This is a genomic window from Ruegeria sp. BHSA162, from assembly GCF_059613385.1.
Window position 1 is genome coordinate 1 of the sequence record NZ_JBXWSK010000017.1, and the last position, 50,800, is coordinate 50,800.

The 50,800-nt window shown below is 61.6% G+C and carries 47 protein-coding genes and 4 tRNA genes; 23 read left to right on the top strand and 28 right to left on the bottom strand.

What is annotated here, in order from left to right; genetic code table 11:
- The 3 genes from AC2FM5_RS07385 to AC2FM5_RS07395 all read right to left on the bottom strand — a co-directional run.
- Positions 1-381 (bottom strand): DUF502 domain-containing protein (locus tag AC2FM5_RS07385; protein WP_496734785.1); only part of this gene is annotated, 381 nt, incomplete at its 3' end.
- A 70-nt stretch (positions 382-451) separates the two neighbouring features.
- On the bottom strand, positions 452-1,366 hold the full coding sequence (locus AC2FM5_RS07390; protein WP_496734787.1) for a pseudouridine-5'-phosphate glycosidase: 915 nt from the start codon (positions 1,364-1,366) through the stop codon (positions 452-454).
- A complete protein-coding gene (locus AC2FM5_RS07395) occupies positions 1,363-2,256 on the bottom strand; it encodes a PfkB family carbohydrate kinase (protein ID WP_496734789.1) in 894 nt (297 codons plus the stop codon). Before AC2FM5_RS07395 ends, AC2FM5_RS07390 begins: the two co-directional genes overlap by 4 nt.
- 227 nt (positions 2,257-2,483) lie before the next feature.
- On the opposite strand from AC2FM5_RS07395, the gene AC2FM5_RS07400 reads away from it, so the two are divergent.
- Positions 2,484-3,536, top strand: coding sequence for a HupE/UreJ family protein (locus AC2FM5_RS07400; protein ID WP_496734791.1), 1,053 nt, complete (start codon positions 2,484-2,486; stop codon positions 3,534-3,536).
- On the opposite strand, the gene AC2FM5_RS07405 is transcribed toward AC2FM5_RS07400, so the two are convergent.
- Positions 3,533-4,162 carry a thiamine phosphate synthase gene (locus tag AC2FM5_RS07405; RefSeq protein ID WP_496734793.1) on the bottom strand — a complete coding sequence of 210 codons (630 nt, stop codon included), beginning with the start codon at positions 4,160-4,162 and terminating at the stop codon, positions 3,533-3,535. The genes AC2FM5_RS07400 and AC2FM5_RS07405 overlap by 4 nt on opposite strands.
- Positions 4,163-4,324: 162 nt before the next feature.
- Here AC2FM5_RS07405 and AC2FM5_RS07410 point away from each other — a divergent pair, with 162 nt between their 5' ends.
- Genes AC2FM5_RS07410 through AC2FM5_RS07420 form a run of 3 tightly spaced genes read left to right on the top strand, consistent with a single transcriptional unit; the run spans position 4,325 to position 7,748 of the window.
- The gene (locus AC2FM5_RS07410; RefSeq protein WP_496734795.1) at positions 4,325-5,068 is read left to right on the top strand and encodes an RNA methyltransferase; all 744 of its coding nucleotides are present in this window, start codon (positions 4,325-4,327) and stop codon (positions 5,066-5,068) included.
- A gap of 60 nt (positions 5,069-5,128) precedes the next feature.
- On the top strand, positions 5,129-6,274 hold the full coding sequence (gene ctaA, locus AC2FM5_RS07415) for a heme A synthase (RefSeq protein ID WP_496734797.1): 1,146 nt from the start codon (positions 5,129-5,131) through the stop codon (positions 6,272-6,274).
- A 4-nt stretch (positions 6,275-6,278) separates the two neighbouring features.
- Entirely contained in the window at positions 6,279-7,748 is a 1,470-nt protein-coding gene (locus tag AC2FM5_RS07420) for a carboxypeptidase M32 (RefSeq protein WP_496734799.1), read from the top strand.
- A 38-nt stretch (positions 7,749-7,786) separates the two neighbouring features.
- Here the strand turns inward: AC2FM5_RS07420 and AC2FM5_RS07425 are convergent, their stop codons facing one another.
- From AC2FM5_RS07425 to gyrA, 3 genes are all read right to left on the bottom strand, one after another.
- A complete protein-coding gene (locus AC2FM5_RS07425) occupies positions 7,787-8,233 on the bottom strand; it encodes a YqfO family protein (protein WP_496734801.1) in 447 nt (148 codons plus the stop codon).
- A 56-nt stretch (positions 8,234-8,289) separates the two neighbouring features.
- The gene (locus tag AC2FM5_RS07430; RefSeq protein WP_496734803.1) at positions 8,290-9,015 is read right to left on the bottom strand and encodes an ArsR/SmtB family transcription factor; all 726 of its coding nucleotides are present in this window, start codon (positions 9,013-9,015) and stop codon (positions 8,290-8,292) included.
- A 138-nt stretch (positions 9,016-9,153) separates the two neighbouring features.
- Entirely contained in the window at positions 9,154-11,856 is a 2,703-nt protein-coding gene (gene gyrA / locus AC2FM5_RS07435; protein ID WP_170366759.1) for a DNA gyrase subunit A, read from the bottom strand.
- A 224-nt stretch (positions 11,857-12,080) separates the two neighbouring features.
- Between gyrA and AC2FM5_RS07440 the strand changes: the two genes are divergently transcribed.
- From AC2FM5_RS07440 to AC2FM5_RS07460, 5 genes are all read left to right on the top strand, one after another.
- Positions 12,081-12,350, top strand: a complete 270-nt coding sequence (locus AC2FM5_RS07440) for an usg protein (protein ID WP_093962206.1) — start codon at positions 12,081-12,083, stop codon at positions 12,348-12,350.
- A 293-nt stretch (positions 12,351-12,643) separates the two neighbouring features.
- A complete protein-coding gene (gene zwf, locus AC2FM5_RS07445; protein ID WP_170359052.1) occupies positions 12,644-14,098 on the top strand; it encodes a glucose-6-phosphate dehydrogenase in 1,455 nt (484 codons plus the stop codon).
- Positions 14,095-14,766 (top strand): 6-phosphogluconolactonase, encoded by a 672-nt coding sequence (pgl, locus tag AC2FM5_RS07450; protein WP_170363374.1) that lies wholly within the window; start codon positions 14,095-14,097, stop codon positions 14,764-14,766. Before zwf ends, pgl begins: the two co-directional genes overlap by 4 nt.
- 4 nt (positions 14,767-14,770) lie before the next feature.
- Positions 14,771-16,381 carry a glucose-6-phosphate isomerase gene (pgi, locus tag AC2FM5_RS07455; protein WP_170449873.1) on the top strand — a complete coding sequence of 537 codons (1,611 nt, stop codon included), beginning with the start codon at positions 14,771-14,773 and terminating at the stop codon, positions 16,379-16,381.
- 175 nt (positions 16,382-16,556) lie between these two features.
- Complete coding sequence (locus AC2FM5_RS07460; RefSeq protein ID WP_496734807.1) at positions 16,557-18,176, top strand: long-chain-fatty-acid--CoA ligase; 1,620 nt, start codon at positions 16,557-16,559, stop codon at positions 18,174-18,176.
- Positions 18,177-18,197: 21 nt separating this feature from the next.
- Here the strand turns inward: AC2FM5_RS07460 and AC2FM5_RS07465 are convergent.
- Positions 18,198-18,272 (bottom strand) — tRNA-Asn (locus AC2FM5_RS07465).
- A gap of 415 nt (positions 18,273-18,687) precedes the next feature.
- On the opposite strand from AC2FM5_RS07465, the gene AC2FM5_RS07470 reads away from it, so the two are divergent.
- Entirely contained in the window at positions 18,688-19,851 is a 1,164-nt protein-coding gene (locus tag AC2FM5_RS07470; protein WP_496734809.1) for a metal-dependent hydrolase family protein, read from the top strand.
- Between the two features lie 258 nt (positions 19,852-20,109).
- Here the strand turns inward: AC2FM5_RS07470 and AC2FM5_RS07475 are convergent.
- Together AC2FM5_RS07475 and AC2FM5_RS07480 are read right to left on the bottom strand one after the other, a co-directional pair.
- A tRNA-Asn gene (locus AC2FM5_RS07475) sits at positions 20,110-20,184 on the bottom strand.
- Positions 20,185-20,258: 74 nt separating this feature from the next.
- Positions 20,259-21,173: an MBL fold metallo-hydrolase gene (locus AC2FM5_RS07480; RefSeq protein WP_170439094.1), complete on the bottom strand. Its 915-nt coding sequence runs from the start codon at positions 21,171-21,173 to the stop codon at positions 20,259-20,261.
- Between the two features lie 44 nt (positions 21,174-21,217).
- On the opposite strand from AC2FM5_RS07480, the gene AC2FM5_RS07485 reads away from it, so the two are divergent.
- The gene (locus tag AC2FM5_RS07485; RefSeq protein WP_496734811.1) at positions 21,218-22,537 is read left to right on the top strand and encodes an ATP-binding protein; all 1,320 of its coding nucleotides are present in this window, start codon (positions 21,218-21,220) and stop codon (positions 22,535-22,537) included.
- 13 nt (positions 22,538-22,550) lie between these two features.
- On the opposite strand, the gene AC2FM5_RS07490 is transcribed toward AC2FM5_RS07485, so the two are convergent.
- A tRNA-Ile gene (locus AC2FM5_RS07490) sits at positions 22,551-22,627 on the bottom strand.
- 106 nt (positions 22,628-22,733) lie between these two features.
- Between AC2FM5_RS07490 and purM the strand changes: the two genes are divergently transcribed.
- The 3 genes from purM to rnd all read left to right on the top strand — a co-directional run bounded on the left by purM (position 22,734) and on the right by rnd (position 25,644).
- On the top strand, positions 22,734-23,780 hold the full coding sequence (purM, locus tag AC2FM5_RS07495) for a phosphoribosylformylglycinamidine cyclo-ligase (RefSeq protein ID WP_170402879.1): 1,047 nt from the start codon (positions 22,734-22,736) through the stop codon (positions 23,778-23,780).
- Positions 23,777-24,373, top strand: coding sequence for a phosphoribosylglycinamide formyltransferase (gene purN / locus AC2FM5_RS07500; RefSeq protein ID WP_093962193.1), 597 nt, complete (start codon positions 23,777-23,779; stop codon positions 24,371-24,373). The genes purM and purN overlap by 4 nt, the downstream gene beginning before the upstream one ends.
- Positions 24,374-24,486: 113 nt before the next feature.
- On the top strand, positions 24,487-25,644 hold the full coding sequence (rnd, locus tag AC2FM5_RS07505; RefSeq protein ID WP_170367186.1) for a ribonuclease D: 1,158 nt from the start codon (positions 24,487-24,489) through the stop codon (positions 25,642-25,644).
- An 8-nt stretch (positions 25,645-25,652) separates the two neighbouring features.
- On the opposite strand, the gene AC2FM5_RS07510 is transcribed toward rnd, so the two are convergent.
- Positions 25,653-26,177 carry a hypothetical protein gene (locus tag AC2FM5_RS07510; RefSeq protein ID WP_496734814.1) on the bottom strand — a complete coding sequence of 175 codons (525 nt, stop codon included), beginning with the start codon at positions 26,175-26,177 and terminating at the stop codon, positions 25,653-25,655.
- A 137-nt stretch (positions 26,178-26,314) separates the two neighbouring features.
- Here AC2FM5_RS07510 and AC2FM5_RS07515 point away from each other — a divergent pair, with 137 nt between their 5' ends.
- Positions 26,315-26,725 (top strand): SufE family protein, encoded by a 411-nt coding sequence (locus AC2FM5_RS07515; protein WP_170359067.1) that lies wholly within the window; start codon positions 26,315-26,317, stop codon positions 26,723-26,725.
- Between the two features lie 25 nt (positions 26,726-26,750).
- Here the strand turns inward: AC2FM5_RS07515 and AC2FM5_RS07520 are convergent, their stop codons facing one another.
- Positions 26,751-27,422 (bottom strand): DUF1638 domain-containing protein, encoded by a 672-nt coding sequence (locus AC2FM5_RS07520; RefSeq protein ID WP_496734816.1) that lies wholly within the window; start codon positions 27,420-27,422, stop codon positions 26,751-26,753.
- 175 nt (positions 27,423-27,597) lie between these two features.
- A complete protein-coding gene (locus tag AC2FM5_RS07525; RefSeq protein WP_093962188.1) occupies positions 27,598-28,296 on the bottom strand; it encodes a corrinoid protein in 699 nt (232 codons plus the stop codon).
- A 277-nt stretch (positions 28,297-28,573) separates the two neighbouring features.
- On the opposite strand from AC2FM5_RS07525, the gene AC2FM5_RS07530 reads away from it, so the two are divergent.
- Entirely contained in the window at positions 28,574-29,644 is a 1,071-nt protein-coding gene (locus tag AC2FM5_RS07530; RefSeq protein ID WP_170363383.1) for a PA0069 family radical SAM protein, read from the top strand.
- Positions 29,645-29,682: 38 nt separating this feature from the next.
- On the opposite strand, the gene gltA is transcribed toward AC2FM5_RS07530, so the two are convergent.
- Both gltA and gltX read right to left on the bottom strand, forming a co-directional pair.
- Positions 29,683-30,978 (bottom strand): citrate synthase, encoded by a 1,296-nt coding sequence (gene gltA, locus AC2FM5_RS07535; protein ID WP_170338439.1) that lies wholly within the window; start codon positions 30,976-30,978, stop codon positions 29,683-29,685.
- A 114-nt stretch (positions 30,979-31,092) separates the two neighbouring features.
- The gene (gene gltX, locus AC2FM5_RS07540) at positions 31,093-32,499 is read right to left on the bottom strand and encodes a glutamate--tRNA ligase (RefSeq protein ID WP_496734819.1); all 1,407 of its coding nucleotides are present in this window, start codon (positions 32,497-32,499) and stop codon (positions 31,093-31,095) included.
- A gap of 78 nt (positions 32,500-32,577) precedes the next feature.
- Here gltX and AC2FM5_RS07545 point away from each other — a divergent pair, with 78 nt between their 5' ends.
- On the top strand, positions 32,578-34,620 hold the full coding sequence (locus AC2FM5_RS07545; protein WP_496734821.1) for a ComEC/Rec2 family competence protein: 2,043 nt from the start codon (positions 32,578-32,580) through the stop codon (positions 34,618-34,620).
- Here the strand turns inward: AC2FM5_RS07545 and lexA are convergent.
- The 6 genes from lexA to AC2FM5_RS07575 form a co-directional block, all read right to left on the bottom strand.
- Positions 34,604-35,302: a transcriptional repressor LexA gene (lexA, locus tag AC2FM5_RS07550; protein ID WP_170363386.1), complete on the bottom strand. Its 699-nt coding sequence runs from the start codon at positions 35,300-35,302 to the stop codon at positions 34,604-34,606. The two genes, AC2FM5_RS07545 and lexA, sit on opposite strands and share 17 nt — an antisense overlap.
- A gap of 80 nt (positions 35,303-35,382) precedes the next feature.
- A complete protein-coding gene (locus AC2FM5_RS07555; protein WP_496734823.1) occupies positions 35,383-36,555 on the bottom strand; it encodes a molybdopterin molybdotransferase MoeA in 1,173 nt (390 codons plus the stop codon).
- Positions 36,552-37,025 carry a cyclic pyranopterin monophosphate synthase MoaC gene (gene moaC, locus AC2FM5_RS07560; RefSeq protein WP_170455394.1) on the bottom strand — a complete coding sequence of 158 codons (474 nt, stop codon included), beginning with the start codon at positions 37,023-37,025 and terminating at the stop codon, positions 36,552-36,554. The genes AC2FM5_RS07555 and moaC overlap by 4 nt, the downstream gene beginning before the upstream one ends.
- Entirely contained in the window at positions 37,025-37,837 is an 813-nt protein-coding gene (gene trpC, locus AC2FM5_RS07565) for an indole-3-glycerol phosphate synthase TrpC (RefSeq protein WP_496734825.1), read from the bottom strand. The genes moaC and trpC overlap by 1 nt, the downstream gene beginning before the upstream one ends.
- The gene (gene trpD / locus AC2FM5_RS07570; protein WP_170359083.1) at positions 37,834-38,853 is read right to left on the bottom strand and encodes an anthranilate phosphoribosyltransferase; all 1,020 of its coding nucleotides are present in this window, start codon (positions 38,851-38,853) and stop codon (positions 37,834-37,836) included. The genes trpC and trpD overlap by 4 nt, the downstream gene beginning before the upstream one ends.
- Positions 38,850-39,431 (bottom strand): anthranilate synthase component II, encoded by a 582-nt coding sequence (locus AC2FM5_RS07575; RefSeq protein ID WP_170338975.1) that lies wholly within the window; start codon positions 39,429-39,431, stop codon positions 38,850-38,852. Before AC2FM5_RS07575 ends, trpD begins: the two co-directional genes overlap by 4 nt.
- 196 nt (positions 39,432-39,627) lie before the next feature.
- Here AC2FM5_RS07575 and AC2FM5_RS07580 point away from each other — a divergent pair, with 196 nt between their 5' ends.
- Positions 39,628-41,091, top strand: a complete 1,464-nt coding sequence (locus AC2FM5_RS07580) for a divergent polysaccharide deacetylase family protein (protein ID WP_496734828.1) — start codon at positions 39,628-39,630, stop codon at positions 41,089-41,091.
- 46 nt (positions 41,092-41,137) lie between these two features.
- Here the strand turns inward: AC2FM5_RS07580 and trpE are convergent, their stop codons facing one another.
- The 5 genes from trpE to fabI all read right to left on the bottom strand — a co-directional run bounded on the left by trpE (position 41,138) and on the right by fabI (position 47,120).
- On the bottom strand, positions 41,138-42,649 hold the full coding sequence (gene trpE, locus AC2FM5_RS07585; protein WP_170359089.1) for an anthranilate synthase component I: 1,512 nt from the start codon (positions 42,647-42,649) through the stop codon (positions 41,138-41,140).
- 11 nt (positions 42,650-42,660) lie between these two features.
- Positions 42,661-44,502 (bottom strand): peptidyl-prolyl cis-trans isomerase, encoded by a 1,842-nt coding sequence (locus AC2FM5_RS07590; RefSeq protein WP_496734830.1) that lies wholly within the window; start codon positions 44,500-44,502, stop codon positions 42,661-42,663.
- An 81-nt stretch (positions 44,503-44,583) separates the two neighbouring features.
- Positions 44,584-45,759 (bottom strand): aminotransferase, encoded by a 1,176-nt coding sequence (locus AC2FM5_RS07595; RefSeq protein WP_496734832.1) that lies wholly within the window; start codon positions 45,757-45,759, stop codon positions 44,584-44,586.
- Positions 45,760-45,799: 40 nt separating this feature from the next.
- Positions 45,800-46,309 (bottom strand): xanthine phosphoribosyltransferase, encoded by a 510-nt coding sequence (gpt, locus tag AC2FM5_RS07600; RefSeq protein WP_149774418.1) that lies wholly within the window; start codon positions 46,307-46,309, stop codon positions 45,800-45,802.
- 4 nt (positions 46,310-46,313) lie between these two features.
- Positions 46,314-47,120 (bottom strand): enoyl-ACP reductase FabI, encoded by an 807-nt coding sequence (fabI, locus tag AC2FM5_RS07605; RefSeq protein ID WP_170370522.1) that lies wholly within the window; start codon positions 47,118-47,120, stop codon positions 46,314-46,316.
- Positions 47,121-47,255: 135 nt separating this feature from the next.
- On the opposite strand from fabI, the gene pdxH reads away from it, so the two are divergent.
- The 4 genes from pdxH to AC2FM5_RS07625 all read left to right on the top strand — a co-directional run bounded on the left by pdxH (position 47,256) and on the right by AC2FM5_RS07625 (position 49,104).
- Positions 47,256-47,861, top strand: coding sequence for a pyridoxamine 5'-phosphate oxidase (gene pdxH, locus AC2FM5_RS07610; protein WP_170338455.1), 606 nt, complete (start codon positions 47,256-47,258; stop codon positions 47,859-47,861).
- Positions 47,862-47,982: 121 nt separating this feature from the next.
- On the top strand, positions 47,983-48,510 hold the full coding sequence (locus AC2FM5_RS07615) for a cold-shock protein (RefSeq protein WP_093962172.1): 528 nt from the start codon (positions 47,983-47,985) through the stop codon (positions 48,508-48,510).
- A gap of 12 nt (positions 48,511-48,522) precedes the next feature.
- Positions 48,523-48,984, top strand: a complete 462-nt coding sequence (locus tag AC2FM5_RS07620; RefSeq protein ID WP_496734839.1) for a DUF192 domain-containing protein — start codon at positions 48,523-48,525, stop codon at positions 48,982-48,984.
- A gap of 43 nt (positions 48,985-49,027) precedes the next feature.
- Positions 49,028-49,104: transfer RNA gene (locus tag AC2FM5_RS07625), tRNA-Pro, on the top strand.
- A gap of 6 nt (positions 49,105-49,110) precedes the next feature.
- Here the strand turns inward: AC2FM5_RS07625 and AC2FM5_RS07630 are convergent.
- Complete coding sequence (locus tag AC2FM5_RS07630; protein ID WP_170359098.1) at positions 49,111-49,566, bottom strand: hypothetical protein; 456 nt, start codon at positions 49,564-49,566, stop codon at positions 49,111-49,113.
- 507 nt (positions 49,567-50,073) lie between these two features.
- Here AC2FM5_RS07630 and AC2FM5_RS07635 point away from each other — a divergent pair.
- Positions 50,074-50,800: ribonucleotide reductase barrel domain-containing protein (locus AC2FM5_RS07635; RefSeq protein ID WP_496734836.1), on the top strand; the 727-nt coding region annotated here is incomplete at its 3' end.

A 50,800-nucleotide genomic window follows, 5' to 3' on the forward strand; every position in this document is an offset into this window, starting at 1 on the left:
CTGGGCAAAGACGGTTTCCGAGATTTGCTTGATCCCGGAATAGATCGACCGGACGACGGGCATCCGGTTGACCAGGCTTTCGGCAAAATGGATCAGTGACCGGCCCAGGATACCTTTGGCGATCCAGCCGACCAGAACCGTGAAGATCAGGAAGAACAGGACGCCCACGCCGCGCAGGTTGATACCCACATATTGTTCGGGCCGGAACTGGTGCGGGATCAAGGGCAGGACCGCGCTGTCGATCCAGCCGACTACCGACAGGATCAGCCACAGCGTCAGCCAGACCGGTGCGATGACGACGATACCCGTCAGAAACGACGCGCGTAGCCGCGACAGCAGGCCGGGGCGGCGGTGGGGTTCTTCATCAAACGGTGTGTTCATCGCGGTTCCGAGCGGTTTTCCGGACTAGTTAATCAGTCCGGCGCCTTGGTACAATAGGTCCGTTTGACGCTTAGTCAGCCTGAGCCTTCAAAGACTTGGCTATACCAGCCGCAAGGCGCGCATTGTTGCGCACCAGGGCGATATTGGCGATCAGGGATCGGCCCTCGGTGCGCTCGTAGATGCGCTGCAGCAGATAGGGCGTGACGGCCTTGCCGGTAATGCGATGCGCTTCGGCGTCCTGCTGGGCCGAGGCGATGATCGGGTCAAGTTCCTCGGACGGGATCTGATCGGCCAGCGGGATCGGGTTGGCCACCAGCTGCCCGCCTGGCAGACCCAGAGCGCGGCGCGTCGCATGGGCCTTGGCGATCTGCTCGGCTGTGTCCATCCGCAGGGGCGCGGCAAAGGGCGACTTGGCCGACCAGAAGGCCGGGAATTCATCCTGCCCATGGGCGATGACCGGCACGCCCAGTGTCTCAAGCACTTCGAGCGTTTTGGCCAGATCGAGGATGGCCTTGGCCCCGGCAGCCACGACCGTGACCGGCGTCTGCGCCAGTTCGTGCAGGTCGGCCGAGATGTCAAAGCTGGTTTCCGCGCCGCGATGCACCCCGCCGATGCCGCCGGTGGCAAAGACCTCGATCCCCGCGAAATGGGCCGCGATCATCGTGGCGGCAACGGTGGTGGCCCCGGTCCCGCCCGAAGCGATGCAGGCCGCCATATCCGCGCGCGAGATCTTGGCCACGCCCTGCGCCTGTCCCAGATCCTTCAGCTGATCGGGTTCCAGCCCTACGTGCAGCCGACCGTCGATCACCGCGATCGTGGCCGGAACGGCGCCCGCGTCGCGGATGTCATGCTCGACCTGGGCCGCCACCTCGATGTTCTGCGGGTAGGGCATGCCGTGGGTGATGATGGTGCTTTCCAAGGCAACGATGGGGGTTCCGTCGTCCTTGGCCGCGCGCACTTCGGCGGAATACTGGATGTCGATCACAGGGGGGTCTCTCCGGATACATAGGTTGCAGCGGCATGCAAGGCGCGGGTCAGCGCCTCGTCAATGCTGGCGCCATTGGCTTCGGCGGCGATATGGGCCGCCATGAACGTGTCGCCCGCACCGGTCACGCGCGTGACCAGAACCGACGGGGGTTTCTGGGTGATCACCGCGTCGGCACTGGCCACGGTGGCAGAGTTGCCCCCGTCGGTCACCAGCGCACGCAGCGCGCCCCGGTCCAGCAGGGCGCGGGCAGCGGATTCGGAATCGTCGAACTCGCGCTGGCACAGCAGCCCGGCTTCTTCGAGGTTCACATACAGCGTGGCCCGACCGTGCTTGAGGAAAGGCAGCAGCCGCTCGGCCTTGCCGGGCGAAGCCGGGGCCACGCGCAGGTCGGCTCGGGCGAAGGCCGGGCTGACGGCGATTTCTTCCAGAAGGTCCAGCGTCAGGTTGCCGTCCAGCGCGATCTGCCCTTCGAACGGGGTGTTTTCATAGCCCAGCGGGCCATGGATCAGGGGGCGCAGGATCTTGGCGCCGGCGGCCTCCAGCGAATGGGCGTCGGCAATGGCGGCGATCAGTCCGTTTGCGCCTTCGACCGCCATGTAACGGTCGGTGGGCAGGTCCTGCGAGCGATAGATATGGGTCGTGTCCATGCCCAGCCGCTTGCAGGCATGGACCAGCTCGTCGCCCTCGGGGTCGCTGCCGATGGCGGTCAGAAGGGTCGGGGTCATGCCGAAGCGCACAAGGGTCATGGCGATGTTCATCGCCACGCCACCGGGCAGGCGCGTGATGCGGCCGGGCACGTCCGATCCTTGCCGCATGTGGCTGGCGGATCGTCCGATCACGTCCCACAGGACGGATCCGATACACAGGATGTCGCTGTTCTGAGTCATTTCCTCGTCATGCCGCAGGCGCAGGGCGCGCGCAAGCCGGAAGCTGCGCGGGCTGGGTCCACGTCGGCGATTTGGCTTGCCAATTGTTTGGAAGGACGAAACACTCGGACACAGTGTTTTTTGGTTCTTTTGGATATTTTCGGATGGGTCTCAATATCCGTTTGCTGACCTTCCTGCGGTTTCGCGCCTGGATAATTGCGCCATTGCTGGCATTTATTTTTTTGGCAATGCCTGCATGGGCGCAACAAAGCGGACGGACAATCGTTGACTTTCAGGTCCGGGACGGTCGGCTTCTGGTCGAAATCGCCTTGAACGCCGAGGCCGTTCTGGCCGGGGTCGATCCGCAAGAAGTCGCGCAGGGCGGCGACGGCGGGAGCGCGCGTTACTCACAGCTGCGCCGGCTTGTCTCGTCCGAGCTTGAGGAACACGTCCACGATTTTGTAACGGATTGGAAGCAATCCTTGCAGATCGACGTGAACGGGCCGGTTGCGTTGTCCTATGAAGGCGCAAGTATTCCGGTGGTCGGCAACCCGGACGTGCCGCGGATTTCCCGAGTGCTGCTGGCCGGTCCTCTGCCGCCTGATGCAAGCAGCCTGCGCCTGACCTGGCCCGAAGGGATCGGCCCCGTGGTCTTGCGCCAACAAGGGGTCGAGGCGCCCTATACCGGGTTTCTGAGCGGCGGCGAGGTCAGTCCTCGCATTCCCTTGGCAGGCGGAGCCGGGCTGGGTGCCCAGAAAGCGGCCGAGGCTTTTTTTCGGGCCGGGCTACTGCATGTCGCGGGCGCGGGGGCAAAGCTTCTGGCGCTGTCCTCGGTGCTGGTTTTCTTGTCCCTGAAATTGCGCCCTGTCCTTGTTCAGCTTGCCGCGCTGGGGCTGGGCGTAGTGGTGACGCTGCCGCTTGGGATGTTCGACGTGTTGAATGCGAGCCCGTTCCTGCCGTGGCCAGTCGTGCCGGCGGCCATCGCCTTGTTGGCGCTTTGGAACCTCGTCACCGACCGGTTGGGGGGCTGGCGTGTGCTGTTCCTTTTGGCGGCCGGTGCGGTCCTTGGCCTGACACTGTCAGAAGCATCGTCGCGCCTGGGTGTGCCGCCGCACCATGTCGCGCCGGCGGTGCTGGGTTTTGCAGCTGGCATCCTGTTGGCGCTGAGCGGAGTCGCGATCCTGATCCTCGCCACCCTGACCGTGCTCTTGCCGGATTCGCCCAGGCTGCGCGGCCGAATTTCCACAGTCGCCTCGCTGTTGTTGGCGGCCTTGGGGCTGTACTGGGCGGTTATGTCCTAACCGCCGGTTTTTATTGGCGCGATCAGCGTGTTCAGCGCGCTGAGCGGGTCCTCTGCGGTCCAGATCTCGTCTCCGATACCGAAGAAGTCGGTACATTCAGCCAGTTCGGCAACCAGTTCGGGTGTCAGGCCGCCTTCGGCGACAACCGGAACCTCGATCATCTCGGACCACCATTGGAACAGACCACGCTCGGCGCGGGTCCCTTTGCCCAACGACACGTCCCCCACGGGCCCTAAGGCCACATAGTCGGCCCCGGCTTCGCCCGCGGTCATCCCGTCATGGCGCGAGGTTCCGCAGAAACTGCCGACGATGGCATCCGCCCCCAGCTCTTTGCGCGCGGCCCGGACCGAGCGGGCCGCATCCTCCAGATGCACCCCGTCCAGCCCCAGCCGTTGCGCCAGCAGGACATGGTTCGAGATCACCAGCGCCACGTCGCGCGCATGGGCCACCTCGCGGCAGGCGTCGGCCGCGCGGGCGATGGCGTCCTCGTCGCTGCCGGCCAGCGCCAGCCGGATGCAGGCGATCTCGGTCCCGTCCAGAACGCGGGCCAGCCGGTCGGGAAAGGTGGCCAGGTCGATGGTCGGCGGGGTGATCAGATAGATCTGAGGCTGCTCGGGGGTGTCCATTGGCGGATCCTTCGCGGTTGGTCTTTGGCGCGGTTTAGCCGATTGCGGCGGCGAAGCAAACTTTATTGCCCGCAGAGCGCGTGATTTGCAATCGGGCAGGGCGGCCGGGCTTGCCCTGTGCCAGCGGCGGCAGTATGGCAGGCGCAACTTTCGGAGATCAAAATGTCCAGAGACAGACCCCAGCCCTCATTCGTGCTTGTCCGCCCGCAGATGGGCGAAAATATCGGCGCCGCGGCGCGGGCGATGTGGAATTTCGGCCTGGACCGGATGCGTATCGTCGCCCCGCGCGACGGCTGGCCCAACCCCAAGGCCGTGGCCATGTCGAGCGGTGCCGGGCGGCTGCTGGACGAGGCGCAACTGTTCGACGATCTGGCCGGCGCGTTGGGCGACCGCACATACGTTTTCGCCACCACCGCCCGTCAGCGTGGCCTGACCAAACCCGTCTACAGCCCCGAGCGTGCCATGCAGATCGCGGCCCAAAAGGTGGCGGCGGGCGAAAAGGTGGCCGTGCTGTTCGGGCCTGAGCGGGCCGGTTTGGAGAATGAAGACATCGCCAAGGCCAATGCGATCATCTCGGTGCCGGTGAACCCCGAATACGCCTCGCTGAACCTGGGGCAGTGCGTGTTGCTGACCGCCTATGAGTGGATGCGCCAGACCGGCGACGTGGTGCACGAGGCCACCGATCTGGGCAAAGGCGACTGGGCCACCGGCATCGAGGTCGAGAAACTGGTAGAACACTACGAACAGCGGCTGGAGGAGGCCGGGTTCTTCTACCCGCCGGAAAAGGCCGAAGGGATGAAGGTGAACCTGCGCAACCTGTGGTCGCGCATGCGCATGACGCGGGCCGATGTGCAGATGCTGCACGGGATCATGCGTCAGATGGTCCGCTGGAAGGACAAGGGCTGAGGCTGGACCTTCCCGGGCACTGGCCCTAGCTTGCGGGAAAATCAAGGACATGAGGACGGCATGAGCGGCAAGCGCAGCATCTTCGAAGAAGTCTCGGGTGAACAAAAGCAGGGAACGGTCCAGCCCGGCATGATCGACCGCGGCCGGGGTGGCGCACGCAAGGCCATCCGTATCTGGCTGATGATCCTGTTCGCGCTTGTCGTCATGATGATCGCGGTGGGCGGGCTGACCCGCCTGACCGACAGCGGCCTGTCGATAACCGAATGGCGCCCAGTCACCGGGGCGATCCCGCCGATGTCCGAGGCGGACTGGCAGGCCGAGTTCGACAAGTACAAACAGATCGACCAGTGGCGCATCATGAACCAGTGGATGGAGTTGGATGACTTCAAGACCATCTACTGGTGGGAATGGGGTCATCGGCAGCTGGGCCGTGTGATCGGCCTGGTCTGGGCGCTTGGGTTCTTTGGCTTTCTGGTGCTGCGCAAGATCCCCGCAGGCTGGACCGGGCGCCTTGCGATCCCCGGACTGCTGGGCGGCGTTCAGGGCGCCGTCGGTTGGTGGATGGTGGCCTCGGGGGTGACGCAGGGCGAGGGGATGACCGCGGTCGCCAGTTATCGTCTGGCCACCCATCTTGGCCTCGCGTTCGTGATCCTGGGCTTTCTGGCCTGGTACATCTTCATGCTGGGGCGCGAGGAACGCGACCTGATGCAGGCCCGTCGCGCGAAAGAGGCGCGGCTGTTCTCGCTGTCGACCGGGCTGCTGCACTTTGCCTTTCTGCAGATCCTGATCGGCGCATTGGTGGCGGGTATCGACGCCGGCCGGTCCTATACCGACTGGCCGCTGATCGGCGGGCAACTGCTGCCGCCGGACGCCACCGCGCTTGAACCGATGTGGCGCAACTTTTTCGAAAGTCCGGGGCTGGTGCAGTTCATCCACCGCTGCGTGGGCTATGTGCTGTTCGCCTTCGGCATCTTCGTCTGGCGACGCGGCAGCAGCAGCGCCCACCCGCAGACCCGGTTCGCCTTCAACGCCATGTTCGCGGCGCTTTCGCTGCAGGTGGTCGTAGGCATCCTCACCGTGGTCTATGGCGCGCCCTGGCAGATCGCCATCTTTCACCAGTTTATGGCCGTGGTCGTCTGGACCCTGATCCTGCGCGCCCGGTTCCTGACCGCTTATCCCATCGCAACCTCGCTGCGCGGAGCTTGACCCAATGACTGCATTCAATGACCTGATGGCCTTTCAGCGCGAAACCTCGGCCCTAGCACAGATCGCCGGGCGCCTGGGCTGGGACCAGGAGACTGTCATGCCGCGCGGGGCCGCCAACCAGCGCGCCGAGGAGATGGCCGCAATCGAAGCCGTGTTGCATGCGCGCCGTTCGGATCCGCGCGTGGCCGAGTGGCTGGAAAACGCCCATGCCGACACCGAGGTCGGTCAGGCGCAACTGCGCGAAATCCGCCGCACATACGAGCGCACGGTCAAGGTGCCCGCTGATCTGGCCACGGCCATCGCCCGCGTGACATCGGCCGCGCAGGGCAAGTGGGCACAGGCCCGCGCCGACGAGGATGTTGCCGCGTTTCTTCCGGTTCTGGAGGAAGTCGTGGCGCTGCGGCGCGAGGAAGGGGCGGCTCTGGCGCAGGGCGGCGATGTCTATGACGCGCTGGTCGAGGATTACGAGCCCTACACGACCGCTGCCCAGATCGCCGACATCTTCGACGCCCTGCGCCCGCGTCTGGTTGCGCTGCGCTCCGCGGTTCTTGACCGGCCGTCCCCCGCGGGCGTGACCGGAACGTTTGACGAAGCGGCCCAGATGAAGCTGACGCAAAAGCTGGCGGAGACTTTCGGGTACGACTTGAACCGGGGGCGGGTGGACAAGGCCGTACACCCGTTCTGTTCGGGCAGCGGCGACGACGTGCGCGTCACCACTCGGACCAGCGAAACCGACCCGTTCAACTGTTTCTATTCGACCATCCATGAGGTCGGGCACGCCTGCTATGAGCAGGGCATCGACCCGGCCTACGCGCTGACACCGCTGGGCCAGGGCGTGTCAATGGGCGTTCATGAAAGCCAGAGCCGCATCTATGAAAATCAGCTGGGCCGCTCGCGCGCCTTCACGGGCTGGCTGTTCCGGCAGATGATGGACACCTTCGGTGATTTCGGCATAGCAGATGAAGATGCCTTCTATGCCGCCGTAAACCGGGTGCACAACGGATACATCCGAACCGAAGCGGACGAGGTTCAGTACAATCTGCACGTAATGCTGCGGTTCGATCTGGAGCGCGCACTTATGTCGGGCGAACTGCAGGTGAAGGACCTCGAGGCCGCGTGGAACGACCGCTTCCATGCCGATTTCGGCTATGCGGTCGACAAGCCTTCGAACGGGTGTCTGCAGGACGTGCATTGGTCGGTCGGTCTGTTTGGCTACTTCCCGACCTATTCGCTGGGCAATGTGTACGCAGGCTGTCTGTATCAGGCTCTCCGAGCGGCAGTTCCAAGCTTGGACGATCAACTGGCGCAGGGCGATACCGCCACTGCAACCGGCTGGCTGCGCGAGCATGTTCAGCAGCATGGCGGTCTGTATGCCCCACGCGACGTCATCCGCCGCGCCAGCGGCATGGAGCCCGGACCCGAGCCTTTGTTGGCTTATCTCGAAGACAAATTCGGCACGCTCTACGGTCTATGACCTGGAAAGATGACCGCTATGGGTATGATAGGGGTCATCTAGCTGCGGTGTGCATCAGGCACCCAGTCTTCCAGAGGCCGGTTCCAGAACCGGTTCGGGTTGTCTTCGTCCTGCCCACGGATGTGCAGCGTTCGAAAACACGGGTGCAGAAGGATCACCGGTTCTTCATAGGGATGGGCCGCGTAGATTGTGCGCAGCACCTTCGAACGCACGCCGTCCGACACATCCAGAAAGAACGAGACTTCGACGCAGGGAACATCCACCGTGTCGCAGGTGACGGCATTGCGTCCGGTCCCGAGTGACCGAAAGCTCTGCGTTCCGGGCGTCGACCGGAAGGTGACGCGATCATAATCGCCGTAAACAAGGTTGGCTTCGGCCAGAACGGCATCAATCACCGCCTGCGCGCGGTCCTCGGGAACCTGAACGATCACGCGCCAACCTTCGTCTGTCAGATATCGTTCGGTGTCCTGTGGTTTTTGGGTCATTCCAGTCTCCTAACCAAGCAACGTCAAAATGACCGGGTTTGTATCTCAAGTGTGACTTATCGCTTCGCCATCGACCGAACCGACGACCCGAGGCAATCAAACGCGGAGTCCGACAGGCCGAAATGGCGAGCAAGAGCGATCTTGCCTTCCGGCGTGATGGTCAAGGCGCGACTGGACCTTTGGCGCGTCAGCCATTTGTCTTTCAGAGCTTTTTCCAGAATCGCGATTCCCAAGGAACCTGAGATGTGATTTCGGCGTTCCGTCCAGTCCAGACAGAATTTGGCGACCGGCCGGTGGGCGCTGACCCGCGGTGGGTCCAGGTCGAGATCGGTCAGAAACGCGTGATATCGCGGACCCGGCGCCAGTGCCCCATGTGCCAGTTGCAGAACGCCCGTATCCAGCAGGTTGTCCGTGATCCACACACCGAGACGCCCGGCAAGATGGTTATAGCAGCAACGGGCCAACAGAACGCCCAAGTCCGGTTTCGCGGCCCGCCGGACATGATCGCTGGGGGTTAGCGTGGACAGCTTTTCCAAAGCCGATGCGACCTGTGCGCTTGCGATCCGGTGATAGACATGCCTGCCGCTGCGTATCGAAGTGGTCAGGCCGGCCCGCTCCAACTGCTTGAGATGGGCCGTTGCAGTTGGTGGCGTTATGTTGGCTGCGCAGGACAACTCTTTGTTGGTGAACGCCCGCCCGTCCATCAGTTTGCACAGGATGCGTGCGCGGGTTGGGTCGGCGAGGGCGGCGCCGATGATGTCCAGTCTGGGTTCGGGTCTCATTGGATGAGCCTACCGCAAAACCCGGCTTGACCCCAGAAAGAACGCTTCGACATTCGCCGAAACGAAAAGGAGCGGCTGCTGTTGCAGAGCCGCTCCGTCGTCGTTGAAATGAGGGCCGCCGATCAGAGGCGGCCATCCTTACGTTTCGCTATCGTCTTCCTCGTCACCCTGGTCTGCGATCCAAGCGACGCTGACGACTTCCTCGCCTTTGCCGGTGTTGAACACCTTGACCCCGCCCGCACTGCGGGACCGGAACGATATACCGTCGACCGGAACCCGGATCGACTGCCCCTTGGACGTGGCCAGCATGATCTGGTCGTCGATTTCGACGGGGAACGAGGCCACCAGCGGGCCGCCCCGCATCGCCTTGTCCATCGCCATCACGCCCATTCCACCGCGGCCGCGCACCGGGTAGTCATGCGACGAGCTGAGCTTGCCCGACCCGCCGGCCGTGATAGTCAGGATAAGGTTTTCCGCCGCAGACATCTCGGCATAGCGCTCCTGAGGCAGGATGCTGTCTGCGTTGCCTTCGTCTTCGTCGGTTTCGGTCTCTTCGGTGACACCTGCCATCAGGCGGCGCATCTTCAGGTAGGCGGCGCGCTCGTCTGCCGTGGCCTCGAAGTGGCGAATGACGGACATCGAGACGACTCGATCGCCATTCGTCAGTTTGATGCCGCGCACACCGGTCGATTTGCGGCCCTTGAACACGCGCACGGCAGTGGTCGGGAAGCGGATTGCCCGGCCGGAGTTGGTGACCAGCATCACGTCGTCATCCTCGGAACAGATGCGCGCGTTGACCAGTTCCACACCCTCGGGCAGATCCATCGCGATCTTGCCGTTGCGCTTGACGTTGGTGAAATCGCTCAGCGCGTTTCGGCGCACATCGCCGGCACTGGTGGCGAAGACGATCTGCAGGTTTTCCCATTCTTCATCCGGCACATCGACCGGCATGATCGCCGCAATCGAAACACCCGTGGGAATCGGCAGGATGTTGACGATGGCCTTGCCCTTGCCGGTGCGCCCAGATTGAGGCAAGCGCCATGTCTTGAGCTTGTAGACCATCCCATCGGTGGTGAAGAACAGCAGTTGCGTATGCGTGTTCGCCACGAACAGATTGGTTACGACGTCCTCTTCCTTGGTCTGCATCCCCGACAGACCCTTGCCGCCGCGCTTCTGCGCGCGGAAGTCGGCCAGCGGCGTACGCTTGATGTAGCCGCCCGAGGTCACGGTGACGACCATGTCCTCGCGTTCGATCAGGTCCTCGTCTTCCATATCGCCGGACCAGTCGACGATTTCAGTGCGGCGCGGCACTGCGAACTGCTCTCGAACCTCGCGCAGCTCGTCGGCGATGATGCTCATGATGCGCTCGCGCGAGGACAGAATGTCCAGGTATTCCTTGATCTTGGCGGCCAGGTCTTCCAGCTCGTCCGTGACCTCTTTGACACCAATCTGGGTCAGGCGTTGCAGGCGCAGATCAAGGATCGCGCGGGCCTGAACCTCGGTCAGGTTGTAGGTGCCGTCGTCGTTCATCTTTGACAGCGGATCGTCGATCAGCCGCAGATAGCTCTCGATCTCGGCTGCGGGCCAGCGGCGGGTCATCAGCTTTTCGCGCGCCTCTGCCGCGTCGGCCGAGGACCGGATCGTGGCAACGACCTCGTCCACGTTCGAGACCGCTACGGCCAGACCGCACAGGATATGGCTGCGTTCCCGTGCCTTGCGCAGGTCGTATGCAGTGCGGCGGGCAACGACATCTTCGCGGAAGTCGATGAAGCTGGTCAGGAACCGGCGCAGGGTCAGCTGCTCGGGGCGACCGCCATTCAGCGCCAGCATGTTGCAGCCGAATGAGGTCTGCATCGGCGTGAACCGGTAAAGTTGGTTCAGCACCACCTCGGGCGTTGCGTCGCGCTTCAGCTCGACCACCACCCGCACGCCGTTGCGGTCAGATTCGTCCTGAACGTGGCTGACGCCTTCGATGCGCTTTTCACGCACGGCTTCGGCGATCTTCTCGATCATCGAGGCCTTGTTCACCTGATAGGGGATCTCGTCCACGATGATGGCATAGCGGTCCTTGCGCAGCTCCTCGACGCGGGTTTTGGCGCGGATGATGACGCTGCCACGGCCCTCCAGATAGGCCTTGCGCGCACCGGACCGGCCCAGCATCACGCCGCCGGTGGGGAAATCGGGGCCGGGGATGTATTCGATCAGCTGTTCGCTGGTCAGGTCCGGATCGTCGATCAGCGCCAGCGTCGCGTCGACCACTTCGCCCAGGTTGTGCGGCGGGATGTTGGTGGCCATACCCACCGCGATGCCGCCGGCGCCGTTGACCAGCATGTTCGGGAACCGCGCGGGCAGGACGGTGGGTTCCTTGTCCTTGCCGTCGTAGTTGTCCTGGAAATCTACCGTCTCTTTCTCGATATCCGCCAGCAGAGCGGCGGCGGGCTTGTCCATGCGGACCTCGGTGTAGCGCATGGCCGCCGGGTTGTCGCCGTCCATCGAGCCGAAGTTGCCCTGACCATCCAGCAGCGGCAGCGACATCGAGAAATCCTGCGCCATCCGCACCAGCGCGTCATAGATCGCGCTGTCACCGTGCGGGTGGTATTTACCCATCACATCGCCCACGGGACGGGCCGATTTGCGGTAAGCTTTGTCATGGGTGTTCCCGGTCTCGTGCATCGCATAGAGGATGCGCCGATGCACCGGTTTCAAGCCGTCGCGCAGATCGGGGATCGCACGGGACACGATGACCGACATCGCATAGTCCAGATAGGACGTCCGCATCTCGGATTCGATGGATACCGTCGGGCCGTCGTAAACCGGGCGCTCGGGCGGGGTTTCATCCATGTTTTCGGGGATTTCTGGCGTATCGCTCACGTAAACTGCCCGTTTTTTGTGCTGGGTCTATATCTTGTGGATGCATCTTATCAGACCCGGCACATAGGGTGCAAGCAAGCAACCCGGAAGTGGCCTGAAACCGCGGTGTTTTTCGGGTAACACATTGTTTTAATACGGATTGAAAAGGAATCATGTTACCCTGAAGGGACCTTTGAGGAAATCTGGAGGTCTGAATGGAGAAAAACGAAACCGAATTGATGCTGAAGGGGTATGGCCTGACAACGGCTGAAATCTTCTATCGCATGCCGGATTACATCCATGTTCTGAACACGTTCATCTGGCAGGATTACGACTTGGCGCCGGATCATCCCAAGCTGTTCAATTTCATCGAGTTCTGGCAGCGCGAAATCGAGGGTCCGCTGCATTCGGTGCGCTTTACCCACCGCAAGATGATCGCACCCGGAGAATGGCGGAACGTCGTCGGAGAATACCGGCTGAACTAGCGTTTCGGTCAGGTTGCGGTAAAGGCCAATGCGCCTTGATCCGGCCGATGGATCATCGAATGAATGCCGACCTGCGTTTCGGCGCAGGTTACTCACTCTCATAATTTCTGAACACAACCAGATCTTGGCAATCCGTTGACGGCGGACGCGTTGAGCGGTTGAATATTCTTGTGCGTTTCGGTGGCGGTCCGGTGCGGCGCACACGATTGGTACAGATTGGAAAACCAGAGAAAGTCCAGGATATGATTGCGCTAACATTGGACATGCCGGCGATGGCGCGTTAAGGACGGCTCATGGTTTCTCGCGTTATACCCGTCGACCCATTTGATCTGGTCATTTTTGGTGGCACCGGGGATCTGGCGCAGCGCAAGATTTTGCCTGCCTTGTTTCGTCGTTATTGCGCGGGACAGTGGAATGACGATGTTCGGATAATCGCCGCAGCAAGGTCCGCACATGATCAGGCGGGCTATCGTGCGATCGTCGCCGAGTCGCTGGCCCAGCACGCACCTCGTCAAGCGGCAGATCCCGGCAACCTTGATGGGTTCCTGAACCGGCTGCAGTATCTGCGGTTGGATGCCAGCTCTGATGATGGGTGGGAAAACCTTTCAGGTCTGTTGACGGATTCGCGGATCCGCGCCTTCTATTTCTCGGTCGGACCCGGATTGTTCGCCCCGTTGGCGGAAAAAATCCGCCAGCACGGTCTGGCAAACGAGCAGACGAGGATCGTCGTCGAAAAGCCGTTCGGTCACGACCTGGACAGCGCGCGGGCGTTGAATGCCACGCTGGCCTCATATTTCAGCGAAAACCAAATCTACCGGATCGATCATTATCTGGGCAAGGAAACCGTCCAGAACCTGATGGCAGTCCGGTTCGGCAACATGCTGTTCGAGCCGCTGTGGAACAGTCAGTATGTCGACCATATCCAGATCACCGTCGCCGAGACCGTCGGCGTGGATGGTCGCGAAGAGTATTACGAGCGCGCTGGGGCAATGCGCGACATGGTGCAAAACCACCTGATGCAGCTTCTGTGCCTGATCGCGATGGAGCCGCCTGCCAAGTTCGATTCGGACGCCGTGCGCGATGAAAAGCTCAAGGTAATCCGCGCGCTGGACCCGGTGCAGCCGCACCACATCGTGCGTGGGCAGTATTCGGGTGGTCCCGACGGGCCGGGCTACCGCGAAGCGGTGGGCAATCCGCGCTCGACCACCGAAAGTTATGTGGCGCTGCGGGCGCATGTCAGCAATTGGCGGTGGGCGGGGACTCCGTTTTACTTGCGCACCGGCAAGCGGCTGGTGGCGCGGTCCTCGGTGATCAACGTCATCTTTAAGGATGCGCCGCATTCGATCTTCGGGGCCGAGGCCGGGCGGCATGCCAACACGTTGTCGATCCGCCTGCAACCGAACGAAGGCATAACGCTGAAAGTCACGATCAAAGAGCCGGGGCAGGGCGGAATGCGTTTGATCGACGTCCCGTTGGATATGAGTTTTGCCGAAGCGCTCGGGCCCGAAAACCAGGAAGCGCCGGATGCTTATGAGCGTTTGGTGATGGACGTGATCCGAGGCAATCAAACACTGTTCATGCGCGGAGACGAGGTCGAGGCCGCCTGGGCCTGGACCGACCCGATCATTGCGGGGTGGCAGGCGCGCGGCGACGTGCCTAAACCCTATGACAGCGGCAGTACCGGTCCCGGCGACGCCGAACTGCTGATGAAACGCGACGGTCGCCATTGGCAAGGGATCAAGCCATGAAGATTCAGGAATATGCCGACAGGGACATGCTGGCCATTGATGTTGCCAACGTTCTGGCAGGCGAGTTGGAGGCCGCACTGCTGCACAACGATGTCGTGGCTTTTGCGGTTCCCGGCGGCACCACGCCCGGACCGATCTTCGACAGCCTCTGCGCCGCGGATCTTGAATGGGAGCGTGTCCGTGTTCTGCCCACCGACGAACGCTGCGTCCCGGCGGACAGTGACCGGTCTAACGAACGCTTGATCCGCGACCGTCTTCTGACCAACCGGGCGGCGGCGGCGGACTATGTCCCGCTCTACATTCCCGGCAAGGCGCCCGAAGAGGTTCTGCCCCAAATCGAAGCTCTGATCGAGCCGCTGCGCCCGTTGGCGGTGCTGGTTCTTGGAATGGGCGACGACATGCATACGGCCTCGTTGTTTCCGGGGATGGAGGGGCTGGCGCAGGCATTGGCCAGCAACGCACCGGCATTGGCCGTTGCTCGCCCGCAGACGCAGCCCGAGACGCGCATCACCCTGACGGGTCCGGTTCTGGATGGTGCCCTGTCCAAACACCTGGTCATCTATGGTGAAAAAAAGCGCGCAGCGCTTGAGCGTGCCATGAGCCTGCCGCCCGAGGAGGCGCCAATTGCGGCAGTCTTGGATGGAATGACGGTACACTGGGCGGATTGATCTCATGCAACTGGACACTCTCAGAACCCTTGCCGCGCAGGCGGCGGATACCCGCATCCTCGACCTGTTCGCGCAGGATCCCGACCGGGCGCAGAGCTTCTCGGCCTCGACCGGCGATTTGCTGTTCGACTATTCGAAGACCCTGATCGCCGCGGACATCCGCGCGGCGCTGATCGACCTGTGCGATCAAGCCGGTCTGGCCGAGCGGCGCGACGCGATGTTCCGCGGCGACAAGATCAACGAGACCGAGGGCCGCGCGGTGCTGCATACGGCGCTGCGCAATCTGGACGGCGGCCCGGTCGAGGTTGATGGCCAGGACGTGATGCCCGACGTTCTGGACACCCTGCAGCGCATGCGCGTGTTCGCCGAAGAGGTCCGGGGCGGAACGGCCCAGGGGGCAGGGGGCAGCTTTACCGACGTGGTGAATATCGGCATCGGCGGTTCGGACCTTGGGCCGGTGATGGCGACGCTGGCGCTGGCGCCCTATCACGACGGGCCGCGCCTGCACTATGTCTCGAACGTGGATGGCGCGCACATCGCCGACACGCTGCGCGAACTGGACCCGACGCGGACGCTGGTGATCGTGGCGTCCAAGACATTTACCACCATCGAAACCATGACCAACGCGCGGACGGCGCGGGCCTGGATGCTGGACGGCGGCGGCGACCCGGGGCGGCAGTTCGCGGCCGTGTCCAGCGCCGTGGACAAGACGGCGGACTTCGGCATCCCGTCTGACCGCGTGTTCGGCTTCGCCGATTGGGTCGGCGGGCGCTATTCGGTCTGGGGTCCGGTTGGACTGCCGGTGATGATTGCGGTGGGCTCGAACGCCTTCGACGCGTTCCTGCGCGGCGGGCAGGCGATGGACGTGCATTTCCGCGCCGCGGGCTGGGCCGAGAACATGCCGGTGATGCTGGCGCTGGTGGGCTTCTGGCACCGTCAGGTGCTGGGTCATGCCAGCCGCGCGGTTCTGCCCTATGACCAACGGCTGCTGCGGCTGCCGGCCTACTTCCAGCAGCTCGAGATGGAATCGAACGGCAAATCGGTGGCCATGGACGGCTCGGCGCTGAGTGTGCCTTCGGGGCCGGTGGTCTGGGGTGAGCCCGGCACCAACGGGCAGCACGCGTTTTACCAACTGATTCATCAGGGCACCGACGTGATCCCCTGCGAATTCATGGTGGCCGCCGAAGGCCACGAGCCCGAACTGGCCCATCATCACCGTCTGCTGCTGGCCAACTGCCTGGCTCAGTCCGAGGCGTTGATGCGTGGCCGGTCGCTTGAGGAAGCGCGAGCGCGCATGGCCGAGATGGGCCTGCATGGCGACGAGTTGGAGCGTCAGGCCCGGCATCGCGTGTTCCCGGGCAACCGGCCCTCGACCACGCTGATCTATCCGCAGCTGACGCCCTTCGTTCTGGGCCAGATCATTGCGCTGTATGAACACCGGGTGTTCGTCGAAGGCGTGCTGTTGGGCATCAACTCGTTCGACCAGTGGGGGGTGGAGCTGGGCAAGGAGTTGGCCACCTCGCTGGGGCCAATCGTCGATGGCGATGCGGGCACCGAGGGCAAGGACGGCTCGACCGCCGCACTTGTGGCCTATGCGCTGCGGCACCGGGGCTGAAGCCCTGCAAATCTGACGGCCTGCCGCCACGGCAGGCCGCATTCTTTTATTGTCAGACAATTAAATGATTGGCAGGATCGGCCCCGAGGAGAAGCCCTGGGGCCGGCCATGCCGCCGTGTCGCCTGGCCGCAACAGACGCCGCATCAGGCCGGCGCGATGAATGGGAGGATGTCCATGCTAGGACAGATGATGACGCAGCCGCTGTTGATTTCGTCACTGATCGATCATGCTGCGCGCTATCATGGTCAGACCGAGATCGTGTCGGTCGAAACCGACGGAACCGTCACCCGGACGAACTGGGGCGAGATCGCCGCCAATGCCGGGCGCATGGGGTCAGCGCTGACCAAACTGGGCCTGCAGCCGCAGGATCGGATCGGCACTCTGGCCTGGAACAACCGCCGGCATCTGGAAATCTACTATGCCGCCTCGGGTGCCGGGTTCGTCTGCCACACGATCAATCCGCGCCTGTTCCCCGAACAGCTGGTTTACATCATCAACCATGCGCAGGACCGGGTGCTGTTCTTCGACGCCACCTTCATCCCGCTGGTTGCCGCGATCCGCGATCAATTGACCGAAGTGAAGCATTTCGTCCTGATGGGACCGCGCAGCGAGGACGCACTGCAGCAGATCCCCGGACTGGAATTCTATGACGAGTTGATCGAGACCGGCGACGCCGATTTCGAATGGCCGGTCTTCGATGAAAACACCGCCTCGAGCCTGTGCTACACCTCGGGCACGACCGGCCACCCCAAAGGCGTGCTGTATTCGCACCGTTCGACCGTTCTGCACAGCTTTGCCTCGAACACCCGCGACGTGATCGGGTATTCGGCGATGGATGTGGTGATGCCGGTGGTGCCCATGTTCCACGTCAACGCCTGGGGGTCGCCCTATGGCTGCGCCATGTCCGGTTCGCAGATGGTGCTGCCCGGGCCGGACCTGCATGGCGAGGCGCTGGTGAACCTGATCGACACCTATGGCGTGACGCTGGCGATGGGGGTTCCCACGATCTGGCAGGGCCTGCTGGCCCATGCCGCCAAATGCGGCACCAGGCTGGAAAGCCTCGAACGTACGGTGATCGGCGGCGCGGCGTGCCCGCCCTCGATGATCGAGACCTTCCGGGAAAAATACGGCGTCGACACCGTGCATGCCTGGGGGATGAGCGAGATGAGCCCGCTGGGCACCGCCAACATCCCGCTGGCCAAGCATCGCAAGCTGCCGATCGAGGAACAGCACAAACTGCGCGAGAATCAAGGTCGTCCACCTTTTGGGGTCGAACTGAAGATCGTCGATGACGACGGCAACGACCTGCCGCATGACGGGGTCACGCAGGGCGACCTGATGGTGCGCGGACACTGGGTGCTGGACAGCTATTTCCAGCTGCAGGATCAAGATCTTCTGCAGGATGGCTGGTTCGCCACCGGCGACGTGGCCACGCTGGACCCCGATGGCTACATGACCATCCGCGACCGTTCCAAGGACATCATCAAATCGGGCGGTGAATGGATCAGCTCGGTCGAGCTGGAAAACATTGCCGTAGCGCACCCGAGATTGGCCACCGCGGCCGTGATCGGCGTGCCGCATCCCAAATGGGACGAACGCCCGCTGCTGGTGGCCGTCAAGGCCGAGGGCGAAGATCCGTCCGAGGCCGAGCTGCTGGAGTTTTTCGACGGCAAGATTGCCAAGTGGCAGGTGCCGGACAAAGTGGTCTTCGTCGACGCGCTGCCACTCAATGCGACGGGCAAGGTCCTGAAACGCAAACTGCGGGATGAATTCAAGGACGCCTTGGCAGGTTAATTCTTGATTTCTAAGGATTTTTGGCTCCGGCGGTAGGGATCGAACCTACGACCAATTGATTAACAGTCAACTGCTCTACCGCTGAGCTACGCCGGAACTGAGGGGCGTGTACCAATCTGCAAAGACGAGGTCCAGACGAAAATTGCTTTCTTTGGACGAATTGCGCGCCCCAGGTTTCCGTTTCGGATTTCAATCGGGGTGAACAGGTTTGTTGTTTCGTGCGGCAGTGAAACGTTGCGTTGATCTACGCACCGGCCGCGACGTGATCGTTTCATCCGGATCAGAAAGAGACTAGCCTCTCGATAATGCACCATTCTTCGGTGAACCTGTTGAAATCGGAAAGGAACCCAAGACGCGGACAGCTTGCAGGATTGCAGCGAAGCTTTTCTTCTTTGTTCTCGCCGCGCCGGGGATCGCCCAAGAGGCCGGAACCCTGATCACCGGCGCTCGGATTTTCGACGGTGTCCGTTCCGACCTGATCGAGGGTCAGGACGTTTTGATCCAAGACGGCGTGATCACGGCCATTGGCCCTGATCTGGATGCGCCGGAGGGGGCGACGGTGATCGATGCGCAGGGTCGGTTCCTGATGCCCGGATTTGCCGACATGCATGCGCATCTGATGTTTCAGATGCCGTTCGGTATCGCATTCAATGCCGATCGCGAATACTGGGCCTATGTTGCCGCAACCGTCGCCGAACAATACCTGATGCAGGGGTTCACGACGGTCCGCGATGTCGGCGGGAACTCGTTTTCACTGAAACGCGCCATAGACGAGGGCATCCTGAGGGGGCCTCGGGTCTATCCTTCGGGTCCCATGATCTCGCAGAGCTCGGGCCACTCGGATCATCGGACAGACGCAAACGAGCCCGGGTCATTGGTGTTCGAGCCCAGCATTCCGATGAAATACTTCCATGTCGCAGTTGCCGATGGGCGTGACGAGGTTCTGAAAACCGTGCGCGAGGTGTTGCGCCGCAGGGCCTCGCAGATCAAGATTTCCGTCGGTGGCGGCACCGGGTCATTTGCTGATCCATTGGACACCACGCAGTACACGGCAGACGAAATCCGTGCAGCCGTCGAGGCGGCCGAAGACTGGAACACCTACGTTACCGCCCATGTCTACAACTCGGATGGCATCATCCGCGCCGTCGAGAATGGGGTGAAGTCCATCGAGCATGGCAATCTGATGAGCGAAGAGGCCATGCGCGTGATGATGGAGCATGATGCCTGGCTGTCGCCGCAGGTCATCGTCTACACATTCCATCCGGCAGGCTACAACGACGAACAAAAAGCCAAGCATGACGAAGCCTATGACGGCATCAACCAGATGTTCACCATGGCCAAGGAGCTTGGATTCGAGAATATCGTCTTCGGCACGGACGTGATCACTTCTCCTGAGATGATCAAGCGCGCAAACGAGGAGTTCGCTCTGAGAACGGAATGGTTCGACAATGCCGAAATACTCCGTCAGGCAACCTCGAAATCAGCCGAGTTGCTTGCCTTGTCGGGGCCGCGCAATCCTTATCCCGGGGCGCTGGGTGTCATTGCGGAAGGTGCTCATGCGGATATCCTTCTGATCGACGGCAACCCCCTTGAGGACATGTCTGTCATGACCGAATACGAAGAGCGCTTCGATCTGATCATGAAGGGCGGGGTGATCTACAAAAACGAACTGTAGCGGACGATCTGCTGTGCAAATGCATGGCGGACCAAACTTGCGTCACAGGCGCTGAAAAATTCTCTGATGTTTCGCGGGTGTGATTGACAGGATTGGGCTGATCGAAAGACCAACTCCAAACTAACGGCGCAGGTCCTTGGGGGCAGGCTGATTGTATGCCTGGAACCAGCTGAAAACCCGGCCTGTCGGATCGGCAACCGACCATACACGGGACGCGAGCGGTTGGGTGCGCCACAAACTTCTGAAATCAGAGGATTTTGGCTCCGGCGGTAGGGATCGAACCTACGACCAATTGATTAACAGTCAACTGCTCTACCGCTGAGCTACGCCGGAACTGAGGCGCATATAGCAATCCGGTTTTTCGGCGTCCAGAGGGGAAAAGCACCGAGGGCGAATTTTTTGTGCGTTCAGGAGATGCGATGAAAACTGGTCTGCACCGACAGCGCGCCCCGGGGGGCGACGCGGTCTTTTCCGGTCAGGTCCACCAGATGGGCAAACACGTTGCGCTCGGCCGCTGGAAGCAGGGCAGGCGGGGTTTCGACATAGATCCGCTGGGCCAGATCCCGGGCTGTGCCCGGGCGCTCGGCCAGCGCGTCGAGGATTTGTGCCTCACGTTCGAGCCGGTGGCGGATCAACCAGTCAAGCCGACCCGAAGGGTCTGTGATCGGCGCGCCGTGTCCGGCATGGAAGACGGACCAGTCGCGTGCGCGTAGCCGGTGGCAGGCTTTCATGAAGTCTGTCAGATCGCCATCCGGAGGCGAAACCAGCGAACTGGCCCAGCCCATCACGTGATCGGCGGTGAAACAAACGTCTCCCCAGGCCAGCGCGATGTGGTTGCCCAGATGACCCGGCGTGTGAATGACCTCAAGGCCCCATCCGTCCCCCTCGATCCTGTCGCCGTCCGCCAACTCGATGTCCGGGCGGAATTCCGTGTCGATTCCCTCGCCGCCGCCGGCGAGGCCTTGCTCGGCCAGTTGGGACATGATCGCGCTGCGCCCTGCCTGTGGCCCGCCAAAGGCGTAGATCGGGGCACCTGTCCGCTCTGACAGCGGAGCAGCCAGCGGCGAATGGTCCAGGTGGCTGTGGGTGACCACGATATGGCTGATCATTTGCCCGGGCTGCAGCGCATCCAGAATGGCCTGCATGTGACTGTCGCTCAACGGTCCGGGGTCGATTACGGCAAGGTCGCTGGTGCCCAGGAGGTATGTATTTGTCCCCAGATAGGTCATCGGCGACGGGTTCGGGGCCAGCAATAGCCTGAGGCCCGGCTGCAGGGCGACAGGGATCCCCGGTTTCGGGTTGAAATCGTCTGCTGGCAGCATCTTGGCCTCTTTCTCTTGGCGGGGCAGCCCGCTAGGTTTAGCGCATGTCCTCGCGCTGGCTCAAATCCTATTTGCCCCGCAGCTTGTATGCCCGGGCGGCCCTGATTCTGGTGCTGCCGGTGATCGTGGTTCTGTTGGTGGTGTCGGTGGCATTCGTGCGTGAACACCTCGAGGATGTGACCGGTCAGATGACCCGGGCGGCGTCGCGCGAAGTGCGGCTGGTTCTGGAAGACATTCAGGGTGCCGAAACCCAACAGCAGGCGCTGGCCGCGGTGCGTCCGGATCTGAGGGTGCTGGACATGCAGGCCCGTTTTCTGGGGATCAACGAAACGCCTACTATTGAACCTCGGCGCTGGTATGATTTCATCGCACCGCAGATCGACGCTGATCTTCGAGAGCTGCTGCCGAACCTCGTAGCGGTATCGTTGCCGGACAGTCAGGTCGCGACTTTGTTCTTGAACACCCATCTGGGTGTGTTGGAGCTTGGCTTCGATCGCCGGCGTCTGTCGACGGTCGCCCCGCACCAGTTGATCGTCACGATGCTGTTCTTTGCGGTGATCATGACCTCGATTTCGTTCTTGTACATGCGCAATCAGTTGCGGCCGATCACTCGGCTGGCCGATGCGGCGCAGGCTTTTGGTCGCGGTCGGGTCGTGCCGTTCACCCCCGGAGGGGCCGTCGAGGTGCGGGCCGCCGGTAGCGCGTTTCTTGACATGCGCGCCCGGATCGAGCGGCAGATCGAGCAGCGGACCCTGATGCTGTCGGGAGTCAGCCATGACCTGCGAACGCCTCTGACCCGGCTCAAGCTTGGCCTGTCGATGCTGCCCGAGGAAGATGCAAAGCCGCTGCTTCAGGACGTGAACGAAATGCAGTCACTCTTGGATGCCTTCCTTGATTTCTCGCGCGGCGCGTCCGAGGGCGAGCAGGTCGAGGTTCGTCCGGATGAGCTTCTGCGCTCGATCGTGGATGATGCGCAACGGGCCGGACAAAGTGTCGAGTTGCTGCCGCCCGAAGGGCACGGTGCAGTGATGCTGCGTCCGACTGCAATCCGCCGCGCCGTGGAAAACCTGATCGGCAACGCGGTGCGCTACGGGTCGCACGCGATGGTCAGCATGACCCTGACTGACAAATCGCTGCGCATTCGGGTTGAGGATGATGGCCCCGGCATCCCGCCCGAACAGCGGACCGAGGCGGTTAAGCCGTTCAGCCGGTTGGACCCGTCGCGGAACCAGAATCAGGGCAGCGGGGTGGGCCTCGGGCTGGCGATCGTTGCAGATATCGCTCGTGTCCACGGCGGTGTTTTGCGCTTGAGCCAAAGCGAACGCTTGGGCGGTTTGTGCGCAGACATCATCATCGGGCGGTGATTTCGGCCGTATTTGGTAGGCCCGGAGGGACTCGAACCCCCAACCAAAGCGTTATGAGCGCTCTGCTCTAACCAATTGAGCTACAGGCCCGCCTGAGCGCTTGGGTACCACGCAGAACAGCCGCGTCAAGCCTGACCGTTGCAACGCGGCGCACAATCGACTAACCCGCGCTGAAAGCATTCATGAGGGAACGGCCATGACAGCGGGCAAGAACGGCATCACCTATGCAGATGCGGGCGTGGATATCGATGCGGGCAACGCGCTGGTCGACCGGATCAAGCCCGCCGCCAAGCGGACGAACCGCCCCGGCGTCATGAGCGGCCTTGGCGGGTTCGGCGCGCTGTTCGACCTGAAAGGGGCAGGGTATTCCGACCCGATCCTGGTGGGGGCAACCGATGGCGTGGGCACCAAGCTGCGGATTGCGATCGACACGGGCGTGGTCGATGGTGTGGGGATCGACCTGGTGGCCATGTGCGTGAACGACCTGATCTGCCAGGGGGCCGAGCCGTTGTTCTTTCTAGATTACTTCGCCACGGGCAAGCTGGACACCGACACCGCCGCGCGGATCATCGAAGGCATCGCCGAGGGCTGCGTCCGCTCGGGCTGTGCCTTGATCGGGGGTGAAACCGCCGAGATGCCGGGGATGTACCCCGATGGCGATTTCGACCTGGCAGGCTTTGCTGTCGGCGCGATGGAGCGCGGCAGCGATCTGCCCGCCGGTGTGCAGGCCGGGGATGTTCTGCTGGGGCTGGCGTCGGACGGGGTGCATTCCAACGGCTACTCGCTGGTGCGTAAACTGGTTCAGATCTCGGGCCTGGGATGGGACGCGGACTCGCCCTTCTGCGACGGGCCTTTGGGAGAGGCGCTGCTGACGCCCACGCGGCTCTATGTCAAACCCGCCTTGGCCGCGATCCGGGCCGGTGGCGTGCATGCGCTGGCTCATATCACCGGCGGCGGGCTGACCGAGAACCTGCCGCGCGTGCTGCCCGACGATCTGGGTACGCAAATCGACCTGAATGCCTGGGACCTGCCGCCGGTGTTCAGGTGGATGGCGGAAACCGGGGGCATCGCCGAGGCGGAAATGCTCAAGACCTTCAACTGCGGGATCGGCATGATCGTCGTCTGTGCCGCCGACCGCGCAGATGACCTGGCCGCCCTGCTGACGGATGCCGGCGAGAGCGTCGCGCGCATCGGATCGGTCACCGAAGGGGCGGGCGTCAGCTACGCAGGCAAGCTGCTGTGAGCCACAAGCGCGTCGCCATCCTGATTTCCGGGGGCGGGTCGAACATGGTGTCGCTGGTCGACAGCATGACAGGCGACCACCCGGCGCGCCCCTGTCTGGTTCTGTCGAACAATGCAGATGCTGGCGGACTGGCCAAGGCGGCGGATCGCGGGATTGCCACAGCCGTGGTCGATCACCGGCCGTTCGGCGGTGACCGCGCCGCGTTTGAGGCCGAGTTGTGCAAGCCGCTGCTCGAGGCGCAGCCAGACATCGTCTGCCTGGCGGGGTTCATGCGCGTGCTGACGGGCGATTTCGTGTCCCGCTTTCAGGGACGGATGCTGAATATCCACCCCTCGCTGCTGCCCAAGTACAAAGGGCTCAACACCCACGCCCGCGCCATCGCCGCCGGGGATGCCGAACACGGCTGCACCGTCCACGAGGTCACCGCGGCGCTGGATGACGGTCCGATCCTGGGGCAGGCCCGGGTTCCGGTTGAACCCGGCGACACCCCGGATTCGCTTGCTCGGAAGGTGCTGGCCTGGGAACACAAGCTGTATCCGGCGGTTCTGGAGCGCTTTGCCCGTGGCGATCGCGCACCGGTGTTACTCCCCTGATCTTGCGCCAGAGATTTACATGAGCGGCCAATTCGGCCTATGGTCTGGCCAAGCGCTCGGGGCAGAAGAAACCAACGGGCAATGACCAGAGCAAGAGCAAGAATAGCAAGCGCATGAAGACCCTCAAAACCACGCGAGAGTTGGCTGACTTCTGCAAGGCTGCCGCCCAACACCCCTATGTGACCGTCGATACCGAATTCCTGCGCGAGCGGACCTACTACTCCAAGTTATGTCTGGTCCAGTTGGCCGTGCCCTCTGAAGACGAGGACAGCGCGGTATTGGTCGATCCGCTGGCAGAAGGACTGTCGCTTGAGCCGCTTTACGAATTGTTCCAGAACGAAAACGTCGTCAAAGTTTTCCATGCCGCCCGCCAGGACCTTGAGATTTTCTGGGTGGAAGCCGGTATTTTCCCCAAGCCGCTATTCGACACGCAGGTCGCTGCAATGGTTTGTGGTTTCGGGGAACAGGTTGGCTATGAAACGCTGGTTCGCAAAATCTGCAAACAGGGTCTGGACAAGACCTCGCGGTTTACTGATTGGTCGCGGCGCCCGCTGAGCGAGGCCCAGCAGACCTATGCGCTGGCGGACGTGACGCATCTGCGCAAAATCTATGAACATCTGGCCGCCGAGCTGGAGAAGTCCAAGCGCAGCCATTGGGTAGCGGAGGAGTTGCGCGTTCTGACCGATCCGGCAACCTATGACATCCGCCCCGAAGAGGCATGGCGGCGGGTCAAGACCCGAACCAACTCGGCCAAGTTCCTTGCGGTGGTGCGGGAGCTTGCCCGGTTCCGTGAGGAATATGCCCAGCAGAACAACGTGCCACGCAGCCGTGTATTCAAGGATGATGCGCTGGTCGAGCTGGCGTCGACCAAACCACGCACGCATGCTGATCTGGGCAGCTCGCGTTTGCTGCTGCGCGAAGCGCGCAAAGGTGCCATCGCTGACGGTATTCTGGCCGCCGTACAGGCCGGTGTGAATTGCCCGCCAGAGGATCTTCCCCGGGTGGACAACAGCCGGGACAAGATCAAGGTGAACCCCGCGCTGGCTGATCTGCTGCGGGTATTGCTGAAGTCAAAGACGGAAACCGCAGGGGTCGCGGCCAAGCTCATCGCGACCAGCTCGGAGCTGGATCAGATCGCGGCTGGGGACCGTGACGTTGCTGCGATGTCCGGCTGGCGGTTCGAGGTTTTTGGCGAGGACGCGCTCAAACTCTGCAGAGGCGAGATTGCCTTGGCAGCGAAGGGACAAACTGTTCAGGTCGTCCCCCTTTAAGATTGATTTCAGCGCCGACGCGATTCCAGGGCGTTCTGCTGACCAACCACGCGGATCAGACGAATGCCTTCAAGGTCCTGACGGCTGACATTGACCGCATCGGTCACTTCACGCGTACGTTCGGGCCCCTGCGCAGTGGCATAGGTCGGGTAGTTCACGCGGAAAACGAACTCCATAACGCCGTTCTTCCGGTTTTCCTCGGATTCGACGAAGGTGAGCTTTGCGTCATAGGCGCCCTGGCGGAAGGCGGTGCCTTGCGCGACAACGATTGCCCCCGAGGCGTTCGGCTCGATCCGCAGCTCGGTGATGGTGGTGATCGGTACGCTGGTATCTTCGGGTTCAGGGCGCGCGAACAGTCCCCGGCCCGAGCTTTGCTTCGGCACCAGCGCATCTGCGTCGCTGGCCGATGTCTCGACCGGGGCAGGCGTGCTGTTCCCGAACCAGTTCGACGGGTTTGCCCGGGAATCGCGCCAGCTGCTGCAGGCGGACAGGGTCAACAGGGCGACAAGAAAGACGGAAACAGTTTTTTGCATGGACCCAAAGCTTTGCAAGGTATTACCCGCACTGGGTTAGCCTACTTTCGGTCGTTTGAAAAGCCGCCCATGGGGTGGACACCGGACATCGAGCGACTTAGGTCAGAACCAGAACCGCAACCGAAGGACCCACGTTCATGGCCACGCCTGCCTTTGAGGAGATTGTCGAGGATTTCGAGTTCCTTGAGGACTGGGAAGACCGGTACCGCCACGTGATCGAGCAGGGCAAGGCGATGGAGCCGCTGGATGACGCCTTGAAGGTGCCGGCAACCAAAGTCCATGGCTGCGCCAGTCAGGTCTGGCTTCATCCGGTGATCGAAAATGGCGTTTTTCGGTTCGACGGCGACAGCGACGCGCTGATCGTTCGTGGTCTGATCGCTGTATTGCGCTCGCTTTACAACGGTTTGCCCGTTGCCGAAGTGGAGAAGGTCGACGCCGCGGCCGAGCTTGCCCGGTTGGGGTTGAATGAACATCTGTCGGCCCAGCGGTCGAACGGTGTGCGTGCGATGATCGACCGAATCCGAGACGTAGCGCGCGAAAACGCCTGAGCCGGTTTCGCCATTCGGGGGCCAATCAGGAAGAATTGGGGCGTGCGTCGGCCCAGTCTTTCAGCGTGGTCTCGAGATCGCCATATCCGGTAAAACGGCGTTCGAACTCCAGCCCCATCCGATCGGCGCATTCCTGTGCCCGACGGGTCAGTTCGGGGTCATCTGTCTGCGCTTGGTAGATCAGCTTGGTGTAATTTCCGAAATACATGTCGCGCAGTTCCGGGTGCCGATCCAGCCCCAGCGGCTTCCAGACGAACGCATCAAATTGTCTGGCCAGAAAGTCGGTCAGGTAAAAGGCCGTAGTCTCATCGTCGCCGCGTTCGGCGAATTTGTCGTTACCTTCGAAGAAGGAATAACAGTGCGGTCCCCGCACCATTTCGACACCCAGTCGTTTACAGGCCTGCTCCAACAGTCCGCCGGTCCCGCAATCGGCATAGACGACAAAAATCCGGTCATACTGGTCGCGATGCTTGGCGACGACATCCTCGACGGCCTGAGTGATCCGTTCGGGATAGACATGCAGGATGGCAGGCAAGCACGTCAGAGCAAGGTGGTCCCAGCCGTTGCGTGTTTTCAGGTCCAGAATCTCGCGCGCCAACGCGCCGCAGGCGATCAACAGGATGCTTTGCTGTGCATCCATCTCGTCAAAGCCCTTTTCCGTCAGGCGTTTGTCGTCAGGCATGTCGTGCTGCGGCATGTTTCGCCTCCGCAAGGTTCCAATGTCAAATGACTGCGAAAAAGCCCCGGATGCAAGTTCGCGGCCTTTGGGATCACACACTCGGCACCTGAGTTTCGATCTCGTTGTGATGCCACGGCCCGGAAATGAAAAAGCCGCCCGGACAGGCGGCTTTGACAAAACAAGGCGTGCAGGATCAACCCGCCAGTTGGTTGTGCTTGCGCGAGACGAACTCCTTGGCGGTTTCGACCGCAACCGCCGCGTCCCGGCAATAGGCGTCAGCGCCGATCGCCTTGCCGAACTCTTCGTTCAGCGGGGCGCCGCCTACCAGCACGATGTAATCGTCACGCTTGCCCTGTTCGACCAACGTGTCGATGACCACTTTCATGTACGGCATGGTCGTCGTCAGCAGGGCCGACATGCCCAGAATATCAGGCTGCTCGGTTTCAAGCGCTTCCAGGTAGTTTTCGACCGGATTGTTGATGCCGATATCGACAACCTCGAAACCGGCGCCTTCCATCATCATCGAGACGAGGTTCTTGCCGATGTCGTGGATGTCGCCCTTGACGGTGCCGATCACCATCTTGCCAACGCGCGGAGCGCCGGTTTCCGCCAGCAGAGGCTTGAGGATGGCCATGCCGCCCTTCATCGCGTTGGCGGCCAGCAGAACTTCGGGCACGAACAGGATGCCGTCGCGGAAATCCTGGCCGACGATAGTCATGCCGCCGACAAGCGCCTTGGTCAGAATGTCATAAGGTGCCCATCCACGTTCCAGCAGGATGTTCACGCCTTCTTCGATCTCTTCCTTCAGACCATCGTAGAGGTCATCAAACATCTGTTCGACGAGTTCGTCGTCGTTGAGTTCCGACAGGACGATGTCTTCTTCATCGGACATGGGTCATTTCCCTGAGCTGGCGGGCCTTGCGCCCTTGGTGGCTGTTTTTCCCGTTTTGGCCATTTCGCCGCAGTTAGACTGTGACGATTGCGACCTCGGCGGTTCCGAGACCGACCTATAGGTGAAAATCTTGCCGCGCTCGACGCCAAATTTCACATGATCTTTCTGAGCGGTATTCATGGGTTCTGTGCATGAGACAAGGCCGGCAACTGTGATGGCAGACTTGCCGCGGAAACCCGAAGATGCTAGGAATTGCGTGAACAAAGGGGGAACAAGCATGCCGTTGCGCCACACTATTTCCGGGCGAGGTGCCGTATCGAACGACGCTGGTCGGTACGAGGCGTATGCGCACGAAGCGGTCGATGACGGCTGGGAGGATCCCGAGCCTCTGCCTCCCTTGCGAACCTCGGTTCGGGACGAGGTCGCGAAGTCTCTGATCACCTACAACAAGTCACCCGATCTGCCATTTGACCGGTCGATCAACCCGTATCGCGGGTGCGAACACGGTTGCGTCTACTGCTTTGCCCGACCCACACATGCATATCTCGGTCTATCTGCCGGGTTGGATTTCGAAACGCGACTGATCGCACGTCCGAACGCGCCTGATGTGCTTGCGCGCGAGCTTTCGTCCGCGCGGTACAAGGTGGCGCCGATTGCGCTGGGTACAAATACGGACCCGTATCAGCCGATCGAAAAAACACTTTCGATCACAAGGGCCTGCCTGGAGGTTCTGAGAGATTTCAACCACCCGGTTGCGATCGTGACAAAGGGTGCTTTGATCGAACGGGATATCGACATTCTCGCGCCGATGGCCGCCCTCGGGCTGGTCCGGGTCGGCATCTCGCTGACCACGTTGGATTCTGGCCTGTCGCGGCGGATGGAACCGCGTGCCCCTGCGCCAAAACGTCGGCTGCGCACGATCCGAAAGCTGACCGAGGCCGGGATTCCCGTGCGCGTCATGACGTCCCCGATCATTCCGGGACTGACCGATCACGAGCTTGAAGCGCTGTTGGAGGCGGGCCGCGACGCCGGCGCGGATGCGGCCAGTTGGATCATGCTACGGTTGCCCCGCGAAGTCTCGCAACTGTGGCAGGAGTGGTTGTCCGAACACGAGCCTGGTCGCGCTGAAAAGGTCATGGCGCGGTTGCGCGAAATGCACGGGGGCAGGGACTACGACCCGCGGTGGGGGCATCGGATGCGCGGCGAGGGAGTCTACGCCGAAATGGTCGCCAAGCGGTTCAAGTCTGCGATTGCGCGACTTGGCTTGGCGACCACAACTCCCAAACTGCGTTGCGACCTCTTTGCACGGCCTGCGCGGGCCGGGGATCAATTGTCACTGTTCCAATAAGAAAAGACCCCGCTCGATGGCGGGGCCTTTTGTCTGTCTCAGCGGTTTTCGATGTCGACGTAGTCGCGCAGAGTTTCGCCCAGGTACAGCTGGCGCGGGCGGCCAATCTTGTTCTGAGGATCGGCGATCATTTCTTTCCACTGGCTGACCCAGCCAACGGTGCGCGACAGCGCGAAGATCGGGGTGAACATCGAGGTCGGGAAACCCATCGCCTCGAGAATGATGCCCGAGTAGAAATCGACGTTCGGGAACAGCTTCTTGTCGACGAAATACGGATCTTCCAGTGCTTGTTTCTCAAGCGCCTTGGCGACCTGAAGTTTCGGGTTGTTCTCGATGCCCAGCAAGTCCAGAACCTCATCGGCCGACTGCTTCATCACTTTGGCGCGCGGGTCAAAGTTCTTGTACACGCGGTGACCAAAGCCCATCAGGCGGAACGGATCGTTCTTGTCCTTGGCGCGTTCGATGAACTCGGGGATGCGGTCGACGCTGCCGATCTCTTCCAGCATCTCGAGGCAGGCCTGGTTGGCGCCGCCGTGCGCCGGGCCCCAGAGGCAGGCGATACCGGCCGCGATGCAGGCGAACGGGTTCGCGCCCGACGACGAAGCCAGACGCACGGTCGAGGTCGAGGCGTTCTGCTCGTGATCGGCGTGCAGGGTGAAAATCCGGTCCATGGCGCGGCTGAGGATCGGGTTGACGACGTAGTCCTCGGCCGGAACGGCGAAGCACATGTACAGGAAGTTCGACGCGTAGTCCAAGTCATTGCGCGGGTAGATGAACGGCTGACCGATCGAGTATTTGTATGCCATCGCCGCAATTGTCGGCATTTTGGCGATCAGGCGGTGCGTCGCGATTTCGCGCTGGCGCTCGTCGCCCACGTCAGTCGAGTCGTGATAGAAAGCCGACATGGCTCCGACCACGCCCACCATCGTAGCCATCGGATGCGCGTCGCGGCGGAAGCCACGGAAGAAATAGTGCATCTGCTCGTGGATCATGGTGTGGCGGGTGATGGTCGTTTCGAACTCTTCCAGTTCGTCGGCCTTGGGCAGGTATCCGTACAGCAGCAGGAAGCACACTTCGAGGAAGTGCGATTTCTCGGCCAGTTGGTCGATCGGATAGCCACGGTGCAGCAATTCGCCCTTTTCACCGTCGATATAGGTGATGGTGCTGTCGCAGCTTGCGGTCGAAGTGAAGCCCGGGTCGTAGGTGAACACGCCGGCCTGACCGTAGAGCTTGCGGATGTCGACTACGTCGGGTCCGGCCGTTGGCGAATGAACTGGCAACTCATAGGTTTTTCCGTGGACGGTCAGAGTCGCTGTCTTGTTGCTCTCGGTCATGTTTTCCCTTCCTCAATCATACGAATGCCGGCTCGCTGACCGACAAAACGGGCGGTGATCGCGCAAGGCTGCGCGAGTCAGGTCGTAGCGGAGCAGCGTTACCCGAATGTGAAGTCAGGACTGTGCCGCTGCATCAGAAATCCGTGCAATGGTCTCATCCCGACCTAGCACGAGCATCATGTCAAAAACCGAAGGTGTGACGGCCCGACCCGCCAACGCAGCCCTGAGGGGGCCAGCCAGCTTGCCGAACTTCAACCCGTTTGCCTCGGCAAACGAATTGAGGGTCTCCTCCAGTTCGTTCCGGGTCCAGCTAGCATTTTGCAGCTGCGGCGTCAATTGATCCAGTATACCGTCGGATACAGAACTCAGCGCCTTTTCTGCCTTCTCATCGCGCTCGATCGGTCGCGAAGTCAGTGCAAAATGCGCCTTTTCAAGGAGTTCCGGAAATGTACGCGCCCGATCCTTGAGGCAATACATCGCACGTTCCAAATCACCCGATTGTGTTTCTGTCAGCGCAGGCAGGCCAGCGGCGTCCAGATATTCTTCGATTTCTTGCCGCAATGCAGCATCATCGGATATGGCGATGTGCTGCCCGCACAAGTTCTCGAGCTTTTTCAGATCGAACCGCGCCGGGCTTTTCCCGATTCCGTCCAGGTCGAACCATTCCTTGGCCTGTTCATCGGTAAAGAACTCGTCGTCCCCGTGGCTCCAGCCCAGGCGCGCCAGATAGTTTCGCATACCGGCGGCAGGATAGCCCATGGCCTGATACTCCTGCGCGCCCAATGCGCCGTGCCGCTTGCTGAGTTTCTTTCCGTCAGGGCCGTGGATCAGCGGGATGTGCGCCCAGACCGGAACTTTCCAGCCCATGGCTTCATAGATCATCATCTGCCGCGCCGCGTTGTTCAGGTGGTCGTCGCCACGAATGACATGCGTCACACCCATGTCGTGGTCATCAACGACCACCGCCAGCATATAGACCGGTGTGCCGTCCGAACGCAGGAGGACCATGTCGTCCAGCTGATCGTTTCGGATGGTTACGTCACGTTGGACCTTGTCGCGGATGACGGTTGTGCCATCCTGCGGAGCCTTGATCCGCACAACGAAGGGGCGGTCGGGGTGTGTGCTGGGGTCGGCGTCGCGCCACGGGCTGCGGAACAGGGTCGACTTGCCCTCGGCCCGGGCCTGTTCACGAAAGGCCGCGATTTCTTCCTGGGTCGCAAAGCACTTGTATGCTTTGCCTTCTGCCAGCAGCTGATGCGCGACTTCGGCGTGACGAGCTGCGCCCTCGAACTGGCTGATGACATCTCCGTCGTGGTCGAGCCCGAGCCAGCTCATGCCCTTGAGGATGGCCTCGGTCGCTTCGGGCGTTGACCGTTCGCGGTCCGTGTCTTCGATCCGCAGCAGGAACTTTCCGCCTCGACCACGGGCGTAAAGCCAATTGAACAGCGCAGTACGGGCTCCGCCAATGTGCAGATAGCCGGTGGGCGAGGGTGCAAATCGGGTGACGACCTGATCGGACATTATAGTGATTAACCTTTTGGTAACCGCGTTGAGCGTAGAGTCGAGCCTGTCTAACGAGCCTCAAGGACGGGGGCAACCATGCGTGTTGTGGCGTGGGTCGAAGGTGCGTTGCTAATCCAGCGAGGGCACCTTTTGCCTTGGTCTCCGGTTTGTCTGGCCATCGGCATAGGCCTGTATTTCGCAATCCGGTTCGAGCCGGATGCGCGGATTTATTCGGGCCTGTCCGGGTTGGCCCTGCTTGCCATTTGGGCCAGCCGCCGGATGTCGTCTGCCTGGGCTCCGTTGGCTATAGGGGGGGCGCTGGTCGCCGTTGGGTTCATCCTGGCGGGTGCTCGCGCTCACATGGTTGCAGAGCCGGTTTTGAAATGGCGCTATTACGGCCCGGTTGAGGGGAGGGTCGTGGCGTTGGATCGCTCTGCTTCGGATGCGCTGCGGGTTACGCTGGACCAGGTACGGATCGGGGACGTGCCGTCGGACCAAGCCCCGCGGCGCATCCGACTTTCGTTGCATGGCGACCATGTACCGATTGTGCCAGGGCAACGCGTTATGACGACGGCCCATCTGTCACCGCCGCAAGGTCCCGTCGAACCCGGCGGCTTTGATTTTCGCAGACACGCCTGGTTTCAGCGCTTGGGCGCGGTCGGATACGCGCGCACGCCAGTGGTCACCGCCGCTCCGTCCCGCTTTGAGGCCGGGGTGCGTGTCGCTGCCGTGCGCATGGCCATTTCCGACAGAGTGAGAGAAGTGCTGCCAGGTGATGTCGGCGGCTTTGCCGCAGCTGTTTCGACCGGGGATCGCAGCGGCATCAGCGCCGCCGCTTTGGACAATTTGCGCGCGTCGAACCTTGCCCATCTGCTTGCAATCTCCGGCCTGCATATGGGGTTGTTGACGGGGTTCGTCTTTGTGACTTGCCGGGTACTGCTTGCGGCCTTGCCCGCCTTGGCGTTGCGGTGGCCGGTTCGCAAGGTTGCCGCGGTCTGCGCGCTGATCGCTGCAACGCTCTATCTGTTGCTTTCTGGGGGCAATGTCGCGACCGAGCGCGCCTTCGTGATGGTATCGGTTCTGTTTGGGGCGGTTTTGATCGATCGGCGTGCCATATCTTTGCGGGCCGTCGCGGTTGCGGCGCTGTTGGTGCTGTTTCTTCGCCCCGAATCATTGCTCAGCCCCGGATTTCAGATGTCCTTTGCCGCCACGACAGCACTGGTCGCGGTTTTCGGTGCCCTTCGCGACGTTGAGGTTCCAAGAGTGCCCAAGTGGTTGCGCCCGGTGGGTGGGCTTCTGTGCTCCTCGGCGGTCGCTGGTTTGGCGACGGCCCCAATTGGTGCGGCACATTTCAACATGGTGTCGCACTACGGCTTGCTGGCCAACACCCTGTCCGTGCCGGTTATGGGATCCGTCGTGGTTCCCTCGGCAGTTCTGGCAGCGATCCTCGCGCCTTTCGGGCTCGAGGCCGTGGCGATCCATGTGATGGGTATCGGACTGGCGTGGATCCTGGCCGTCTCGGACTGGTTGTCCGGCCTGGATGGTGCACGGGGCTTCGTTGCCAGCTCGCCCGGTTTTGTCCTGCCGCTGTTTTCCTTGGGTGCGCTGTGGGTCATTTTGTGGCAGGGACGCAGCCGCTGGGTTGGAGTTTTTCCGATGGCGTTCGCCGCAGTATTCTGGGGACAAGGCCAGCGGCCCGAGGTGCTGATCGCCGATTCAGGTGGTTTGGTCGGGGTGATGACCGAGAAGGGCCGCGCGTTGAGCAAGGAAAAAGGCGCTGGGTTCGTCGCTTCGGTCTGGCTTGAAAACGATGGAGACGGAGCAACCCAGCCGGAGGCTGCGGGCCGGTGGCCATCGGCCCCAGATCTTGTTCAGCGATATCCTTTAGAGGATTTCCAGCTGGTCCACATCACGGACAAGCGCGCGGCGCAGCAGGTCACCGTTTGCCGACCGGGCGAACTCGTGGTCTCTGCCGTGCCGATCAAACTGACCGGTGACTGCGCCGTTTTTGATCCTGACCGACTGCGAAAGACCGGCAGCCTTGCGATCCGCCAAGGAAAGATGTTCAGCAGCGCTGATGCGACGGGGCCACGCCTTTGGTCACCGGCTCGGCCCGACGGCTTCAGTAAGTCCGAATAAGTCCGACGAGACGCCCTTGAACCTTGACCTTGTCCTCGGGCAATACCCGCGTTTCGTAAGCGGGGTTGGCGGCCTCGAGCGCGATCGCCTGGCCGCGCCGGAAAAACCTTTTCAGGGTTGCCTCCTGATCTTCGACCAAAGCCACGACGATGTCGCCATTGTCTGCCGAAGACGTTTCGCGGATCACGACCACGTCCCCGTCATTGATACCGGCGTCGATCATGGAGTCTCCCCGCACCTCAAGGGCATAGTGTTCGCCACGGCCCGATACCATCGTGCCCGGTACCGCAACATGATGGGAAATGTGGCTGATCGCCTCGATAGGAACACCGGCGGCAATTCTGCCCATCACCGGAAGTTCGAGAGCGTCCACCGACACAGGATCGACATTGGCGGGGCGGGGCACGCTGGGCTTGTCACCTTCGATCACGCGGGGCGTGAAGCCGGCGGTCGGCTCGCCTCCAAGACTCTCGGGCAGTTTCACGATCTCGATCGCGCGCGCCCTGTGGGCGAGACGCCGGATGAACCCACGCTCTTCCAGTGCAGTAATCAACCGATGGATGCCGGATTTGGATCTCAGGTCCAACGCCGTTTTCATTTCGTCAAAGCTGGGTGGAACACCGTCCGCCTGAACGCGTTTGTGGATGAATTCCAGCAAATCCAATTGCTTCTTGGTCAGCATCGCTCACACCTCGTTGCCCATGCGTTTTCTTTTGTTCTACGCATGTTCACGTTTTGTGTCAATGAATTTGCCGGCTGAACCTAAATCGGCAGGTAGGACACCGTTTCCCCCGCAGCCCGCGCGGGATCGTTTGGAGGGCGCATCAGCAAGGCGTTCGACCGCGCCAGAACGCTGAGCAGCGAACTGTCCTGATCCTCGAACGCGCGTATTCCATCGCTTTCCAATCGAGCGCGCATATAGTGCTCGCGCGGGCCGTTTGGTGGAAGGGCATCCGACAAGATGGCCTGATGGAGTATCGGGTCAACAGCCTGGATGCCCAGCATCTTTTTGACCAAGGGGACCAGGAAGAGATATCCGCAAACCATCGCGCTGACTGGGTTGCCGGGCAACCCGATCATCGCCGCATCACCCAGCCGCCCGGCCATCAGCGGCTTGCCGGGGCGCATCAGGACCTTGTAGAAGGATTGTTCGAGCCCCAGCCGATGCGATGCTTCGGCCACAAGGTCGTAGTCACCCACCGACGCTCCGCCAATTGTCACGACCAGATCGGAGCCTTCGGCCAAGCCAAACGCGGTTTCCAGCGATGACAGGGTGTCCTGTGCCACTGGCAACATGCGAACATGTGCGCCGGCTTTCTCGAGCAACGCTTTGATGCCAAACGAGTTCGAGGCAATGATCTGGTCAGGTCCCGGAGTTTCGCCCGGCATGACCAGCTCGTTACCCGTGGCGATCAGCGCGATCTGAGGTTTGGTGGCCACGGAGACGGTTGGAACATTCATCGCCGCCAGCAATGCAAGATCTTCGGGCGAGAGGACTCGCGGCGCACTAACTACATCGCCGATGGTGAAGTCCACGCCTGCCGGTCGGATGTTGGTTTTTTGGCCGGGTTCTTCCGTGATCGTCAACAGATCGCCGCGCAGGTCGGTGTCTTCTTGGATGACGACGAAATCTGCCCCCTCGGGGACCGGAGCCCCGGTGAAGATCCGAACTGCCTGGCCCGGGCCAACCGTACCGGTGAAACGCTGGCCAGCAGCGGCCTCACCGATGACCTTGAACATCGCATGACGTTCAACCTCGGCCGACTTCAGCGCATATCCATCCATTGAAGAGGCGGCAAACGGGGGTTGGTCCCGCTCGGCTTTTACATCCCGCATCAGCACTCGACCGGCCGCGTCAGCAAGCGCAATCTGCTCTTCGGGAATGGTGGCTACCAGGCCGAACAGCAGCTGCCGGGCTTCTTCAACGGTTATCATTTTGCCTCGTAACGACCTGATTTACCGCCATCTTTCAGCAGAACGCGGATCCCGCCGATTTCCATTGCCTTGTCGACGGCTTTGGCCATGTCATAGACGGTCAGCGCCGCGGTAGACACGGCTGTCAGGGCCTCCATCTCAACACCAGTCTGTCCAGTGGTCTTGACCGTCGCTTCGATCTGCACGCCGGGCAGGTCCGGGTCCAATGTCAGGTCAACCGACACCTTGGTGACAGGCAAGGGATGGCACAACGGAATCAGGTCCGGTGTCTTCTTTGCCCCCATGATCCCGGCCAACCGGGCAACCCCCAGAACATCGCCCTTCTTCGCGCGGCCTTCGGAAATGATTTCAAATGTTTGTTGCGCCATTTTCACGTAACCCGTTGCAACGGCGACGCGGTTTGTCGTGTCCTTGTCCGATACATCGACCATATGGGCCTGGCCGTCGCTGTCAAAATGCGTCAGGGGCATCACATGACCCCCGGCACCAGCGGGTTCGACAGGATGTGACGGGTTGCGGAGGCGACGTCCTGCTGCCGCATGAGGCTTTCTCCGATCAGGAAACACCGGGCACCATAGCGGGCGATATCGGCAAGGTCGTCCGGGGTGTTCAGCCCGCTTTCGCACACGATCATGCGGTCAGCGGGAACCAGCTTGGACAAGCGACGAGTGGTATCAAGCGAGGTCTCGAAGGTCTTGAGGTTGCGGTTGTTTATACCGATGAGAGGGCTTTTGAGATCGGCCGCGCGCTCAAGCTCGGCCTCGTCATGTACCTCGATCAGGACATCCATGTCCCAGTCAAACGCAGTCTGTTCCAGTTCGGCGGCTTGCTGATCGTCGACTGATGCCATGATGATCAGGATACAGTCGGCACCCAGTGCCCGCGCTTCGACCACTTGATAGGGATCATACATGAAGTCCTTGCGCAGTGCCGGAAGCGAGCATGCAGCCCGGGCGGCGGTCAGGAAGCCCTTGGCGCCCTGAAAGCTGGGTGTGTCGGTCAAAACCGAAAGGCAGGCGGCGCCACCTTCTTCATAGGCTTTTGCCAGCGCGGGCGGATCAAAATCCTCACGGATCAAACCCTTGGACGGGCTTGCCTTCTTGATTTCGGCGATCAGGCCATAACCACGGCGACTGGCCGTGCGCAGAGCATCCACAAAGCCGCGCGTTTCAGACGCTTCGCGGGCTTGTTGCTCGACCTCGTCCAGGGGAACTTGGGCTTTGTCGGCGGCGACTTCTTCCAGCTTGTAGGCCTTGATCTTATCCAGAACGGTTTCGGTCATGCGGCTTCCTGTGTGAGTTGTGCCAGAGCAGCAATCTTGTCTTTCGCCTTGCCGCTGTCGATGCTTTCGGCGGCCATTTCGACGCCTTGCTTCAGGTCCGGTGCAGCTTCGGCGACCACAAGGGCCGCAGCCGCGTTCAGCAGGACCGCATCCCGGTAGGCCGACGGCGCGCCATCCAGCAATGCGCGGAACGCGACGGCGTTTTCCTCGGGTGTTCCGCCCAGAATATCTTCAAACGGATGAACCGGCAGGCCCGCATCTTCGGGATGCAGTTCGACCTCTTTCACCCGTCCGTCCTCAAGCGACGCGACCCAGCTGATGCCAGTAATCGTCAACTCGTCGGTCCCGTCCGAGCCATGTACCAGCCAGGCGTGCTCGGCCCCGAGCAAGCCAAGAGTCTCCGCCATCGGTCGGATCAGGTCGCGGCTGAAGGCTCCGGTCAGCTGCCGCTTGACACCGGCGGGGTTGGTCAGGGGGCCAAGGATGTTGAAGATGGTTCGGGTGCCAAGCTCTTGCCGGGTGGGCATGACATGGGCGATGGCCGGGTGATGCATGGGCGCCATCATGAACCCGATGCCGACGGTCTGCAAAGCCTTTTCAACGACTTGCGGCCCGACCATCACGTTGATTCCCATCTGTCCCAATGCGTCGGCGGCCCCGGATTTCGAGCTGAGGTTCCGGTTGCCGTGCTTGGCCACGGTCACGCCCGCGCCAGCAACGACAAAAGCCGTTGCGGTCGAGATATTGAGCGTGCCTTTCCCATCGCCGCCGGTTCCAACGATGTCGATCGCGCCAGATGGCGCTTTGACCGCGTTGCATTTCGCGCGCATCACGGCGGCAGCGGCGGCATATTCCTCGACCGTTTCGCCGCGCGTCCGCATGGCCATCAACAGACCGCCGATCTGGCTGGGCGTGGCGCGGCCCTCAAACAGGATCTCAAAGGCTTGTTCGGCTTCGGCACGGGTCAGGGCGCGATCGGCCGCAGCTCCGATCAGCGGTTTCAGCGCGTCACTCATGCGGGGACTTTCATTTCGTTCAGGAAATTCTTCAGCAGAGCGTGGCCGTGCTCCGAGGCGATCGACTCCGGGTGGAATTGAACACCGTGGATCGGCAGCTCTTTGTGTTGCAGGCCCATGATGGTGCCGTCTTCCAACTCTGCCGTGATTTCGAGGCAATCGGGCAGGGTATCCCGATCGACGACCAGTGAGTGGTAGCGGGTCGCCTCAAACGGTGACGGCAGGCCGGCGAACAGGCCTTTGCCAGTGTGATGCATGGTTCCCATTTTGCCGTGCACGATTTCGTGGCACCGCACGACCTTGCCGCCAAAGGCCTGACCAATGGTCTGGTGACCCAGACAAACACCCATCAAAGGCGTGCGCGTTTCCGCAGCTGCCTCGGTCAGGGCGAGGCAGATCCCGGCCTGGTCAGGATCACAAGGGCCGGGGCTCAGCAAGATGCCGGCAGGGTTCATGGCCATCGCTTCCTGCACATCCAGCGCATCATTGCGGCGCACGACCATTTCCGCGCCCAATTCGCCCAAATAGTGGACAAGGTTGTAGGTAAACGAGTCGTAGTTGTCGATCAGCAGCAGCATTTGGCACTTGTCTTGTGTTTGGGCAATTCGGACTGGCGATACAGCCCCGCGCCACGGTATAGTGTTGGGACATACATGCTCAGGCTTGTGCGGCAGCGTCAAGGGGACAACCCCAACAAGGCGACCGGACGGGTGAGTGCCGCAAAGACGGTGCACGGGCTGCCGAGGCAGGATGAAAGACGAGAGGCAAGAACAGATGGGCGGATTTATCGGTGGAATGATCGCCGGCGCGGTCGTTGTGTTGGTTCTGGGCGCAGTGCTTTCCCTGAACACGCCACTTGGCAGCAAACCGGATATTCAGACAGCGGCGCCAGCCGCGGTGGAAGCCGATCTGCCCAAGGCCGATACGGAAGTGCAGGGCGCTGGTCCGGATTCCGATCTTGTCGAAATCGCACCACGAGCGTTGGAGGCGCTGGACGATACGGCGGATGGGGCCACTGGACTGGATGGCATTCAGGCCGAGCCGGATGATCGTCCGCAGGTCGGTGACACCGTGGCAGGCCTGAACGACCCGGGTGCGGGAGACGCCGCGTCGGTCGATGTGACGACCGACGCGCCAGCCGCGCCCCCGGCGCCCGGACCGGTTCCCTCCAGTCCGGACGAGGAGGTCCAGCCCGTTACCGTGGACGCGACACTGCCGGCCGCACCACAGCCCCCGGCGCAAGAGGTCACGACCGTCGAGCCAGAGACCGCCGAACCAGAGACTGCGGCAAATGCGGAACCCGAGGCGACCCCGGCGCCGGAAACAGCCGCGCTGCCGTCGACACCTGAGCCGGATCAACCGACCGGAACCGGCGACAGCCCGATCGCGGTCGAGGGGGACGAAGACACGCAGCCCCGCAAACGGGCCCGGATCGCGGCCTTGCCCCAGATCGGCGGCGAACAGGCAACGGCCTCATCTTCGATTGCCGGCAAACGCGTGATCCCGCTGACCGAACGCGATGATTCCCCGGCCGATCAGCCGGCAGAGGGTGAGGGCATGCCCGGTAAGCCGATCGATGCTTATGCCGCCGCCTTTGACAACCCGGATGCCAAACCGCTGATGTCGATCATCCTGATCGATGACGAAGGTGCGTTCGGGGCTGAGGCGCTGAAGGATTTTCCGTATCCGCTGAGCTTTGCGGTCAGCCCTTCGGATCCGCAAGCGGCGGAGAAGATGAAGCGCTATCGCGAGGCTGGGTTCGAGGTTCTGGCCTTGACCGACCTGCCAAAGGCGGCCAGTGCGCAGGATGCCGAAGTCTCGTTGGCGGTCTGGCTTGAAACCTTGCCTGAAACCGTTGGCCTGCTCGAGGGCGTGAACACCGGGATACAGGGCAACCGCAAGTTGGCCGATCAGGTGGCTGCCATCGCGGCAGGAACGGGCCGTGGGCTGGTCGTGCAGGACAACGGGTTGAACACCGTCCAAAAGCTGGCCGCGCGGAATGGCATTCCATCCAGTGTGGTGTTCCGCGACATCGACGGCGCGCGTCAGGATCCAACGGTCATGCGCCGGTTCCTGGACCAGGCCGCTTTTCGTGCCGGGCAGGAAGGCGCAGTTGTGATGCTGGGCCGATTGCGGCCCGAGACAATTTCGGCGTTGTTGCTCTGGGGGCTTGAGGATCGCGGCAACCGAGTTGCCCTGGCCCCGATCTCGGCGGTGATGAAAAGCCAGATCCAGTAATCAATGCAGAAAAAGAAGAAAAGGCGGCCAGATTGGCCGCCTTTTTTTATGAATTCCCGGATCCGGTGAACCGCGCCGCATCCGCCGCGGCTCGCCTGATGGCATTCGATTTGTGCACGGTTTCCATGTATTCGGCCTCGGGGTCGCTGTCATAGACGACACCACCACCGGCCTGGATATACAGTTTCTGGTCCTTCACGATGGCCGTACGCAGCGCAATGCACATGTCCATGTCGCCACCGGCGCTGAAATAGCCGACACCGCCGCCGTAGACACCGCGCTTTTCGGGCTCCAACTCGTCGATGATCTGCATCGCCCGGACCTTCGGTGCACCTGACACTGTGCCCGCCGGCATCCCGGCAAAGAAGGCGTCCAGGGCATCCTTGTCGCCGGCCAACTCGCCCACAACGTTCGACACGATGTGCATCACGTGGCTGTAGCGCTCGATGATGAATTCCTCGGTCGGGCGGACGGTGCCGATTTTGGACACGCGTCCTGTGTCGTTGCGGCCCAGGTCCAGCAGCATGAGGTGCTCGGCCAGTTCCTTTTTGTCGGCCAGCAAATCCAGCTCGTTCGCCTTGTCCTCTTCGGGGGTGGCACCGCGAGGACGTGTTCCGGCGATCGGCCGGATGGTCACTTCGTTGCCGAACACGCGCACAAGTATTTCGGGGCTGGCGCCGATCACCTGGAAGCCACCGAAGTTGAAATAGAACATGAACGGCGACGGATTTGTGCGGCGCAAGGAACGATACAGCGCAAAGGGCGGCAGCGGGAAATCCTGCGTCCAGCGTTGTGCCGGAACCACCTGGAAGATGTCACCAGCCCGGATGTACTCCTTGGCCTTTTCCACGGCTTCCATGTAGCCCGACTTGGTGAAGTTGGATACCGGCGGCGCGATCTCGTGTGCTTCGCCCAAATCCCGCGACTCCGAGGGCATCGCGCGTTCCAGGTCGCGAACCGCGTCCATCACACGCTCGGCCGCTTGTGCGTAGGCTGCCTTGGCTGACTGCCCGTCGCTGGCCCAGGCCGGAGACACAATGGTGACTTCGCCTTTCACGCCGTCCAGGACCGCAACCACCGACGGGCGCAGCAGTATCGCATCCGGCAGGCCCAAAGGATCGGGGTTCACATCCGGCAGGTATTCGACAAGGCGCACCATGTCGTAACCCAGATAACCGAACAGGCCGGCCGCAGCCTGGGGCAGGTCATCGGGCAGGTCGATGCGGCTTTCGGCGAGCAGCGCGCGCAGGTTGTCCATCGGGTTGCCATCTTGCGCGTCGAACGCATCCGCATCAAACCGCGCCGAACGGTTCAATTCCGAGGTTTCGCCCCGACAGCGCCAGATCAGATCCGGCTTCATCCCGATGATCGAATACCGCCCGCGAACTTCGCCTCCGGTCACCGATTCAAGCACGAAGGCGTCCTTCTGGGCGCCCGTCAGCTTGAGCATCAGCGAAACCGGTGTGTCCAGATCCGCGGCCAGACGGGTATAAACGACCTGGTTCTGTCCGGCCTCATAGGCGCGGGCAAAGCTGTCGAAATCGGGTGTCAGAGCCATTTTCGTTCCGGTCAGAAGTTGGCCTGAACCGCGTTCAGCGCGCGCTGGTCCAGGGTCGGCTGCGCGCGTGTCTGAGCGTCGCGCACATAGATGTCGAAAATGTTTTGGGCCAGTGCCTGGTTCAGCTGAGCGGCAGCGGCCTCTTGCATCAGGCGCTGTTCGTCGGTTTCCGCAGGCGGAAGAACCTCGTCCAGCCGCACGATGAATGCCGCATCCGGTCCCGCGATCACACGCAGTTCATTGGACTCCATCTCAAAGATCTGGGTCATGAAGTCGGCCGGGACGTTGTCCAAAAAGGCGGTCCGGGTCAGCGCGTTTTCGACACGGAATGGCAGCCCGGTCGCCGTGAAGTCACCGTCGACGGCCAATTGAGTCACGATGCCGTTGGCCTGTTCCTCAAGCGCCTTGGCTGTCTGTTCTTGTACCCATGCGGCGGCGACGCGGTCGCGTGCGGACTCCAGCGGCTCGGGGCGCGGCGGCAGAACCTCATCCAGTCGCAGGGCAAAGATCGAACCATCCTCGAGGAATCCGATTTCTGGGAAATCATCTTCGCGGACGGCCTGCGCAGCCTGGCGGAAGCCGTCATACGCGGCGATGCCGCCATCGCTTTGACGGGTCCAGTCAATCTTGCCAAGCTCCATTTCGGTTTCGTTGGCCAATTCTTCCAGCGTGGCGCCGCCGGCCAGCATGTCGTTGATGTCTTCGGCTTGGCTCTCGATGAGGCGCCGGGCGCGTTCGCCGGCCAGCTCTGCACGCAGTTCCGGTTCGGCGTCCTCAAAGCTCACGTTCTGTTCGGCCAGCGATCCGTTGACCCGGAAAAGGGCCGGACCAAAGACCGAGGGCAGGGGACCCACGACCTGATCAATCTCTGCGGCAAAAACGGCATCCGCGGCCTCGCCCAGATCTTCGCGGGTCACATCACCCAGATCGACACTGCTCAGTTCAAGTTCGCGCTCGCGTACCAGCTGCTCAAAATCCGCTCCGCCGACTTCCAGCTGCGCCATCGCCGCAGTCGCCTCTTCCTCCGAGGGGTAGACCAACCGCTCAACCAGACGACGTTCGGGTTGCTGATACTGGTCCTTGCGCTGCTCATACAGACGCTTGAGCGCGTCTTCGTCTACTTCGACCTTATCCTGCAGCATCTCCGGCGACAGAACGGCGTAGGTGATCTTTTTGGTGCGCGGCAGGGTGAACCGATCGGTATTCGCGTCGTAATATGCTTGGATATCGGCATCTGTTGGCTCGGAGATCGGGGTCGTCAGAGCGTCCGGCGAAAGAGTTGCGACGGTAAAGCTGCGGCGAGCGAGAACATAGTCGGCCAGGGCTTTGGTCATGATCGCGGGCATTTCAACTCCGCCCATCATCGCGCCTTGGACGATTGTCCGCGCTGTTTCCTTTCGCAGATCTTCCTCGAACTCGGTTTCGGTCATGCCGATCTGTTCCAGCTGGAACCGGTAGGCTTCGCGGTCAAAAGATCCGTCAGGGCCCTGAAAGGCCTGAATGCCGACGATTTCCTTCTGCAGGTTGGCATCACCGATCGAAACACCCAGCTGTGCGACCTCATTGTTCAGGGCTGCCAGCGAAACCAGACGCGCCAAGGCCCGCTGATCCAGCCCCAGCTCGCGAGCCTGTGACATCTGCATCGGTTGACCGGTCTGAGCCTCGACCGCGCGGATTTCGCGCTGCAGCTCGCGGACATAGGCATCGACCGAAACGTCCTCATCCCCGACCTGGGCGACTGTGCGGACCGTTCCGCTGAGGTTGACGGCGCCAAAACCGGCAAGACCCAGCATCAGCATGCCCATGAGAATCCAGACGAACGTTTTGGAGAGTTTGTTAATGCCTGCGGCCATAGTGCCCTCTTGGATCTTGCGGCAGGGTTCTGCCGTGACTGTTGCGGCCCTGAATACGACGCGGGATGCCGGGGGGCAAGCTCAGAAGGACAGGGCCTTCAAGCGGTCGAACAATAACCCGATTCCAGCACGGTCCAGATTGGCGAAAGCAATGCGCACCTGACGTTTCCCGGCGGGGTCGTGGTCGGGCATGAACATGGTGCCCGGCAACAGCAGAATACCGGCCTCGGAGACCAATCTGCGCGCCAGTTCGTCCGACGGCATGTCGAACGGATGTTCGAGATAGGCGAAATAAGCCCCCAGACCCAGCAGCCGCCAACCCTTGTCGATGAGGCGGGGCATGTTCTCGGTGATTGCGGCGCGGCGATCCAGAATCTCGGCGCGTTCGCCCGCCAGCCACTGCGACAGGTTCCGCATCCCCCACAGCGCCGCGAACTGGCCCATCTGGCCGGGGCAGATGGCGACGGTGTCGAGGAATTTCTCGACCTCGGCCAGCAGCGGCGCACCTGTGGCGATCGCGCCCACGCGGTGGCCGGTCAGGCGGTAGGCCTTCGAGAAGGAATAGAGATGCACCAGCGTCCGGTCCCAGTCGGGCTGCTGGAACAGCGCGTGTGGCGGGCCGCTGCGGCTGTCGAAATCACGATAGGTTTCATCGACCAGCAGGCGCAGGCCATGCTGTTGCGCCAGGTCATAGAAGGCACGGACCAGATCCGCCGGGTATTCGACGCCACCCGGGTTGTTGGGTGTGACCAACGCGATCGCGCGCGTGCGCTTGGTGATCAGCGCGCGCGCCTGTTCCGGATCGGGCAGCAGGTCCGACCCGGTCGGCAGATCAACCGTTTTGACACCGGCCATGTCCAACCACATTTTATGGTTAAAATACCAAGGCGTTGGCAGGATGACCTCATCCTCTTGATCCGTGATCGCCGAGATGACCGAGGCAAAGGCCTGATTGCAGCCCGAGGTGATGGCTGTCTGCTCCGGCCGAACCTCGGCAGCGTAGTGATCGCCGATCTCACGCGCGAGCTCCGCGCGCAGATCGGGGTTGCCCAGTACCGGGCCGTAGAGATGTGCGGCGTCCTGATTGATCGCGAAATCGGCCATCGCCTGCCGCAGCGCCAGCGGCGGCGGATCGACCGGCGCCGCCTGGCTCACATTGATCAGCGGGCGGTCATCCGAGAACGTGACCCCTTCGAGCCAACGCCGCGCCTCCATCACCGGAGGGGCGAAGGTGGCGGCGGTGCGGGTCAATGTCATCGGGTGTCCGGTCTTGCTGATTTGTGGTGGATAAGTGGGATCAGTCGGTGCCGCGATAGGGCTCGACATATTGCAGGGCCATATCCCAAGGGAAGAAGATCCAGGTGTCTTGGCTGACCTCGGTGATGAAGGTATCGACCATCGGGCGGCCCTTGGGCTTGGCATAGACCGTGGCGAAATGGGCCTTGGGGTACATCTTGCGCACCAGTTCCAGCGTCTTGCCGCTGTCGACCAGATCATCGATGATCAGCACGCCCTCACCATCCCCCATCAGATCGGCATCGGGGGCCTTGAGCACCTCTGCCTCGCCACGTTCCTGATGGTGATAGGATTTGACGCTGATCGTATCTACGGTGCGGATGTCCAGCTCTCGGCTGACGATCATCGCAGGTGCCATGCCGCCACGCGTGATCGCGACGACGGCGCGCCATGCGCCCTCATCCGGTCCCTGACCGTCCAGCCGCCAGGCCAGCGCGCGCGAGTCGCGGTGAATCTGGTCCCAGCTGATATGAAAGCCTTTTTCGTGTGGCAGGCGGTCCTTTGCGCTCATGGTCTTATCCCTTTTCCACATCCGGCGCGTCGACGGCTTTCATGCCGACGATGTGATAACCCGAGTCAACGTGTAGGTTTTCACCGGTCACGCCGCTGCTGAGGTCGGACAGAAGATAAAGGGCCGATTTTCCCACGTCATCGATGGTCACGTTGCGGCGCAAGGGAGAGTTGTACTCGTTCCACTTCATGATGTAGCGGAAGTCGCCGATGCCGCTGGCGGCGAGGGTCTTGATCGGCCCGGCGGAGATCGCGTTGATGCGGATGTTGTCCTTGCCCAGGTCCTCGGCCAGGTATTTCACCGACGCCTCGAGCGCGGCCTTGGCCACACCCATGACATTGTAATGCGGCATGACCTGCTCAGCACCATAATAGGTCAGGGTGATGGCGCTGCCGCCGTCGGTCATCAGCTTCTCGGCGCGTTGCATCACGGCGGTGAAGGAGTAGACCGACACATCCATCGTCAGCTTGAAATTCGCGCGCGACGTGTCGACATAGCGGCCGCGAAGTTCGTTCTTGTCGGAGAAACCAATGGCGTGGACGACGAAATCCAGCTTGCCCCATTTTTCTTTCAGCGCTGCGAACAGCTCATCGATCGACTCTTCGTCGCTGACGTCACAGGGCAGGACGATCTCGCTCCCCAGTTGGGCCGCCAACGGGTCGACCCGTTTTTTCAGTGCATCCCCCTGATAAGAGAAAGCCAGTTCGGCTCCGGCTTCGGACAAGGCGCGGGCGATTCCCCATGCGATTGATTTGTCATTGGCCAGTCCCATGATGAGGCCGCGCTTGCCGGCCATCAACTGATTTGACATGTTCGGTTCTCCGCCTGTCGTCGCGATGTGTTGCGTTGGTTTATGCCATTGATTGCGCTGCATCAAGGCCATGCACTCTTGCCCGGGGCGGGTTCTCGCCGTAGGGTCATGTTCAATTCGTTCCAGGGGATGGACATGAGTGAGCGAAACGGCATCTTTGCCGGTGACGATCCGTTCGTGATCGCGGCCCGTTGGTTGGCCGAGGCCGAAAAGACGGAACCGAACGATCCGAACGCGATTGCCCTGGCGACCGTGGACCCCGATGGTATGCCGAACGCACGGATGGTGTTGCTGAAGGATATCGAGGCGGACTCCTTCGTTTTCTATACCAACTATCACAGTGCCAAGGCCCAAGAGCTGGATGCGGCCGGCAAAGCCGCCTTTGTGATGCACTGGAAATCACTGCGGCGTCAGATCCGGGTTCGTGGTACAATCACCAAAGAAGACGGTCCCTTGGCCGACGAATATTATGCGTCACGCTCGCTGAAAAGCCGGCTGGGTGCCTGGGCATCGCGACAGTCGGAACCTCTGAGCAGCCGGGCTGCTTTGATGGCCGAAGTTGCAAAGGTGACGGCAAAGCTGGGATCCAACCCGCCGAGGCCCGAATTCTGGGGTGGCTACAGGCTGACGCCGGTTGAAATCGAGTTTTGGGCGGATGGTGCCTTTCGGCTGCACGACAGGTTCCGCTGGCGGCGCGACCCGTCCGAGCAAAAGTGGAACGTACAGAGGTTGAATCCATGACGTTCGCGTATCGTGAAATGCAACACCCGGAAATGTCTGAATTTTTTCAGCTTGAATTTGCCCGACGTTTCCATACACATCAGACCCCTAACGACCCTTTGAATCTCGTGATGGGAACACCGTGCCAGAAGACCTGAACAGCATGTACCGCGTTCGTGGACACGTAAAATGGTTTGACCCTGCAAAGGGGTATGGCTTTGTCGTGTCCGACGATGGCGGTCCTGATATCCTGCTGCACGTGAACGTTCTGAGGAACTTCGGGCAAAGCTCGGTCGCGGATGGCGCGGGCATTGAGATCATGACTCACCGCACCGATCGTGGCGTTCAAGCGGTTGAGGTCGTGAGCATTGATCCGCCCGAGCGGGCCGACTCGGTGATGCTGGCGGATTTCGCCGAAATGGATCCCAATGAGATCGCGCATGCGCCGCTCGAGGCCGCGCGGGTCAAGTGGTTCGACAAGAGCAAGGGTTTCGGCTTTGCCAATGTCTTTGGTCGCAGCGAGGACGTGTTTCTGCATATCGAAGTTCTGCGCCGGTCCGGGTTGGCGGATCTCCAACCGGGCGAGGCGCTGGCGATGCGGGTCATCGACGGCAAGCGGGGCCGCATGGCCGCACAAGTGCTTGCGTGGGAATCCGCGCTCAATGACTGAGCGCTGCGCGTGATGAGGATTCTGGGCGGTCTTCTTCTGAGTATTTTTCTGTCACAAGGCGCCTTTGCTGAATGCCGGTCTGACCGGGTGGACCTTCGCAATGACAAGGCACAGGTCCGGTTTCTGGTCGAATTGGCAGTTTCCCCGCAGGAGCGGGCAAAGGGTTTGATGTTCCGCGAAAGCATGCCTCAGGGCGAAGGGATGCTGTTCGTGTTCGATCCGCCCCAGCCGGTCGCATTCTGGATGAAGAACACCTTGATCCCGCTGGACATGATCTTTCTGGATCGCACAGGTTTGGTGACCCGTGTTCATTCCGATGCCGTACCGGGGGATCTGACCCCAATCGAGGGCGGCGATTCGGTCTTTGCGGTTCTTGAGGTGAATGCGGGGCTTGCCGCCCGTTACTCGATCGCACCAGGTGCGGTCATGCGGCACGAAATTTTTTCGCAAGGCCCTGCAATCTGGCCCTGTTAGGGCTTTTCAAATCCGAATGACGCCGTTAGGAAGGCGCACGGTCCGGGGCGTGGCGCAGTCTGGTAGCGCACCTGTTTTGGGTACAGGGGGTCGTGAGTTCGAATCTCGCCGCCCCGACCACTTTCCTTACAACGGAGTTCCACCGAAATACCGGTAGAGCCGTGTCAATTCATCATCCAGAACCGAGCTTTCGACGGGAACCTTGATCGTCGCTCCGTCCTTCTGGGGGACCAGGAAAAACAACTCGGCATCGACCCGGTAACCGGCCTGATTGCGGGTCGAAGACATGCGGCGCACCCCTTTGGGCAAGTCCTGCGGGTAACCGTCATAGTTGAGGATCAAGAACGCGGTGGTTTCCGGAGGCAGAGAGGAACGGCACTCGAAACTGCTGCGCTCGGGCCGTGTGAACCGTTCCTCCGGACCTTCGCAGCTGATCTCGAACGTGCTGAACAACTGATCGGGGTATTCGGCGAACTGAGCGCTGCGTGAAGATTGTTCCGGCTCGGGCGTCGCACAAGCGGCCAGCAAGGTAAGGACCGGAAACAAACGGATAATCGAGGTTTTCAGGGCGCACTCCGTCATTTGTGTGTCGTGATGCATCGCGTTGCGCTGCCACGAAGATTGGTGATTCTCCTCACAGTATGGGGCACGGGTGGGCAGGTGACCATTTTCTCGTAACCGGGCCGGGAAAAAAGAAAATCCGATTTGACCGATCTGCACGGTTTTGTGGACAGCGTTGTGGAGGAATCGGCGCGTTGTGCCTTGGCCCATCCTGCGGTTTTGCGGTCAACAGAAAAGTTTTGGTTCGGAGCCAAAAAATGCCGTTGACCAACTATGGGTAGATACGCCAGATTGTATAGGCCGAGTGAGTTGCCACTAAATCTGGTAGGAATAGCCGGAGTTGGCATAGGGCGAGGGTCGGAAAGCACTCCAAACTGACGTGCAACCGTGCAAACGGGTTTGCGCTGCCAAAGGCAGCGCCCGGTCCTCTGCGCCCCTGATCGGCGGTCAAGGCGGGCGGCACCCCGCCAGAAAACGGAATTGGTGCCGGACAACCGAATTTGGGCTGATTGATCTAGGGCGGCGGACATGAAGATTGAAAGAACATTTACCAAGGCAGGGCAGGACGCATACGCAGAGTTGGACTTCGTGTCCGTCACGTCCGAGATCCGCAATCCGGATGGAACGATCGTGTTCCGCCTTGATAACATCGAGGTCCCCTCTCGGTGGAGCCAGGTCGCCAGCGACGTGATCGCTCAGAAGTATTTCCGCAAGGCCGGCGTTCCCAGCAAACTGAAAAAAGTCCGTGAGAAGGACGTGCCCGAGTTTCTGTGGCGCTCGGTTCCGGCCGACGATGCCGAATTTGGTGGCGAAACGTCTTCGAAGCAGGTGTTTGACCGCCTCGCGGGTGCCTGGGCCTATTGGGGCTGGAAGGGCGGTTACTTCTCGACCGAGGAGGACGCGCGCGCCTATTTCGACGAGATGCGCTATATGCTGGCGACACAGCGTGCCGCGCCGAACAGCCCGCAATGGTTCAACACCGGTCTGCACTGGGCCTATGGGATCGACGGCCCGGCCCAAGGTCACCACTATGTGGACTACAAGACCGGCAAGCTGACCAAGTCGAAATCGGCTTATGAACATCCGCAGCCGCATGCGTGCTTCATCCAGTCGGTCGATGACGACCTGGTGAACGAAGGCGGCATCATGGATCTATGGGTGCGCGAGGCGCGCCTGTTCAAATACGGCTCGGGTACCGGGACCAACTTCAGCCATCTGCGCGCGGAAGGCGAAGCGCTGTCGGGTGGCGGCAAGT

Excerpts from the sequence above, each read along its gene's own strand:
- AC2FM5_RS07395 (WP_496734789.1), bottom strand. The coding sequence starts at position 2,256 with ATGACTCAGAACAGCGACATCCTGTGTATCGGATCCGTCCTGTGGGAC.
- AC2FM5_RS07400 (WP_496734791.1), top strand. The coding sequence starts at position 2,484 with ATGCCTGCATGGGCGCAACAAAGCGGACGGACAATCGTTGACTTTCAG.
- AC2FM5_RS07405 (WP_496734793.1), bottom strand. The coding sequence starts at position 4,162 with ATGGACACCCCCGAGCAGCCTCAGATCTATCTGATCACCCCGCCGACC.
- AC2FM5_RS07410 (WP_496734795.1), top strand. The coding sequence starts at position 4,325 with ATGTCCAGAGACAGACCCCAGCCCTCATTCGTGCTTGTCCGCCCGCAG.
- ctaA (WP_496734797.1), top strand. The coding sequence starts at position 5,129 with ATGAGCGGCAAGCGCAGCATCTTCGAAGAAGTCTCGGGTGAACAAAAG.
- AC2FM5_RS07420 (WP_496734799.1), top strand. The coding sequence starts at position 6,279 with ATGACTGCATTCAATGACCTGATGGCCTTTCAGCGCGAAACCTCGGCC.
- AC2FM5_RS07425 (WP_496734801.1), bottom strand. The coding sequence starts at position 8,233 with ATGACCCAAAAACCACAGGACACCGAACGATATCTGACAGACGAAGGT.
- AC2FM5_RS07430 (WP_496734803.1), bottom strand. The coding sequence starts at position 9,015 with ATGAGACCCGAACCCAGACTGGACATCATCGGCGCCGCCCTCGCCGAC.
- gyrA (WP_170366759.1), bottom strand. The coding sequence starts at position 11,856 with ATGGATGAAACCCCGCCCGAGCGCCCGGTTTACGACGGCCCGACGGTA.
- AC2FM5_RS07440 (WP_093962206.1), top strand. The coding sequence starts at position 12,081 with ATGGAGAAAAACGAAACCGAATTGATGCTGAAGGGGTATGGCCTGACA.
- zwf (WP_170359052.1), top strand. The coding sequence starts at position 12,644 with ATGGTTTCTCGCGTTATACCCGTCGACCCATTTGATCTGGTCATTTTT.
- pgl (WP_170363374.1), top strand. The coding sequence starts at position 14,095 with ATGAAGATTCAGGAATATGCCGACAGGGACATGCTGGCCATTGATGTT.
- pgi (WP_170449873.1), top strand. The coding sequence starts at position 14,771 with ATGCAACTGGACACTCTCAGAACCCTTGCCGCGCAGGCGGCGGATACC.
- AC2FM5_RS07460 (WP_496734807.1), top strand. The coding sequence starts at position 16,557 with ATGCTAGGACAGATGATGACGCAGCCGCTGTTGATTTCGTCACTGATC.
- AC2FM5_RS07480 (WP_170439094.1), bottom strand. The coding sequence starts at position 21,173 with ATGCTGCCAGCAGACGATTTCAACCCGAAACCGGGGATCCCTGTCGCC.
- AC2FM5_RS07485 (WP_496734811.1), top strand. The coding sequence starts at position 21,218 with ATGTCCTCGCGCTGGCTCAAATCCTATTTGCCCCGCAGCTTGTATGCC.
- purM (WP_170402879.1), top strand. The coding sequence starts at position 22,734 with ATGACAGCGGGCAAGAACGGCATCACCTATGCAGATGCGGGCGTGGAT.
- rnd (WP_170367186.1), top strand. The coding sequence starts at position 24,487 with ATGAAGACCCTCAAAACCACGCGAGAGTTGGCTGACTTCTGCAAGGCT.
- AC2FM5_RS07510 (WP_496734814.1), bottom strand. The coding sequence starts at position 26,177 with ATGCAAAAAACTGTTTCCGTCTTTCTTGTCGCCCTGTTGACCCTGTCC.
- AC2FM5_RS07515 (WP_170359067.1), top strand. The coding sequence starts at position 26,315 with ATGGCCACGCCTGCCTTTGAGGAGATTGTCGAGGATTTCGAGTTCCTT.
- AC2FM5_RS07520 (WP_496734816.1), bottom strand. The coding sequence starts at position 27,422 with ATGCCGCAGCACGACATGCCTGACGACAAACGCCTGACGGAAAAGGGC.
- AC2FM5_RS07525 (WP_093962188.1), bottom strand. The coding sequence starts at position 28,296 with ATGTCCGATGAAGAAGACATCGTCCTGTCGGAACTCAACGACGACGAA.
- AC2FM5_RS07530 (WP_170363383.1), top strand. The coding sequence starts at position 28,574 with ATGCCGTTGCGCCACACTATTTCCGGGCGAGGTGCCGTATCGAACGAC.
- gltA (WP_170338439.1), bottom strand. The coding sequence starts at position 30,978 with ATGACCGAGAGCAACAAGACAGCGACTCTGACCGTCCACGGAAAAACC.
- gltX (WP_496734819.1), bottom strand. The coding sequence starts at position 32,499 with ATGTCCGATCAGGTCGTCACCCGATTTGCACCCTCGCCCACCGGCTAT.
- AC2FM5_RS07545 (WP_496734821.1), top strand. The coding sequence starts at position 32,578 with ATGCGTGTTGTGGCGTGGGTCGAAGGTGCGTTGCTAATCCAGCGAGGG.
- lexA (WP_170363386.1), bottom strand. The coding sequence starts at position 35,302 with ATGCTGACCAAGAAGCAATTGGATTTGCTGGAATTCATCCACAAACGC.
- AC2FM5_RS07555 (WP_496734823.1), bottom strand. The coding sequence starts at position 36,555 with ATGATAACCGTTGAAGAAGCCCGGCAGCTGCTGTTCGGCCTGGTAGCC.
- moaC (WP_170455394.1), bottom strand. The coding sequence starts at position 37,025 with ATGCCCCTGACGCATTTTGACAGCGACGGCCAGGCCCATATGGTCGAT.
- trpC (WP_496734825.1), bottom strand. The coding sequence starts at position 37,837 with ATGACCGAAACCGTTCTGGATAAGATCAAGGCCTACAAGCTGGAAGAA.
- trpD (WP_170359083.1), bottom strand. The coding sequence starts at position 38,853 with ATGAGTGACGCGCTGAAACCGCTGATCGGAGCTGCGGCCGATCGCGCC.
- AC2FM5_RS07575 (WP_170338975.1), bottom strand. The coding sequence starts at position 39,431 with ATGCTGCTGCTGATCGACAACTACGACTCGTTTACCTACAACCTTGTC.
- AC2FM5_RS07580 (WP_496734828.1), top strand. The coding sequence starts at position 39,628 with ATGGGCGGATTTATCGGTGGAATGATCGCCGGCGCGGTCGTTGTGTTG.
- trpE (WP_170359089.1), bottom strand. The coding sequence starts at position 42,649 with ATGGCTCTGACACCCGATTTCGACAGCTTTGCCCGCGCCTATGAGGCC.
- AC2FM5_RS07590 (WP_496734830.1), bottom strand. The coding sequence starts at position 44,502 with ATGGCCGCAGGCATTAACAAACTCTCCAAAACGTTCGTCTGGATTCTC.
- AC2FM5_RS07595 (WP_496734832.1), bottom strand. The coding sequence starts at position 45,759 with ATGACATTGACCCGCACCGCCGCCACCTTCGCCCCTCCGGTGATGGAG.
- gpt (WP_149774418.1), bottom strand. The coding sequence starts at position 46,309 with ATGAGCGCAAAGGACCGCCTGCCACACGAAAAAGGCTTTCATATCAGC.
- fabI (WP_170370522.1), bottom strand. The coding sequence starts at position 47,120 with ATGTCAAATCAGTTGATGGCCGGCAAGCGCGGCCTCATCATGGGACTG.
- pdxH (WP_170338455.1), top strand. The coding sequence starts at position 47,256 with ATGAGTGAGCGAAACGGCATCTTTGCCGGTGACGATCCGTTCGTGATC.
- AC2FM5_RS07620 (WP_496734839.1), top strand. The coding sequence starts at position 48,523 with ATGAGGATTCTGGGCGGTCTTCTTCTGAGTATTTTTCTGTCACAAGGC.
- AC2FM5_RS07630 (WP_170359098.1), bottom strand. The coding sequence starts at position 49,566 with ATGACGGAGTGCGCCCTGAAAACCTCGATTATCCGTTTGTTTCCGGTC.